49 protein-coding genes, 1 other RNA gene, 1 pseudogene and 1 other annotated feature are annotated in these 48,894 nt (G+C 45.4%); of the genes and pseudogenes, 28 read left to right on the top strand and 23 right to left on the bottom strand.

Going from position 1 to position 48,894, the window contains the following annotated elements; all coding sequences use genetic code 11:
• A partial coding sequence (locus ABLV75_RS18700; protein ID WP_348855076.1) for an FKBP-type peptidyl-prolyl cis-trans isomerase N-terminal domain-containing protein occupies positions 1–833 on the top strand: 833 nt, incomplete at its 5' end.
• 91 nt (positions 834–924) lie between these two features.
• On the opposite strand, the pseudogene ABLV75_RS18695 reads toward ABLV75_RS18700, so the two are convergent.
• Together ABLV75_RS18695 and ABLV75_RS18690 are read right to left on the bottom strand one after the other, a co-directional pair.
• Positions 925–1,362: pseudogene (locus tag ABLV75_RS18695) on the bottom strand (PTS transporter subunit EIIC); the annotation flags it as partial.
• A 230-nt stretch (positions 1,363–1,592) separates the two neighbouring features.
• Positions 1,593–2,069 carry a GNAT family N-acetyltransferase gene (locus ABLV75_RS18690; RefSeq protein WP_029779368.1) on the bottom strand — a complete coding sequence of 159 codons (477 nt, stop codon included), beginning with the start codon at positions 2,067–2,069 and terminating at the stop codon, positions 1,593–1,595.
• Between the two features lie 1,003 nt (positions 2,070–3,072).
• Between ABLV75_RS18690 and ABLV75_RS18685 the strand changes: the two genes are divergently transcribed.
• The 8 genes from ABLV75_RS18685 to ABLV75_RS18650 all read left to right on the top strand — a co-directional run bounded on the left by ABLV75_RS18685 (position 3,073) and on the right by ABLV75_RS18650 (position 9,972).
• Positions 3,073–3,927: a DUF6387 family protein gene (locus ABLV75_RS18685; RefSeq protein ID WP_014171274.1), complete on the top strand. Its 855-nt coding sequence runs from the start codon at positions 3,073–3,075 to the stop codon at positions 3,925–3,927.
• Between the two features lie 123 nt (positions 3,928–4,050).
• Positions 4,051–4,257, top strand: a complete 207-nt coding sequence (locus ABLV75_RS18680) for an AlpA family transcriptional regulator (protein ID WP_041162826.1) — start codon at positions 4,051–4,053, stop codon at positions 4,255–4,257.
• Positions 4,258–4,278: 21 nt separating this feature from the next.
• Positions 4,279–4,593, top strand: coding sequence for a hypothetical protein (locus ABLV75_RS18675; RefSeq protein ID WP_014171273.1), 315 nt, complete (start codon positions 4,279–4,281; stop codon positions 4,591–4,593).
• A 286-nt stretch (positions 4,594–4,879) separates the two neighbouring features.
• A complete protein-coding gene (locus ABLV75_RS18670; RefSeq protein WP_348855074.1) occupies positions 4,880–5,812 on the top strand; it encodes a tyrosine-type recombinase/integrase in 933 nt (310 codons plus the stop codon).
• Between the two features lie 286 nt (positions 5,813–6,098).
• The gene (locus tag ABLV75_RS18665) at positions 6,099–7,424 is read left to right on the top strand and encodes a tyrosine-type recombinase/integrase (RefSeq protein ID WP_348855071.1); all 1,326 of its coding nucleotides are present in this window, start codon (positions 6,099–6,101) and stop codon (positions 7,422–7,424) included.
• A gap of 15 nt (positions 7,425–7,439) precedes the next feature.
• Positions 7,440–9,044 (top strand): hypothetical protein, encoded by a 1,605-nt coding sequence (locus tag ABLV75_RS18660; RefSeq protein ID WP_152305788.1) that lies wholly within the window; start codon positions 7,440–7,442, stop codon positions 9,042–9,044.
• 9 nt (positions 9,045–9,053) lie between these two features.
• Positions 9,054–9,452 (top strand): hypothetical protein, encoded by a 399-nt coding sequence (locus tag ABLV75_RS18655; RefSeq protein ID WP_152305789.1) that lies wholly within the window; start codon positions 9,054–9,056, stop codon positions 9,450–9,452.
• 94 nt (positions 9,453–9,546) lie between these two features.
• Positions 9,547–9,972, top strand: coding sequence for a hypothetical protein (locus ABLV75_RS18650; RefSeq protein ID WP_152305790.1), 426 nt, complete (start codon positions 9,547–9,549; stop codon positions 9,970–9,972).
• 52 nt (positions 9,973–10,024) lie between these two features.
• Here ABLV75_RS18650 and ABLV75_RS18645 read toward each other — a convergent pair whose 3' ends face one another.
• The 4 genes from ABLV75_RS18645 to ABLV75_RS18630 all read right to left on the bottom strand — a co-directional run bounded on the left by ABLV75_RS18645 (position 10,025) and on the right by ABLV75_RS18630 (position 12,445).
• Positions 10,025–10,339: a cell wall-binding protein gene (locus tag ABLV75_RS18645; protein ID WP_152305791.1), complete on the bottom strand. Its 315-nt coding sequence runs from the start codon at positions 10,337–10,339 to the stop codon at positions 10,025–10,027.
• A gap of 14 nt (positions 10,340–10,353) precedes the next feature.
• Positions 10,354–10,632 (bottom strand): hypothetical protein, encoded by a 279-nt coding sequence (locus ABLV75_RS18640; protein WP_077958394.1) that lies wholly within the window; start codon positions 10,630–10,632, stop codon positions 10,354–10,356.
• A gap of 252 nt (positions 10,633–10,884) precedes the next feature.
• Positions 10,885–12,099: a relaxase/mobilization nuclease domain-containing protein gene (locus ABLV75_RS18635; RefSeq protein WP_348855068.1), complete on the bottom strand. Its 1,215-nt coding sequence runs from the start codon at positions 12,097–12,099 to the stop codon at positions 10,885–10,887.
• Entirely contained in the window at positions 12,068–12,445 is a 378-nt protein-coding gene (locus tag ABLV75_RS18630) for a hypothetical protein (RefSeq protein ID WP_014639992.1), read from the bottom strand. The genes ABLV75_RS18635 and ABLV75_RS18630 overlap by 32 nt, the downstream gene beginning before the upstream one ends.
• 114 nt (positions 12,446–12,559) lie before the next feature.
• Here ABLV75_RS18630 and ABLV75_RS18625 point away from each other — a divergent pair, with 114 nt between their 5' ends.
• The 3 genes from ABLV75_RS18625 (at position 12,560) to ABLV75_RS18615 (ending at position 14,611) form a co-directional block, all read left to right on the top strand.
• Positions 12,560–13,255, top strand: coding sequence for a hypothetical protein (locus tag ABLV75_RS18625; protein ID WP_154827273.1), 696 nt, complete (start codon positions 12,560–12,562; stop codon positions 13,253–13,255).
• Positions 13,256–13,446: 191 nt separating this feature from the next.
• Positions 13,447–14,124, top strand: a complete 678-nt coding sequence (locus ABLV75_RS18620) for a hypothetical protein (protein ID WP_177317770.1) — start codon at positions 13,447–13,449, stop codon at positions 14,122–14,124.
• A gap of 76 nt (positions 14,125–14,200) precedes the next feature.
• Positions 14,201–14,611 carry a hypothetical protein gene (locus ABLV75_RS18615; protein WP_348855067.1) on the top strand — a complete coding sequence of 137 codons (411 nt, stop codon included), beginning with the start codon at positions 14,201–14,203 and terminating at the stop codon, positions 14,609–14,611.
• 144 nt (positions 14,612–14,755) lie between these two features.
• On the opposite strand, the gene ABLV75_RS18610 is transcribed toward ABLV75_RS18615, so the two are convergent.
• From ABLV75_RS18610 to smpB, 5 genes are all read right to left on the bottom strand, one after another.
• Positions 14,756–16,564: a phospholipase D-like domain-containing protein gene (locus tag ABLV75_RS18610; RefSeq protein ID WP_348855066.1), complete on the bottom strand. Its 1,809-nt coding sequence runs from the start codon at positions 16,562–16,564 to the stop codon at positions 14,756–14,758.
• The gene (locus ABLV75_RS18605; RefSeq protein ID WP_348855065.1) at positions 16,554–20,201 is read right to left on the bottom strand and encodes an AAA domain-containing protein; all 3,648 of its coding nucleotides are present in this window, start codon (positions 20,199–20,201) and stop codon (positions 16,554–16,556) included. Before ABLV75_RS18605 ends, ABLV75_RS18610 begins: the two co-directional genes overlap by 11 nt.
• Positions 20,202–20,526: 325 nt before the next feature.
• A complete protein-coding gene (locus ABLV75_RS18600; RefSeq protein ID WP_014639989.1) occupies positions 20,527–21,756 on the bottom strand; it encodes an integrase domain-containing protein in 1,230 nt (409 codons plus the stop codon).
• Positions 21,757–21,921: 165 nt separating this feature from the next.
• Positions 21,922–22,285, bottom strand: a transfer-messenger RNA (tmRNA) gene (ssrA, locus tag ABLV75_RS18595).
• Positions 22,286–22,428: 143 nt separating this feature from the next.
• The gene (gene smpB, locus ABLV75_RS18590; RefSeq protein WP_004104655.1) at positions 22,429–22,911 is read right to left on the bottom strand and encodes an SsrA-binding protein SmpB; all 483 of its coding nucleotides are present in this window, start codon (positions 22,909–22,911) and stop codon (positions 22,429–22,431) included.
• Positions 22,912–23,060: 149 nt separating this feature from the next.
• On the opposite strand from smpB, the gene ABLV75_RS18585 reads away from it, so the two are divergent.
• Positions 23,061–23,498, top strand: coding sequence for a type II toxin-antitoxin system RatA family toxin (locus ABLV75_RS18585; protein WP_004104653.1), 438 nt, complete (start codon positions 23,061–23,063; stop codon positions 23,496–23,498).
• Complete coding sequence (locus ABLV75_RS18580; RefSeq protein WP_004104651.1) at positions 23,488–23,778, top strand: RnfH family protein; 291 nt, start codon at positions 23,488–23,490, stop codon at positions 23,776–23,778. The genes ABLV75_RS18585 and ABLV75_RS18580 overlap by 11 nt, the downstream gene beginning before the upstream one ends.
• Positions 23,779–23,848: 70 nt before the next feature.
• Here the strand turns inward: ABLV75_RS18580 and bamE are convergent, their stop codons facing one another.
• From bamE to nadK, 3 genes are all read right to left on the bottom strand, one after another.
• The gene (bamE, locus tag ABLV75_RS18575) at positions 23,849–24,190 is read right to left on the bottom strand and encodes an outer membrane protein assembly factor BamE (protein WP_004104649.1); all 342 of its coding nucleotides are present in this window, start codon (positions 24,188–24,190) and stop codon (positions 23,849–23,851) included.
• 147 nt (positions 24,191–24,337) lie between these two features.
• On the bottom strand, positions 24,338–25,999 hold the full coding sequence (gene recN / locus ABLV75_RS18570; protein WP_004104647.1) for a DNA repair protein RecN: 1,662 nt from the start codon (positions 25,997–25,999) through the stop codon (positions 24,338–24,340).
• An 86-nt stretch (positions 26,000–26,085) separates the two neighbouring features.
• Entirely contained in the window at positions 26,086–26,964 is an 879-nt protein-coding gene (nadK, locus tag ABLV75_RS18565) for an NAD(+) kinase (RefSeq protein ID WP_004104646.1), read from the bottom strand.
• A gap of 124 nt (positions 26,965–27,088) precedes the next feature.
• Between nadK and grpE the strand changes: the two genes are divergently transcribed.
• Positions 27,089–27,679, top strand: a complete 591-nt coding sequence (grpE, locus tag ABLV75_RS18560; RefSeq protein WP_004104644.1) for a nucleotide exchange factor GrpE — start codon at positions 27,089–27,091, stop codon at positions 27,677–27,679.
• Positions 27,680–27,743: 64 nt separating this feature from the next.
• Here the strand turns inward: grpE and ABLV75_RS18555 are convergent, their stop codons facing one another.
• Both ABLV75_RS18555 and ABLV75_RS18550 read right to left on the bottom strand, forming a co-directional pair.
• A complete protein-coding gene (locus tag ABLV75_RS18555) occupies positions 27,744–29,033 on the bottom strand; it encodes an HlyC/CorC family transporter (protein WP_004104643.1) in 1,290 nt (429 codons plus the stop codon).
• An 18-nt stretch (positions 29,034–29,051) separates the two neighbouring features.
• Positions 29,052–29,843: an inner membrane protein YpjD gene (locus tag ABLV75_RS18550; RefSeq protein WP_004104642.1), complete on the bottom strand. Its 792-nt coding sequence runs from the start codon at positions 29,841–29,843 to the stop codon at positions 29,052–29,054.
• Between the two features lie 164 nt (positions 29,844–30,007).
• Here ABLV75_RS18550 and ffh point away from each other — a divergent pair, with 164 nt between their 5' ends.
• From ffh to ABLV75_RS18515, 7 genes are all read left to right on the top strand, one after another.
• Positions 30,008–31,375 carry a signal recognition particle protein gene (gene ffh / locus ABLV75_RS18545; protein WP_004104641.1) on the top strand — a complete coding sequence of 456 codons (1,368 nt, stop codon included), beginning with the start codon at positions 30,008–30,010 and terminating at the stop codon, positions 31,373–31,375.
• A gap of 235 nt (positions 31,376–31,610) precedes the next feature.
• Positions 31,611–31,859: a 30S ribosomal protein S16 gene (gene rpsP / locus ABLV75_RS18540; RefSeq protein ID WP_004104640.1), complete on the top strand. Its 249-nt coding sequence runs from the start codon at positions 31,611–31,613 to the stop codon at positions 31,857–31,859.
• Between the two features lie 18 nt (positions 31,860–31,877).
• Entirely contained in the window at positions 31,878–32,426 is a 549-nt protein-coding gene (gene rimM / locus ABLV75_RS18535; protein ID WP_004104638.1) for a ribosome maturation factor RimM, read from the top strand.
• A 45-nt stretch (positions 32,427–32,471) separates the two neighbouring features.
• Positions 32,472–33,239, top strand: coding sequence for a tRNA (guanosine(37)-N1)-methyltransferase TrmD (trmD, locus tag ABLV75_RS18530; RefSeq protein WP_004104636.1), 768 nt, complete (start codon positions 32,472–32,474; stop codon positions 33,237–33,239).
• A gap of 39 nt (positions 33,240–33,278) precedes the next feature.
• Complete coding sequence (gene rplS, locus ABLV75_RS18525) at positions 33,279–33,626, top strand: 50S ribosomal protein L19 (RefSeq protein WP_004104634.1); 348 nt, start codon at positions 33,279–33,281, stop codon at positions 33,624–33,626.
• A 120-nt stretch (positions 33,627–33,746) separates the two neighbouring features.
• Entirely contained in the window at positions 33,747–34,184 is a 438-nt protein-coding gene (locus ABLV75_RS18520) for a DUF2946 domain-containing protein (protein ID WP_004104630.1), read from the top strand.
• Positions 34,185–34,237: 53 nt separating this feature from the next.
• Positions 34,238–35,608, top strand: a complete 1,371-nt coding sequence (locus ABLV75_RS18515; protein WP_016808272.1) for a PepSY-associated TM helix domain-containing protein — start codon at positions 34,238–34,240, stop codon at positions 35,606–35,608.
• 4 nt (positions 35,609–35,612) lie between these two features.
• Here ABLV75_RS18515 and ABLV75_RS18510 read toward each other — a convergent pair whose 3' ends face one another.
• The 3 genes from ABLV75_RS18510 to ABLV75_RS18500 are packed head-to-tail and all read right to left on the bottom strand — an operon-like array spanning position 35,613 to position 37,832.
• Positions 35,613–36,095, bottom strand: a complete 483-nt coding sequence (locus tag ABLV75_RS18510) for an OmpA family protein (RefSeq protein ID WP_004104626.1) — start codon at positions 36,093–36,095, stop codon at positions 35,613–35,615.
• Between the two features lie 11 nt (positions 36,096–36,106).
• Positions 36,107–37,330 carry a diguanylate cyclase DgcN gene (gene dgcN / locus ABLV75_RS18505; RefSeq protein WP_023321443.1) on the bottom strand — a complete coding sequence of 408 codons (1,224 nt, stop codon included), beginning with the start codon at positions 37,328–37,330 and terminating at the stop codon, positions 36,107–36,109.
• Entirely contained in the window at positions 37,323–37,832 is a 510-nt protein-coding gene (locus tag ABLV75_RS18500; protein WP_004104622.1) for a YfiR family protein, read from the bottom strand. The genes dgcN and ABLV75_RS18500 overlap by 8 nt, the downstream gene beginning before the upstream one ends.
• Before the next feature lie 344 nt (positions 37,833–38,176).
• Here ABLV75_RS18500 and aroF point away from each other — a divergent pair, with 344 nt between their 5' ends.
• The 3 genes from aroF (at position 38,177) to ABLV75_RS18485 (ending at position 41,319) form a co-directional block, all read left to right on the top strand.
• Complete coding sequence (aroF, locus tag ABLV75_RS18495) at positions 38,177–39,247, top strand: 3-deoxy-7-phosphoheptulonate synthase AroF (RefSeq protein ID WP_004104620.1); 1,071 nt, start codon at positions 38,177–38,179, stop codon at positions 39,245–39,247.
• Between the two features lie 9 nt (positions 39,248–39,256).
• The gene (tyrA, locus tag ABLV75_RS18490; protein ID WP_004104619.1) at positions 39,257–40,378 is read left to right on the top strand and encodes a bifunctional chorismate mutase/prephenate dehydrogenase; all 1,122 of its coding nucleotides are present in this window, start codon (positions 39,257–39,259) and stop codon (positions 40,376–40,378) included.
• A gap of 68 nt (positions 40,379–40,446) precedes the next feature.
• Positions 40,447–41,319, top strand: a complete 873-nt coding sequence (locus ABLV75_RS18485) for an SMP-30/gluconolactonase/LRE family protein (protein ID WP_348855064.1) — start codon at positions 40,447–40,449, stop codon at positions 41,317–41,319.
• Here the strand turns inward: ABLV75_RS18485 and pheA are convergent.
• From pheA to bamD, 4 genes are all read right to left on the bottom strand, one after another.
• On the bottom strand, positions 41,316–42,476 hold the full coding sequence (gene pheA, locus ABLV75_RS18480; RefSeq protein WP_004104617.1) for a bifunctional chorismate mutase/prephenate dehydratase: 1,161 nt from the start codon (positions 42,474–42,476) through the stop codon (positions 41,316–41,318). The two genes, ABLV75_RS18485 and pheA, sit on opposite strands and share 4 nt — an antisense overlap.
• 30 nt (positions 42,477–42,506) lie before the next feature.
• Positions 42,507–42,631: a sequence feature (Phe leader region), on the bottom strand.
• Positions 42,583–42,630, bottom strand: coding sequence for a pheA operon leader peptide PheL (gene pheL, locus ABLV75_RS18475; protein ID WP_101706155.1), 48 nt, complete (start codon positions 42,628–42,630; stop codon positions 42,583–42,585). It overlaps the preceding feature by 48 nt.
• A gap of 106 nt (positions 42,632–42,737) precedes the next feature.
• The gene (raiA, locus tag ABLV75_RS18470; RefSeq protein WP_004104616.1) at positions 42,738–43,073 is read right to left on the bottom strand and encodes a ribosome-associated translation inhibitor RaiA; all 336 of its coding nucleotides are present in this window, start codon (positions 43,071–43,073) and stop codon (positions 42,738–42,740) included.
• 271 nt (positions 43,074–43,344) lie between these two features.
• Positions 43,345–44,082, bottom strand: a complete 738-nt coding sequence (gene bamD, locus ABLV75_RS18465; protein ID WP_004104615.1) for an outer membrane protein assembly factor BamD — start codon at positions 44,080–44,082, stop codon at positions 43,345–43,347.
• 132 nt (positions 44,083–44,214) lie between these two features.
• Here bamD and rluD point away from each other — a divergent pair, with 132 nt between their 5' ends.
• The 3 genes from rluD to clpB all read left to right on the top strand — a co-directional run bounded on the left by rluD (position 44,215) and on the right by clpB (position 48,624).
• Positions 44,215–45,195, top strand: coding sequence for a 23S rRNA pseudouridine(1911/1915/1917) synthase RluD (gene rluD / locus ABLV75_RS18460; RefSeq protein ID WP_348855063.1), 981 nt, complete (start codon positions 44,215–44,217; stop codon positions 45,193–45,195).
• On the top strand, positions 45,192–45,923 hold the full coding sequence (yfiH, locus tag ABLV75_RS18455; protein ID WP_004104612.1) for a purine nucleoside phosphorylase YfiH: 732 nt from the start codon (positions 45,192–45,194) through the stop codon (positions 45,921–45,923). Before rluD ends, yfiH begins: the two co-directional genes overlap by 4 nt.
• Before the next feature lie 127 nt (positions 45,924–46,050).
• Positions 46,051–48,624 carry an ATP-dependent chaperone ClpB gene (clpB, locus tag ABLV75_RS18450; protein ID WP_004104610.1) on the top strand — a complete coding sequence of 858 codons (2,574 nt, stop codon included), beginning with the start codon at positions 46,051–46,053 and terminating at the stop codon, positions 48,622–48,624.
• Positions 48,625–48,894: the final 270 nt, after the last annotated feature.

The following is a 48,894-nucleotide window of genomic DNA, read 5'->3' as shown; positions in this document are numbered from 1 at the left end:
CCGAAGCGGCGCAGAAAAAGCTGGATGAGACCACCCGCACGCTGTCGGCGCAGATCGCCGCGCTGCAAAAGCAGAACACCCAGGGCGAAAGTCAGCACAAATCCGCGCTCGACGCGCTGAGCAAAAAAAATGCTGAGCTGAGCGCCGCAGCCGAAGCGGCGCAGAAAAAATATGCTGAGTCAGTTGCTGCTTTGAACAATCAAAATCAGAAATTACAGTCTGCCCTTGATAGCCAGGCCATAAAGGAAAGTGAGTTAAAGCTTACTGATAAAAGCATTAAAAATGCCTACGCACTCGGCGTTTTCTATCTGACTCAGGCGCTATCGGATGTGAATAAAATGGCTGACAATGATGTGAAGCTGTCGCCTTCGGCGCTGGTTTCAGGCTTTAACGATGCTTACCATAAAAAGCTGAAAATCAAAGAAGGTGAAATAGAAACCATCGTTAACACCCTTAATGAACAAATGTCATCTAAGTACGTTGATATTGAAAAAAGAATCATGGCCAAAATTAAAAATAAAAAATATGAGGTTTTGCCTAATGGTGTCTATTTCGTGATTGATAAACAAGGGAAGCAAGCTTACAAGCAGAATGAGTCCTTATCCCTGAATATACTGGAGAAAAAGCTTGATGGTACCCCGATACTCAATACGATGAATTCCAGGATGATATACGACAAACAAATCGATCCCCTGATGGCCAAAGTTTTAACTGCGGGCTTAAAAGGCGGCGCGGTCACGCTATATGGTCAGGCTGGTTCGCTGTACAGCACGACGCCCGCTGACATAAATCCTGATACGTTAATCTCAATTACCTTTGAACTCATTCCCTGATCGTCGATAGCGGGCACCGGCAGATTGGCGCATTCGCAGGGTGGCAGGCCGAATACGTAAGATTCATACCCGTAACCGATATAAGACTGTAGCCCGAAAGCGCGCCGGTGAGGATCCCGGCGAAGACCCCCATCTTAAGCACCTGGCCGCCCAGCACCATGCTCTGGCCGGCTGCTTTCATCTGTTCCGGCGCCGCGAGCTGGCCCTGCAGCTGCAGTGTGATATTCATGGCGTTGATAAAGACGATAAACGTCACCAGGCCAATGAGCGCCGCGTAGCCTTTATCGCGGGCGGCCAGGCCTACGGGGATCCCAACGGCGAAGATCAGCGCCAGGTTCACCAGTACCGATACCGCTGATTTAGCAATGAGCTGGCCGATATTCTGAATAAAAGGATGGCCGAGCAAGGGCAGATATTTCGCAAGGTTGCCGTCGCCCAACACGTTGCCAAAAGCGATAAACAGACCCACTATCGGCAAGATAAGTACCGGCCCATAGAGGGATTTTCCAAAGTTTTGTAGGGCGTTCACAGCTTATTTCATGGTTATCTCTCTTATAGAACTGCGCACAGGGTGCGTCACAGGCATAAAACTAGCGGGATGAAGGGGCGGTAAGCTATTTATCTTATTGTTTTAAAAGCAAATGATGCGGAAAGTAGCATGTGACCTTCCGCGGTGTGAACAAGGTAACAGCAGATTAATCAGAGAAATTTTTGTCGGGATAGAGGTATGTGAGTATGACAAGCTGAAAGTAGGGGGAATTAATGAGCGGATTGTATGTTTAAAACAAAAATCTGCTCATCATCCTCCGTGCAGGAACAGGAAAATCCGAGTTTGTTCAGTAAATTTATTGAGGGAAGATTATCTGCCACAACGCCGGCTTTTACGGCTAAAAAACCTTGCTGCTTACACCAGTCAATGACCGCCATCGCAGTTTCAAGGGCGTAACCCTGACCTGCATACCGTGGGCTAACGGTGTAGCCAAGCCAGATGGTCTCGTTTTCTTGTTTTAAGTAGAGATCGCCAATCAAAGTCCCGGTCGCGGTATCGATCGCCGCGAGCTGCATGCCCTGCGTAAGAGAAGCGTTTCCCAGCAACGCCTCGGCATAAGCTTCCTTTGTCAGGCCCTTAAACCCCTGGTACTGCATCCATTCGGCATCGTTGCGATATGCCATAAAAGGCTCGATATCATCGGCGTTAAACGGTCGTATCACGCAGCGTTTTGAGTAAATATTCAAAATTGATCCTGTGAAAATGGGGCGTGTAACGTCTTTTTCGCCATCCTGCGACGTAAAGCCCGTGCAATGCCGATGAGTGCCAGAGAGCATAATCGAATCTCAACTCAGGATTGTCTTTTATTTGCGTCAATAAATGCAATGTGAAGCCGTCCCTTTTCATCTGGAAACGGAAGGTAGACGAATACAGGATTGAGAAGCAGGCCGCCACCAGGCTTCTCATCCGGGGCGGATCAATGTGGTCTCCGGTTCCGGAGCATGCTGAACCGCTGCAGTAACGAGTGTCGCGGCCACTTGTGGTGCGGAAACAGGCAGGATGAACAGCGGGGAAGTATGCAACCAGCGTTACTGGTAAGGATTTCGAAATAAAAGAGCGAATGTGGCGAACGGCCAGAGCGTAAACCCGCTGGATTTGATGATTAGCTCAAGGCCATCCCCATCAGGAAAACTTAGTGCGCTTTAATGAGAATGTCTGATTTTATCTCATTGAATAAAAAGTGTTTTTTTTCTGACGCACAGGCTTAGTTTTAGGTTCCACAAAAACACTAAAGCTTTATGAGGTGCCTGACAAGGTGCCTAAAAGGTTCAGATTTGATTAGTTGGCATCTGACTTCGCGGGACAAATTGAGGGCACAAAAAAGCCCGCAGGGCTTGCGCCGTGCGGGCTCTTAGGACTTCATCGGATGACTCTGGTAATCACCGATGGAGAATTTTGGGCTGGCGTCCCTGTAATTAGTTATTCAATTCATTGATTTATAGATTTATTTTTACTTTTAAATTTATGGGTGGTTCTAAAAAGGAACCATAAATATTAATGGTATGAGTTCTCACGATTAGCTGATTGCCAAATTGTATCAAAAGATAACTAATTCGCAGTTCAGCTAACAACTAGGAGTTGAACTGCGCAAGCAGGATCTGCTTTTCACCGATTAGTGTATACGGTAGTTTTTCAGCATGATTGAACTCTATCCGCAAGACTTATTTAAGAAGGTAGGAGATTCGAATTTTGAAAAACTGGTCACCAGAAAATACTAAAGAAATCAAAGCTTGGCTTGACATAGATAACTATCGCAAGCTCGAAGATATAAGTCTTAATGCCTTGTATCACGAACTGTGGGCAAGAGCACTTCTGTACAAGCCATGGCCTACTGACGAAGAAAAGAAAGGATTATGGGTCTACATGACTGAAATTTTCAGTGGCAACCCCCATCTTTTCAAAGGAAAGCAACTCGATTATCCAACAGTTAGCGATACTCTTTACAGCCCACCACACCTTTTTATTACTGATATCACCAGACTTGCTGAACTTAGTGTGATGGCCCTTAGTGTGAATCTTTTCACTTGGGAGGAAGGAAACGAGGAATATTGTGTTAATGCCCCACACCACGAAGCTTATGTGTCCCAACTCTTGTCTCCCCTATGTGAGAAAACGGTGTTGCTTGAAATCGATCTTGGTAGTGGGACAGACGATGAAATTGCCGAGTCGATAAAAGCGGCTCTGCCACAATGGAGAGCGATAAAAGGAGTGGATGTTAATGAAACAGGTATCGTTCGTTTCGGCTATGGAACCATTAAAAAAATCATAAATTACAGGTTGGTTGCGATGCTGGACATCTTACTTTGGGCGAAAAGGAAAGAACTAAGAATCTCAGATGATCGCCTCTCTCGGCTTCTTTATACTGATGAAGATGAAGAAGTTTCTACCCGTTTAGGGTATCACATTAAAGACTCGGATCGACCTCTTGCGATGAAAGCTGCAACGATAGACTTCATTAAGCAGTTCAATTTTTTCATGAACCGAAATCCCCACCTGAAAAACATGAGAGTTTCAGATGTTATGAAACTCTCTGATTCTAACTGAACCCAAATCCCCGAAGTCTACTACTGCTGGGCAGACCATAGCCCTGCAGTTAGGAAGCTCGCTCTTTTTTTTTCGAATAATTCGTATAGTTCCCACATCGAATCAAAACAAGGGGAACAAACAATGAACAATCACAACTCCCGCCTCATCCGCTTGCCAGAGGTTATGAACAGAACTGGCTACTGTAAAGCTTGGATCTATCGTCTGATCAGTGAAGGTCGGTTTCCGGCTCCCGTCAAGATCGGAGTTCGTGCCGTTGCTTTTGTCGAGAGTGAAGTTGACGAGTGGATTCAATCAGTTATCGAAACAAGCAGAATTAAAGTTGCTTAATTAAACCTGGGAGAGATTTTTATGAATATCGAAGAATTTATGAATGAAGAAAACCATATGTGCAATTTAGGCGAGGATCTTTTTTGCAAGATCTTCGAACCCGGAGCGATTTATGATTTGCCGAATAGCGATTTTAATAAAGAAATCATTTACTGGCTCAGTCAGTATCTTGTCGGAAATTTTAGACAGCCTTTAGAGGCGATCTCTGAGCTTGATATTTTCGAGCAGTTTTATGTTTACGAGACATGGTTCTCGCTAATTAAATGCCCAGATGAAATTAGAAATTTATCGAAACGGATAATTCGATATCAGATTGGGTTGAAAACCATTCTTTGAATGAACCTATATTTAGTACTATTTTGTAAATTGTATTATTGCAATGATAGTGCTATTTACTTTTTGATTTACAAAACACCTTTAATTCCTTTTAAAATAATGGGTTAACTATTTCAAGTGAAAAGAAAGGACTATAATATCCCTCTAGAGGGATATTATAAATTTTCGACCGGGATGCGTCATTGTAAAAGGGGATAATGTTAAATTCAGGAAAATATATTTGTAAATTGCTTATGTTATATGCTTTATTTATTTTCACTGACGATTAAATGTAAATAGAGGTGGTATGACTTTGAAATATAGAATAAAAAGATTGAAGAATAAGGATGGTATCAGAAGTTGCATTATTATTAATGAGAGCAATGGATTACCCTTGGTTTACCCTAACTTATATATGAGTGTTATTTCACGAACAAATAGCTATTCATTTTCAACAATGGAAGCAATAGCAAATGCTTTGCTTTTATTTGAAAGATATAATGCTGACATGAATGTGGGTGTTTTTGATATGGTAAATTCTGATATCGAAAAACTTGTCTCGAACAAAGGATATTTATTCGGGTTAATGAATGCCCTCTCTTACAGAAACGACTTAGAGAATGTGACAAGCATTCTTAAAAAACGACATGTCTCTAAAAGAACCCTTTATTTCAAGATAATGACAATTGAAAATTACGTCAAATGGTTTTTTGATAACATTGCTATCAATAATATTGATTCTTCTCGTTATGAAACAATCAGTCGAGCATTTGATTTTATAAAGCCAAGAATAGAGAACGGAAAGAATTACAATATTGAAAGCGAAAGCAAATCATTGACAAATGAACAAGTCACAACTTTGACTGATATGGTAAGTGTTAAATCTAAGATTAATCCATTTTCGGCGCATGTAAGGTTTCGAAATAAACTAATAATTGAAATTTTGTTAGAGACAGGTATTAGGGGAGGGGAACTACTTAATATTAAGTTGGTTGATTTTGACTATGTCCACAAAAGTCTATGCATAGTAAGAAGGCCAGATGATCAAAACGAACCACGATTAAGGCAACCATTGGTTAAAACTTTAGAAAGAAAAATACCATTGAGTATAGAATTGACTGAGTTAATACAGAATTATATTAGTGATTTCAGAAGTAAGCAGTGTCATGCAGGGGAGCATGACTATCTGCTTGTTACTCATAGCAGTAAAGGTCAATTAGGTCATGCATTGACTATTTGAGGTTATCAGAAAATTTTCGAACAAATTAGGAAAAATAGTAATGTATTGAGCGATATTGTGGGGCATTCGCTAAGACATACCTGGAATGTGAAATTCTCAGAAATGATGCTCATGAATTCGAACTCTCAGGATTATATTACCTATGAGAAAGTAAGAAATTATCTTATGGGGTGGAAAAAGAATAGTACAACCTCAGATATCTATAACCAAGCATTTATAGCACAAGAAAGCCGAAAAATAATGGCTGTTATTAACCCACTCAAAAACATAGTAGAGGACAAATCCAATGTTTCAAACTCTAAGAAAGCTACAAGAAAGTCAATATTCGGTTTTTGAAACCAAGGATGGTAACTTCAAAGTGAACTTTTCTTATTCCAAGTGGAAGATAAGTGAAAGTATAACATTGAACATTGATTCTTTAAGAGTGGTCATCAGTGAATTTATACCTATCAAAACCACTTTGGCATATTTCGTTATAAATTATAGTGCCAGTTATACTAAGAAAATGTTTTATGCAATAAAGCATTACATTAAGGCCTGTAATAAGAATGATGGCTTGTTTTCTAAAGAATGCATGAAGTATTACTATAAAGTTGTGAGCTCATTAGATTACACACATGCAGAGTCAGTGAAATATTTTTTTATTAAGATAAGTGATCTTTACCCTTCTTTATTTTCGACAGAAGCAATCATATTTTTAGAAAATATTAAAGTTAAAAAAACAAATGCAAACAAGTCTATAAAGACACATGATTATAAAAAAGGTCCCTTCAGTGACTCGCAATTAAAGGTAATTATAGATTCTGTAGCGATAGCTTATAAGGAAGAAAAGGTAAGTCTGTCAAACTATCTGCTAACCTTCCTTGTTGCATATTCCGGGCGGCGACCTATGCAAATATCTCAACTTGAAGCTGGTGATCTCTTATCTTTTAATGGAGAGTACTTTCTCAATATCCCAAGAATTAAACAACGGAATGGATATAGAAAAGAGTTTAGAAAATTACAAATTCCAGAAGAGCTTTTCAGCCAATTGAAATATCTCGTTGAAGCTGTGAATTCGCTGGTCAGTGATACATTAAAAATCGATTTAAGTGAAAAACAAAAGAGAAAACTACCAATTTTTATAAACACATATCCATTCAAAAAAAGATGTGTTGAGCTAAACATGATTGAAAGTGGTGGATTAAAACTTAACCCCTATGCCATAACACTAAAAATAAGGAACACAATAAATCGTTCAATAAATGAATATCAAGCCTATCTGGGGGGTATAAATTCGCGCAGATTTAGATATTCATTAGGCACTAAGGTTGCACAATTGGGTTATAGTCCTTCACTGATAGCAAATGTTTTGGACCATTCTTCAATCAATTCTGTTATGAGTTATATAGAAAATACAGCGGAAAATGGCAAGAGGATTAATGAAGCTGTAAACGAACTAATGAAGCCACTGGCTAACAAATTTATTGAGGAAAAAGAGCTTCAGAAAGAGTTAGCTTCTTTGAAGCATATGATAGAAGAATACTGCGGTGGATATAAAACTAACTCTTTTGATAATACAGCAATATCGTTAGTAACTAATTCTATCGACGATATGATCAATAGCATTTAAAAGAAGGATAAAGTGATGAAAGAAATCCATGATAAAATGATCAATAACTTCATTATCGCTAATAAGGCTCATGCGAAAAATTTTGGAAATTTTGAGTGGGATAATTCAAGTTGGGGAGGCGGAATTACATTTTTTAGCGGAATCAAGGTTAGAATGGGGAACAAGAATAAAAAATTAATGAATTATAACATTGTAGAGTTCGCAAAAGCATATGTATGGCATGAGTGCTTTCATGATTTATCTGTAGCTTTCAGAGTGCTGAGATTATTTAGGATATTAGAAATTGCCATAGTTAAAGCAAATAAAGAAGTTAAGGTTTCAAGTATAGATCATAAAGTATTAGATGAAGTTATGACTATTGTTCAAGAAAATTTTGCAATATCCACTTCTTATAAAATATATTTAGATATTAGGGTATTATGTTCTTTTATGTCTAAGAACGAAATGTTGCCAGCATCCATTACACGATGGTCATATCCATTTAAGGCATATGATGCTTACACAAATAGCACAATGGATTCGATGGGAAATTTATCCAATCAGAAAAAACTTCCTGATGAAAAAGCTATAGATTTTATTGGTAAAATATTTAGCTCTAATCCAGTTAATGAAAGGGACATATTTACATCTTCTATTTTTGCATTGCTCTTATGTGCTCCATCTCGAATTAGTGAAATTATGCTCTTGGAAGAGGACTGTGAAGTTATAGTTGAAGATAGTAATGGCATATCAAGATATGGTTTGCGATTTCATTCTCTGAAGGGCTTTGGATACAATACCAAATGGATTCCAGACTGTATGGTTCCTGTAGCTTCAAAGGCTATCATGCGATTGAAAAAACTTACAAGGAATGCAAGGGTTGTTTCACGGTTGATAAGAGCAGGGGAAATTAATTTATACGAGTCATTAAACAGAAGTGCATTTGATTGTTTAACAATTGAAGATCTCCACAAACTTGGCTTTGTTATAAATCAATTAAATATCTCCCAAGAAAATCTAAAATTCTTGTCTAAGATAAAACATGGCACAGTCAGTGTAAAAGCATTTTGGATTTATATAGAGCGAAAGAATGTTAATTCTGAAAATATTAATGCTAATTTATGCTCCATAAATCATAATTTATTAGACTCTATCAAGGGTGCTGATATTTTCACAACCATTAAGGCATCTTCAAAGTATTTTAGAGCGGATTTTCGCACTGATAATATGAATAACATATTTCATAGGAATATACATTTTAACTTTGATGATTCTGTTTTAATTTTCCGAAGCCATCAAATTAGACATTTACTTAATACTATAGCTCAACGAAGCGTATTGTCAGAGATACAAATTGCCCAATGGTCTGGGAGAAGGAGTGTTAAGCAGAATTCAGTATATGATCATATGTCTCACGACGAGTTATCAGAACTATCAAGGAAACTATTGAACAGAAACACCTACGAAGAAACAAAAATTTCAGAATCTTCATTTAATGAACAATCGATTATTATGAATTTGATTAAAGATAAATTTGAAAAACTAGAATTAAAAATCCAAAATTCAGATCCAAGAAAAAGAAAATATATTCTGGAAAAAATTAAAGATTTAAGAATGGAAATTGAATGCATATTAATGTGAGGAGATTATATGGCAAGAAAATTTTATGATAAAGAAATAAAAGCTATTGTTAAACTTATTGAAACCTGGAGTAAGCCTGATTTCACTTGGGATTCTTTATGCGTGGCTTGCAAAAAAATTTTAGGTAAAGTACCTACACGGCAAGCATTAAGCCAGCATAGTGAGATTGTCATTGCGTATAGGACCAGAAAAAGATCTGGTATGGTTAAACGTCAATATACGAAGTTACCCGGTAGCCTGAGCCTTGCGGCGAAAAGAATAGAACGACTTGAAAATGATAATTCGGCACTAAAATATGAAAATAATAATTTACTGCTTATGATTCAAAGAATGCACGAAAATGCTTACAGGCATAATATATTGGCTTCTATTCTTGAAGAAGAACTGCCACAGAGAGCAAGAAAATAATATCTTGATAGGTTTTATCTATTGACAGTGAATATTAATATGGTATTTGTATATGTAGTCAGGAAGACAAAACTAACTTGCAAGGATGCAATTTATGGACAAAAAAAACAACTTTCCAGTGGAAACACTGGAAGAGCAGCTTATCGTCATCGTAGATAAATATATCTCTAAGCGATATCAGCCGCATGATAAAAGTTTCTCATACCAGCTTTATTTAATTTTTGTGGGATACCATCTAAAATATTTTTATCCTAAAAATATTTATTCTAGATCTAATCGTAATATTGATAACATAATGGCTATGTTTATCTCGGTATACAAAAGTCTGACAAGCAATCTACTACAACGATTAAATAACAAAGAAGGGGTTCTAAGAGAGCTAAACTCGCTTGTTAATTTCATAGATAACAATCAGGAAAAAGCAGAACAAATCTATGCTACGGTCAGAGCACAATATGAAATGAAAGTAATTGAAAAAGAGTTAATCCATGAAGTTCGCGTAAGAACCGTCAGATTATAGACAATAAAAAGCCCCTATGCAGGGGCTAAAAGAGACTTCTCGATATAAACTACTACTGAACTTCTTTCCAGACACCATCAGCTTTCACAAGCTTAACAGGCTTTGTCTGTTTATTGTTGCTAATAGAAGCATCTACTATACAGTTGTAAACATTATTAGCTTCTTTTGAACAGCTAACTTTTTTCACATAATCGATTCTTAAAAGATCATTTTCAGAAACTCTTGAATCAAAAGCTTTCATACTTGCGTTGGTTCTATCTACAACACTTTTGAATGCATTATAGATGTCTTTGTCTGATGGTTCAGAATTACAGGCGGTTAATAAAAAAAGTGAAAGAATGATTGTTATGATAGCATAGGTTTTCATTTTAAATCCCTTTATTAATGTTGGTGCGTGAAAATTGCTCTATGTGCAAATTTTTTACGAATATACAATCTTGTCGAAACCATTAATACCAATAAAATAATGATAGCTACTAAAAAACTTTGACTTATATAAAGTATGATGTAGGCAATTGCTAATAAAATAAATCCTATGAACAACGATAACCAGGCTGAAACTTCGCCATATTTGATGGTTGAATGACAGCCAGTGCAGACACGGACACCAAACTGGCTCTCTTTGAAGCAGAACGGACACTTAATGGTTTCGTTATTCATATTAACTCCATTTTTACAATCGGTTCCTGATACTGCTATTGCTTAAAAATCATCAGGCTCTTTTCAGGGATTCTCGATGAATAATTATCTTTAGTAAAATCACTTGTACCGATCGATGTTTGAATCATGATAGGCAAAAGCTATCATAACTGGATTATCGATCTGTAATAACGATCAATATATTATTGACTTATCCTAAATTAATCACTACCCAAACGATACTGCTGTCAGGGATAAGCGGTAAGATTATGTTTATAAATGAATTTTCCTATCTTTATGTAAAGGTCGGGTTACATAGAGATTTGAGAATCCAGGGAGGGGCTTGTGAAGAATGCTCTTACCATAGCTTCGGAGAAGCTCTGCAAGCCTTCTAAGAAATGGAAGCCAGCCGATAAGCCTGAGATGCTTTTGCTGGTTAACCGCATTCTTTTGGAGAATCTTCTCAACGATCTCGTTTCGTCTGTCTTTTCTGAGTCGCAGTTCGAGTTCAGTAATTTTTTCACTGATACTTTCCTTTTGCTCCCTGGTTTCCAAAATTGTTGCAGGAGCAGGAGCAGGAGCAGGAGCAGGAGCAGGAGCAGGAGCAGGAGCAGGAGCAGGAACAGGAACAGGAACAGGTATTGGCATGGGAGCTTGAGAAACTTCCTTTGAAGGTATGTCGATTCGAAGAGCTTCTAGATGATCTGGGTTGTAGTTGAGCCTGTTAATAAGATTTGCCCAACTGTAACTTTTACCCAATTGCGAAGCTTTGAAAGCTATATCGCGGTAGGAGAATGAGAAGCCGTTCATTTTGCCTGTGCTTGCGACATTCGCTGTCCAGGATACTTCAGCTTCTTCCAGCCGTTTTGTGAAAGTCAAAAGGTCCGGCTTATCAGATAAACTTTTATCAAGTATCTGCTGCAGAGCTTCTCTTGGTGAAAGCACCCCGGTTCGTTCCGATAGCATTTTCTCATTACGGGACACTCTCTTCCGCTTCGGTTGTGCTTGCGAGGGGGGAGATGCCGTTTTGGTCACTGTCAGGCCATAAGCGACTTCGAGTTTACTGATAATCTGTGTGCTGATGAGGTTTTCGTTCCTACCCAAGTAAAGCTTCCCACCATTGAGATCTATGCGACTTGCGATAATGTGTATGTGCTGGCCATCGTCGTCATGTAAGACATAGCAACGGAGATGGGTATCACTGAATCCCATTCTCCTCATATAGTCATCTGCGATACTAGACCACTGTTCATTCGTTAGTGATTCACCGTTGGGTAAGCGAAGCGAGTTGTGCCAAACTGATTTTGCGACATCCTGGCGAAGATGCTTGGTGCTATCGAATTCAGCGATCAGTTCAAGGGCTGAATCACCTAACATGTTCCCGCCAATGATGATGGGATCACTTTTATGATGTGCTCCCGGTTTCAATGCATATTGAACGACACCAGCGAAGCTCTTACCCCTTTTGATCTTCTGCATACCCTTCATCGGGTTTGCTCCATATGTCAGCATTTAGCAGGTGCTGGCGAAGCTCTTCCAGTTGTCGCTTCACAGCGAAAAGCTCTGTATGAGTAAGCTGGCTATCTTTACTCTTACTATCGATATGAAGAGCGATACGGTTTAGCTTCTGATTGATCTCACCCAGAGTCTTCCATGTTTCGATGTTTACAGGAGGTACATTCATGGGGAGCTTCTGCAAGGAAGCCATACGTAACCATTCACCTTTAGATGTAGAACCTCGTTTTGTGTTGAGTAATTGAAGTTCCGAGTTATTAAGACGGACACTGACACAGTGTGTTCGCAATGATCGTGGGTTGATATTAGATTGATTCATAAAAATTCCTTTTATTAGATTGATTACTCATTCCATGTGTAATAACTTATTTATAATAAGTTATAAATAAAAGTCAATGAATTGTGATGCTGAAATCAATTATAAGGAGAGTGAATGTATTTAATGATGCCTTTGCATATGCACATAGACTATGGTTTTGGTGCAACAGCAGAACAGTTTAAAGAATCAGCAGATTTATTATCGGCTTCTGAATCCATTAAGGATTTAGGTATGCCAGTCAATTATCTTAGACGACATGCAATCGAACTTTACCTAAAATCTTTAATTTATGTTTTGCACCGAAATTTTAAAATTCCATTCAGTAGTGGTGGTACTCTTGGAAAACCAAAAATTAAAGTGTTGGGAAAGGATTTTGAATTAGAAAACATGCATGACATCAGATTATTAACCATATATTTAATCGGTCAGCACAATAAGTTAATACCTTGTTTTTTCCACTTAGGAATAGGTGTAATTGAAAAGGATGTTTTAGATAAGATCAATAAGATAAATTCCATTGATTCTAAGAGTACTTTTTTTCGCTATCCTAAAACGGGAGATCACATCCAGGATATGAGAAAGTCATCTGTAAGACAAAAAAGTACGGAAGATATTATAAACTCGATGAACAAAAAAGAAGGGAAGTATGTGAAGGCTTTGCTATTAGTTGATGACGAGGATAACATAGTTGACTCATTTGACATGGATGTAGATGTATTCCCAGATTTAAATAAAAATCTTAAATATCTATGTGATTATTTTCATGATCTTCATGCGGCATACCGATGGGGTATATGTGATGGCAGGTGACTATATTTTTATTTACTTAGATAAATTTGCATGAAAAATATTTCCTTTTCAATCGTAGAGCAGAAAAGCAAGGCAACTCAGAGAAGCGGAGCTTCGGAGAGTTAGCCCTTGCTTAATGCTTCTGAATTGATAAAATGATATGATGAAGAGTTTGAACAGATAATGTATTAATTTATACACTGGGGTATAAAATGAATTTTGGTAAACTCTCACTTTTAGTAGTTGTCATTTTAAGTAATTCCTCTTTTGCATCGGATACTCCTTTGGTTCAACAATCATTGTTAAGGCAGAATGCAATAGAGTTATGTCGTGCCTTTGAAGCATCAGGATCTGAATTTACAATTTATGGAGAAGCTAATGGTGATATGGCAGTCAACTTAAAAAAGCTTAAAAGCCTGAATCTAGGGGAGTTAAATGCGAAGTTAGGCACTAATTATTCTAATTGGGAAGGAGTTCCGAAAGTAGAAAGGAAGGATCAACTCTCTGAAAATATCAGAATGTCTAATTGTACTTTGACAGCATTTAATATGCTATCTCAGGATTATAAAGAAAAAGTTGAATTACAGGATAGGAAACAAGAATTATTACGCCAGCAGGAAGTAGTTGAACAGGAAAATAAACTCCCCCGTAATTATATTGTCAGTGGTGACCGACTACGTTTATTGCCTGATCTATATATTGAAAAGAGGACTGATTATAGCATTGGTAATAAGTATTATCTAGAAATTACAACTCCTGAAAACGGATTAATTAGAATGATTAATGGAACAAAAGAAGTGATTGATTTCAAAAACAAGTCGTATTATATTTCATTCCATAGAAATAACCATAAGCAGATTGTCATTACATTGGAAAATAAAAAAGAATAAATAAATTTGAAATTCTATTTTTGATAAAGCATCCTTGTTAGATATTAAACAAGGGGGTGTCAAAATGAGAATATTTATGGTTTTATTACTGCTTATGTTGCCTACATGTTATGTAAATGCTCAAAATATTTGTGTGGATTACAAAACAGATCCACAGGTTGATGCAAAATATGTTTTAACTATAAAAAGAAAAATGGATTTTGTTGAGTATAATGATGTGATAAAGGTTACTAAGTACGATCATAAGCTAATTCAGGTATTTGAAATTAAAAAGACAATTCCTGAGCTAAAAAAGGATAAACCTTCTACAAAATATGACATTCTTGACAATACAAAACTCTATATTAATATGTATTCCAAGGATAAGATTGATTTAAATAAAAAAACAGACTTTAATTGTATCTATATTGAGCTTAACAACAAGAGAAATAAAAAAATTACCACATTAATTGACAATGACATTATTGCTGAGTTCAGATCGCGTTAAGAACAACAAATATTATTATATTAGATGATCATAAATAATATTGGCTTCCTTTTGTCACTTTCATTTAGTCATTTTCACATTGTTTATCTCATTAGGTATACTGGTTGAAACAGGATACCCTTTCTAAGATATCCTGCTGTCTGCTCAATAGTTAGGGGAAATTATAGAGAATATGTCTTTTTTCTCAATATAAACCCCCAGTTCATCATATGGGTTGCCATAAGCTGAGGCTGATAACCAATTAAGGCTTGTGATTAAAATATTATCATTGTCCCATGATAATATTTTTGCATGAGAGATTGGATCTTTCTTTTTCTCTAGAATAATTCCATTTGCACTTAAAGACTTACTTGTCTCTTCAAGTTGTTGGGTATTGATTCCCCCACTTAGAGATGAGTAATACATTTTTATGTTCAGCTTATTATTGTCTGTTATTGAACTTATTAAAGGTGTCAAAATAGGTCTTTCGGCATTATTACTAATCCTATGGCTTGCAATAAAGATGGTGCTTGTTGCTTTGTCCCTGGCATCTAAAACGTAATCGTGATGCTCATTTTTTGTGATGATTTTAATTTTTACATTTTTTTCAGTAGGATTTGCAGTAGCCAAATGTTGAGTAACTTTTTTTAACTCATAAGCTATGGCAGAAATAGATTTGCTTAAATTATTAGATACCCGCGACTTCCCTTTTGATAATATACTCAAAATATCTAATACTTCAGTTGTTAAGACATTATTTGTCGTAAATACAGAGCATTCATATCGATTGAATCCGCTCGCTAACCAGTTGCATGAACCTATTGTTGCACAATAACCATAATTTAAGGTATCACAAACTATAATTTTCGCATGTGAGCCTGTTGGATCTGAATGTATTGTAAAAAGTGAAGCTAACCCAAGTTGTACTATTTCCTCCTTATAAACATTAAGTCCACTAAGAAATTGATTATAACTGCCCATGCTTTTTTCATCATCAGGTTCCTCTTGACCCCATATTATATCGACTTGGACTCCTCGTTTAGCTGATTCAATTAGTTTATTAAAGATGTCTTGAAAATTTTTCAATTGGATAAAAGTTGAATGGATAATAATCCTGCTGAGAGATTTATCAATCAAGTCCAGAAGATGAGCTTTATGATTTTCAGCGCCGGATATTATTTGAAATTCGTTTTCGCCAATCAAGTGTTCTTCAAAATGATTTTCATAAGACTCTGTGCTAAAAATACTTAGTTTAGAACTCTTATTTTGAGAAGTGCTACTTTCTTTACGTTTTAAATTAGCAGCAGAAATTATATCTTCAGCCAATTCTTTTGAGATATCAGATGGAACACCTGTTATATTATCGGCCTCATCAACCTGAGCTATTGCAAAAAGTTTGTTTTGATAATATGGTCGATCATTTGCCCTTTCCTCATAGCCTATAACCTCTTCATCACTATCTTCAACACAATTTAGTATATCTGATGGATATGGTGCATATTTCGGGTTTTTTATATTTAACTCTGTAGCTATTGAGTTTTTATTCCTGAGCAATTCATTTGCTCTTTGTTTGTTATATATTTGATAGTTTTGGTTTCTGGCATTTACTCGATAACACTTTGCTGTTTTAGGGTCAATTAAAAACTTCCTAGTAGATTCCATAGGCTCTCTTTCATAAGGAAGTTCGTCATGGTTAGCAACAATAAATCCAACATCAGTAATTCTGAAATTATATTTTGAGTCTAATTCTACTAATTCGACCCAACCCAATTTCATAAACGGTATTATTATTTCAATGATTAGTCTCTGCGGAAGATTTGACTTCAATGATAATTCTTCTATTGGATAAGAACGGCGGCTAATTTCTTGAAGTAAAAAATGATCTAAAGCTCCCCACCTATGACCCTTAAAAATTTTGAATTTATGTACGCCATAATGAAAAGGAATTTTTACATAAATATTTTTATTTTGCATTTTTCTTCCCTTGCTTTTTTGTTGAGTTACTCTCAATTAATAAAAGATTACCGATTTGAGCAGATGTTTCTAATTCATTAATTAATTTAGGAATGAATTCATATTCTTGTGAGCTCTCTTTTACTATACGATTAGACCAAGATTTAAGAAGTTCATATGATCCTGTGATAATTAATTTATGCTTGGCTCGGCTGAGTAAAACATTTATACGACGTTGATCTGATAAAAAACCTAAGGCACTTTTTATTGTGCTTTTACCATTATTTCGGACTAATGATATTATTACAATATCTGCCTCACCACCTTGAAAAGAATCCACTGTAAGGCAGTAACCATCATTATCGTCAGGAGGAATGTAATTATTTAGAAGAGTTTTAAGCTCATTGTTTTTCTTTGCAATTTCTATGTGTTTGGAAATTAATTTTACTTGATTGGAATAAGGCGAAAGAATGGCTAATTTGATTTTTTTTGTAGGGTTGGTGTTTTTATCAAGATCTTTTAAAATGTCGATTATTTCTTTACATTCACTATCGTTAGACCAAATTGGTTTATGTTCTCCGGCTCGACTTCCCTTTGTTTTTTGTACATCTTGTTGATTAATCCATACAAGTGCTGGCGTATCTTTTAATATTGACTCTTGCTTTATATTTATAACAGAATCAAAGTCTTTTGAAAGATATTTCAATTTTTTTTCAGCATCAGTAAATAACTCATTTTTATAAAAAACATTGGATATTACTTCCGCGATGTGAGGATGCATACGATGCTGGACTGATAACATAGAAGATAGTTTATTTTTTCGTTTTTGGCCTTTACCTGCTAACTGTTCAAACTTTTCATCTTGTTCTTCATCTTCTAAAATCAAAGACTCAAATAAATTTACATATTTTGTTGCTCGTAATCCTATTTCTCTTGCCTGTTCGTCATTGATTGATGAAAAGTAGCCATTGCGGATTAATTCATTTTTTAATTTGAAGTTGTTTATGCTATCAACTTCTTCGAACGTGTTGGTTAGTTTTTTATTATTAGTTAATATTTTTTTTAGTTCAATGGAACGGTATGGTGGTAATTGACGGTGATCACCGATCATTAACCTTCTATAAGACAACAAAAGAGGACTGATTAGTTCTATCCCTGTAACTTTCCCTGTCTCTTCCATGATAGACCAATCAAATTGTGCTCTTTCCTTTATCATTCTTTCGACATAATCGGAATTTGTTGTAGCGAATATTAAGCTTGCTGATTTGATAAGTTGATTAATTAATGGGTATCTTTTTGCAGGTGAGGATTTAAGTAAACCAGCAATGTCATTCTTTAATTTATCATTAGATGAATTTTTAAAAAGATCGCTTTCTACAAACATCTTTAAGTATTCTAAGCCAGTCTCATCAGCACTGTTTACTACAATATTGTCCTCACCAGAAACTTTGTTGCATCTAATGATTATAGGGCCATTAATGCTTTTATCTTGCGTAACTAAATCTTTAACAACTTCATGGTAAAGATGCTGTACAGTAGCATGACTCTGTGCGGTGAATAATATTCTGCTGTTAGGTTCTTCTTTAAATATATATTGAGATAGGGCTTTTACTAAGTGAGTTTTACCAACTCCCGGAGGTCCCTGTACAAGGTTCATTGGTAAAGTTGATAAAACTTTTGAAAAAACTTTCTGTTTAGATTCATCTAATGAATCCATTATATCTTCTGCAACGATTTCTTCATTGCTTACTGTAAGGTGTGTGTTAGGTGAAGTAATTACATTCATCAATTCTACATGATTTTCAAGCATGTCTAATGTATTTGCATGTCGTGTTATTTGACGCAATGTACCTTCTAGAGAATCTGGAACAATATAAAGATCTCGCCAATCGGGAAGTGGTTTTTTAGAGGTGAAACTGTAAATATCTTGACTTTTATTATCGGTTTCAAAGCCATAAAACTCTAAAAGGATTTCATCATCAACTCTACTAAAATCTTTATTATTAACAAGACTCCAAGATAACTTGTCATTATTTTCGCTACTGTTTATTATTTTTTCAAGCCTAACTGATGGGGATTCTATGCTAAGAGATTTTGACAACTCTTCAGTTGCCTCATCAAGCCTTGATATGAATTTAAAAATCCATGAGCCAATATTTTCTGAGTCACTTTCTTCACTGAGTATTTCTACAGGGAAAATTTCTGCCTTAGCATAGGCGATATTAGTAATATGTACAGCAGTTAATCCCTCTAATAATTTAAGATGTTCTTCATTTTTCTTGTTGTAAGTTTTTCCTATTTCTTTGAATATAATATCCCAAGACATTAGATTTAAAGAGTCATTACTGTTTAGAAGGAAATTTTTTGCTTCATGATGAGTATAACAAAAAATATTGTTGCTATTTAATTCTATGTAGTTTTCTTTGCTGAAAAATTTATTCGGAAGCTCTAAATAAGCATGTTTTGAGTAACCTATTTTCCACGTTTTATCATTCGTTCCATGGTCTGGTTGAAATGGTGTCAGCACATAGAAAAGCTCTTTACCTTTTAAAATTACATCGTAATAATCGTTTTCATAATTATTTACAAACAATACAGGAGTCTCAGATAAATCATCTTTTACAAAATTCTTAATTATTTCTGTGTCATCTCTTGAAATAGTGAATTGAGTTTTTCTATGGATGACTTTTTGTATGCAGTGAAATAATTCTTTTTTCTCTTTATTATTATCTATTTGTGAGAATTTAGTGTTTATAGCAATGCCGTGTATAGTTTTGGTTCTTTTATAATAATCAGTAAGCTCATTGGTTATCCTCTCTATGAATTGGAGGATTTCCTTTTCTCCTAAAAGTTCTTTGATAGCATTTTGCTGAATTGGTTGAATACCTAAGAGACTGCGAATTATTGCTACTTCACTGATTGCTAATTGATTGTTAGTTATAAAGTATTCGGCGGGAAAGTGAAGATCCTTAATCTTGTTTATTTCTATTTTAAGGAACTTAGATATTAATACTCCTAAGTCAACCCAATCTGTAGCGAATGTTGATATTTTCCCTTGTTCACCAGAATGTTCGATCTTCGCCGTTGTAAGTGTTGGCATCCGAATCGACCATTCAAATCCCGTTAGTTGAAAGTCATTATAATCATCAGATTCATAGTTGTATGTAAGAATTGCATTTTCATCCAAATGTCGATGTAGTAATCCCTGAGCATGAAGTAAACCAATAGCACTCGTAACTCTACTGATGTTTTTCCAAAACCTTATTCTTATTGTTGGGTCTTTTAATCGTGTAAGCCAATGGCTCTTTCCGGGGAGGGATAGAGTCTTTTTATTTAGTAAATATGATGTAGGAACTCTGCCATCGGAGTTTAAAACTAGATAATATCCGTCATTTGTTTTTTTTGATTCGACGGGATTTACAATATAATCTCCTACGCCAGGATATCCTTTTAATCTTTGAAGTTGTCGTAGTTCATGTTGCCAAATACTTTCAAGGACTTGTTCATCACTTAAGGTATTTCTAGGCCAATATTTAATGATGTAACTCTCTCCATCCTTAAGGGCAAGATTTATTTCAGGGATGTTTTTATCTGACTCTGTTTTTAGTAGATTTCTTTCTATAATCTCATAATTATCAAACAGTTTATTTTCACTCATAGACCAACCTTATTCATAAATGCTGTGTTAACTTTACGGATGAGAATTGTACATTTAAATGCTACCGCCCCAACATATGCATGTATGCTGTACATTGTATTTATTGCTAACATAAAAAAGCAATATATACAATGAGTTAAGTAGTGTTGTTTGGTTTGGATCAAAAAAAAAGCTTCTTAAATTATTTGACCAGCTATTGCTTAATCTCAGAAGCTAAAACAGGGCTTTAATTGGTTAATGCTGGGTGTATGGTACTAAGTTGTTCGTTGAAAAATAGAGATGCAATTCCAATAATTACCCTTGTTTATTATATGGTTTTGAATTATTAGGCTGCAACGGCTTTCAGCCTTTGAGCTTGAACATAGTTACTCCACCACTGCATGAGAACCACTCTTTCGGCCAGATACTCAGCACGATTGTAAGCCGCAATTATTTCATCTTTCTTCGAGTGTGCAAGAGCCGCTTCAAGCACTTCTGTCCTGAATTTACCGCTCTCTTCAGCAGCCGTTCTAGCAATAGATCGCATACCGTGAGCGACAAGTTCACCCCCAAAGCCCATACGGATTATGGCTGCATTTGCTGTTTGTTCATGCATGTGATTGAGTGGAGCTTTGATGCTGGGGAAAACCCACTCTCTGTGCCCACTGATGGCTTTCATTGAATCCAATACTCGCAAAGCTTCTTTGCTCAGTGGGACTTTATGGGGCTTCTTCATTTTCATAAATTCAGCAGGAATGTTCCACATTGAGTTATCGGTATCTATATCAGTCCATCTTGTGCGGACAGCTTCACCAGGGCGAACCCATGTAAGAAGTTGCCACTCAATCAGTAGCCTTGTTTCTAAACGAACAGAGGCATTGTTTAACACCAATAGGAAGCGGGGTAACTCGGAAGGGGGTAATGCAGGCATATTCTGCTTTTTAGGCTTACTGAACCGTTGCCCAAGGTTGTCAGCCGGATTGAATTCGATAAGTTCCTCAGTTGCTGCATAACGGAAAATTTCATTTAATCGGGAAATGATTCGCCGTAAAGTTTCGAGGACTCCTCGTTGCTCAATAGGGTCAAGATGTTGCTTTAAGAGTTTAGGTCGGATCTCATTGATAGGAACATTACCCAAGCCGGGAAAGATATTTCTCTCCAGGCTTCGCCAGATATCTTCTGCATGATCTTGTGAGATACCTGATGTCTTTACCTTCTCATCTAACCATTTCCTTGCCACGGCTTGGAGAGTGTGTTCAGTAGCATTCTTTAAGGCATTAGCTTTATCGTTGTTATGGATTTGAGGATCAATGCCATTGGCAAGCAAGGAAAGGTATTCATCTCGTAAGGCTCTGGCTCTTGCCAGTGTAAGGTGAGGATATGTTCCTAAGCTCACCTTAGTTCGCTTTTTGGTCACCGGCACTGCATACCTGAAATACCAATTCTTCTTCCCTCCTTTCGAGAGGGGGGCGATTCGTAGGATCAAACCATCACCGTCAAACAAGTTGATTTCTTTGTCGGCTGGCTTGGTGCTTTTGATTTCAGTGTCAGTGAGCTTCTTAGCGATTTTTGCCATTTTGGGACCCTCGGTTTTTGGACCCTTCGTTGTGGGTCCCATTCAGGGTGCCATAAGTGATAGTTCTCAGCAATTCTCACTGGACGACAATAGACATGAAAAAGCCCGCAGAGCTTGTGCTGTGCGGGCTTAGTAGACTTCATTGTACTTCAAACAACTAAAAAGTGGTGGAGCTGGCGGGAGTTGAACCCGCGTCCGAAATTCCTACATCCTCGGTACTACATGCTTAGTCTGTCTTTACATTCGCCTGGCACCTGCGGACGGACACGCCACTACCAGACTAGCCTGATTAGATTTAACGCTTCAACCCCAGGCAGGGCCTCCACGCGATCTCTTTTGGGTTTGACCTCTCTTTGATCCCCGTCTTAAGAGCGGAAGCTAGGGAGAGAGGGCTCAGAGCAGGTTATTAAGCTGCTAAAGCGTAGTTTTCGTCGTTTGCGACTATTTTTTTGCGGCTTTTTACGAGGCCAACCGCCCCTCGGCATGCACCTTGGGTTTCGCAAATCCCGTCGAATCCAGAATCAGCCCCAATGTGTACGTTGAGTATAACAGATTTATGAATGCGCTGACCAGCCCTCGTTTTGAGGATTATGGCGCCAGAGTGGATGAAAAATCAGCATCAACAACAATATAGCGTGAGGGCCAGCTGGCTGACCCTCAAGAGAAGGGCAATTAACGACCTGCGTGTTTCATAATGCGGGCTTTATCAACTGCCCACTCGCGATCTTTTATATCGGTGCGCTTGTCGTGCTGTTTCTTACCTTTCGCTACGCCGATTTTGACTTTGCACCAGGCATTCTTCCAGTACAGGGAAAGAGCGACCACGGTGTAACCTTCACGGTTGATACGCCCGTATAGGGTATCCAGTTCACGCTGATTGAGCAGAAGCTTACGGGTACGCGTTGGGTCGCATACGTAGTGGGTGGACGCTACCGCCATCGGCGTGAAGTTGGCGCCAAACAGATAGGCTTCGCCATCTTTCAAAATGACATAGCTGTCGCCAATATTGGCTTTACCTGCGCGGAGAGATTTTACTTCCCATCCCTGCAGGGCAAGACCCGCCTCGTATTCATCTTCGATAAAGTATTCATGACGAGCGCGTTTATTCAGCGCAATGGTGGCTGATCCAGGTTTGTGGGCTTTTTTCTTAGTCATAGTATCCTGAAGTCATCGTCTTAAAACAGTCGTACCTCAATCTTCCTGCGAGGCGTAATGGGCTATCTTAGCACGAGTTGCGGTACAGCGTTTTTTTTAGCAGCAGATAAATGATATTATTTGCCCTGTGTTTATATGTGGAACCTGCTATGCCTCAGATTAGCCGTACCGCGCTGGTGCCGTTCAGTGCTGAACAGATGTATCAACTGGTAAATGATGTAAAGTCCTACCCTGATTTTCTGCCGGGCTGTACCGGTAGCCGGGTTCTGGAGCTTGGGCCGACGCAAATGACTGCGGCGGTTGACGTATCCAAAGCGGGTATCAGTAAGACCTTCACAACGCGAAATACGCTCACCAGTAACCAGAGTATCCTGATGAGTCTGGTCGATGGTCCGTTTAAAAAGCTGATTGGCGGCTGGAAATTTATCCCTTTAAGCCCGGAAGCGTGCAAAATTGAGTTTCATCTCGATTTTGAATTCACCAATAAGCTGATTGAAATGGCGTTTGGTCGTATCTTCAAAGAACTGGCTATGAATATGGTGCAGGCATTTACGACGCGCGCTAAAGAGGTCTACAGTGCCGGCTAAAATCGTGGTTGAAGTGGCCTACGCGTTGCCGGAAAAACAGTATCTGCAAAGCGTCAAGCTTGAGGAGGGGGCGACGGTCGAGCAGGCGATTGTTGCCAGCGGTCTTCTGGCGCTACGTGACGATATCGATCTGACGAAAAACAAAGTGGGAATTTATAGCCGCCCGGCTAAGCTTCAGGATCGCGTCCATGATGGCGATCGGGTCGAAATCTATCGTCCGTTGATTGCTGACCCGAAAGAGCTACGTCGTCAGCGGGCGGAGAAAAACGCCGGAAAGTAACCGTTTCGCACCAAAGATGCAGATATAAAAAAAGCGCTCAATGAGCGCTTTTTGTGTATTGATAGCTTTATTACTCCGCCGTCAGGGCAGGTTTGTTATCAATGTTGGTCAGCACACCGCTGCTGTTAAAGGTCAGGGTAAGCGTCTGCTGGGTAACTTTTTCATGCCCAGGCTGCTGACGGAAAACGTAGAACCAGGTATTAGTGCCAAACGGATCCGACATCATCGGCGTACCCAAGGCATAGGCAACCTGTTGTTGCGTCATGCCGACACGAACTTTTGCTACATCGGTTGGTGCCAGATAGTTACCCTGGTTGATGTCAGGACGGTAAACCACTCGTTCCAGAGTGGAACAGCCTGCGGTCAACATAAGAAGAACCGCTGCGGCAGCAGTCAGCGTTTTACAGCGCATAGTGATTTGATTCCTTTTTGGGCCCGAGCAGTACGTGGCTCATCTGTAATATGCCGATGATAATAGACCTTTGCCCGGTTGGGAACCTTCGGCTGCAGGTCTATCGGCAATTTGCTGTTCACTATGACTCTGTGAAAATCAAAAAGTTTACGCGGCAAGCAACTCTTTCGCGTTTGCCAGAGTGTTACGAGTGACTTCACTGCCGCCCAGCAGACGGGCCAGTTCCTGCAAGCGAGCGCGTTTATCCAGAGGGTGCATATGCGTCTCGGTCATTTCACCGTCTGTTTCCTTGCAGACGAAGAAATGATGATGTCCGCAACCGGCCACCTGCGGTAAGTGGGTAACGCACATCACCTGGGTTGACTCACCTAGCTGGCGCAGCAGTTTGCCCACCACCGCTGCCGTAGGGCCACTGATACCGACATCTACTTCATCAAAAATCAATGCCGGAGTTTCCATTTTCCGCGCGGTGATCACCTGAATCGCCAGCGCAATACGCGAGAGTTCGCCTCCGGAAGCAACTTTAGCGATTGGCTGCAGCGGCTGACCCGGGTTGGTGGTTACCCGGAATTCAATATGGTCTGCGCCTTCAGCGGTGAGATGACGCTCATCAAACGCGACATCAATGGAGAATACACCGTGTGGCATTGAAAGTGAGTGCATACTCTCCGTAATTAACCGAGTCAGCTCATCAGCGCTATTCTGACGCAGGGCATGTAGCTGCTTCGCCGTCTCAAGGGCTAACTGATGATGCTCCACGACCATCTGACTGAGGGATTCCAGGGAACCGGCGCTATCATCCAGCAGACGCTGCTCTTCCAGCAGTGACTGGTAAAATTCTGGAAGCTCCTCGGGCGTAATTTGATGCTTGCGCGCCAGGACAATTTGTCGGGAGATACGTTGTTCCAGTTCGAACAGACGATTCGGATCGAGATCGAGGCGATCGTGATAATGACGCAGCTCGTCCGTGGCTTCGCTAAGCTGAATAGATGCTTCTTCAAGCATATCCAGCACTCCGGAGAGTTTACTGTCCATACCAACCAGCTCGCTCACCAGCTGCTTTGCGGCATAGAGTTGGCTTTGCAGATTGGATTCTTCGCCGTCTGCCATCACCGACAGCGCATGCTGACAGGTCGACAGCAATTGGCCGCTGTTGGCCAGACGTTTGTACTCTTCATCAATTTGCTCGAATTCGCCCGGCTGCGGATTAAACTCGTTGAGCTCTTTTAGTTGATACTGCACCAGATCCGCACGCGCGGCGCGCTCCTGGCTTTGCTGCTGATGCTGCGCCAGATCGCGGCAGCTTTTGTGCCACTGACGATAGCGCTCAGCCATTAGCTGAGTAAGCGCATACTCACCGGTATAGCCATCAAGTAAGGTCTTCTGATGTTCAGGCTTAGTCAACAGTTGGTGCGCATGCTGGCCATGGATCTGGATAAGAAGCTGTCCCAGTTCGCGGAGCTGGGATAAAGGCACCGCCGTACCGTTAATAAAGCCGCGAGAGCGGCCGTCTGCGCTGATAACGCGGCGAAGTAAACACTCACGCCCGCTTTCCAGCTGGTTTTGTTCCAGCCAGCGTTGTGCGGCCGGCGTGTCTTTCAGGGAGAAGCGCGCGCATAAATCAGCCCGGCTGGCGCCTCTGCGCACCATATCGGCTTCCGCCCGACCGCCCAGGCACAGCCCCAGCGCGTCGATAGCGATCGATTTACCGGCGCCGGTCTCGCCGGTAATAGCGGTCATACCGCTGTGAAAATCGATTTCCAGCTCACGAACGATAGCAAAATTACTGATAGTGAGTTGTGCCAACATAGCTGCCTTCCTGTATGAAAAACCATTACTGTGTTTTCGTACAGTATAATCGGGTTTTTTATCCAGTAAAGGGGCTGGCTATAAAATCAGAACAATTTTTTCGACCAGCCAAGCTTAGTGCTTAATGTATTGAAATAGCTGTAATCTTTAGGATGGATGAGATTAAGGTGATAATCACACCGGCGGATCAGCACATCTTCTCCATCCTGAATGGGCAGCGCTATCTGGCTATCGCAGCTAATTTCGAGGTCGCTGCAGCGCTGCGAAAAACGCAGGCGAATAGTACTGTCACCGTTGATCACCAGCGGCCGGGCCGAAAGCGTATGCGGGAACATAGGCACCAGGGTGATAGCATCCAGCGAAGGGGTGAGGATCGGCCCGCCGGCGGAGAGGGAATAGGCCGTGGAGCCGGTGGGCGTGGAGATGATGAGCCCATCTGAGCGCTGAGAGAAAGCAAACACTTCGTCAATATAGACTTCAAACTCAATCATATGCGCTACTTTACCGGGGTGCAGGACGACTTCGTTAATCGCCGTGCTGATACGCTTCTGGCAATCCTGCTGACAGACCTGAGCTTCCAGAAGGAAGCGTTTTTCGGCGATATAGTGGCCTTCGAGCACATCAGCGAGCTGCTGTAGCGCGTTGTCCGGATCGAGGTCGGTCAGAAAGCCGAGATTTCCGCGGTTAATGCCAATAACGTTAATATCGTAGCGCGCCAGCGTCCGCGCCGCGCCGAGCATATTACCATCGCCGCCAACCACGACGGCCAGGTCTGCCTGCTGGCCAATTTCCGCCAGCGTCCCGGTCTTCACATTGCTGAGCTGTAATTCATGAGCGATTTGCTGCTCAACCAGAACTTCATAACCTTTGCTGGACAGCCAGCGCCAGAGCATTTCATGTGTGGTCAGCGCGGTTGGGTGACGAGGGTGTCCCACAATGCCTATACACTTGAAGTGATTCTTCATGATCTGGATGTCCTTGAGTTAAATGAATAGTGACAATCTGGCTGCGTTCCCTTGAAACCCGGAAACTGATCCCCATAATAAGCGAAGTTAGCGAGATGAATGCGAAAAAAACGCGGAGAAATTCATGAGTAGTAAAGAACAGAAAACGCCTGAGGGGCAAGCCCCGGAAGAAATTATCACGGAGCAGCACGATGACGTTGAGGCGGTAGAGCCTGAGGTTTCGGCTGAGCAGGTGGATCCGCGCGATGAAAAAATTGCGAATCTGGAAGCTCAGCTCGTTGAAGCCCAGAAGCGCGAACGTGAAGTATTGCTGCGTGCGAAAGCCGATGAAGATAACCTGCGCCGTCGTACCGAGCAGGATATCGAAAAAGCGCATAAGTTTGCGCTTGAGAAGTTCGTCAACGAACTGTTGCCGGTCATCGACAGCCTGGACCGCGCCCTGGAAGTGGCTGATAAAGCCAACCCGGATATGGCGCCGATGGTTGAAGGTATCGAACTGACGCTGAAGTCGATGCTGGACGTGGTTCGTAAGTTTGGCGTGGAAGTCATTGGCGATACTAACGTGCCGCTGGATCCGAACGTGCATCAGGCCATTGCGATGGTTGAGTCCGAGGACGTACCGGCAGGTAACGTTCTGGGCATTATGCAAAAGGGCTACACCTTGAATGGCCGTACTATTCGCGCGGCGATGGTAACCGTAGCGAAAGCGAAGTAAATAAGCGAAACGGCTACCATGAGGTAGCCGTTTTTCTATTCAGACCTGCACCGTGCCAGGTATGCTATGACTCCGCCACGCTTTCACGAATGGGTTTTACCGGCATAACCTTCACCTGTTTAATCATATTCTCCTGAACATCAAGAATATCGATATCATACTGTTCAATGCGCACGCGGGTGCCGGGGGCAGGGATCTCTTCGAGAGCTTCCAGAATGATACCGTTAATGGTTCGCGCTTCATCTTCCGGCAGATGCCAGTTAAATGCTTTATTGATTTCACGTACGTTGGCGGTACCGTCGATAATCACTGAACCATCGTTAAGCGGCGTTACCTCTTCTGCAAGCGTAGGCGACATGGAGGTCGTAAAATCGCCGACGATCTCTTCGAGGATATCCTCAACCGTGACCAGGCCCTGAATATCCCCATATTCATCCACCACCAGGCCCACTTTCTTTTTGTTGCGCTGGAATTTTACCAGTTGGGTGCTGAGCGGCGTCCCTTCCGGCACGAAGTAAATTTCGTCGGCGGCGCGCAGCATTACCTCTTTTGTGAACTCTTTTTTCTCCGTCATCAGGCGATAAGCTTCGCGTACCCGCAGCATGCTGATGGCATCGTCAAGGGTGTCGCGGTACAGCACGATGCGGCCGTGGGGAGAGTGGGTCAGTTGGCGGACAATGGACTTCCAGTCGTCGTTAATATTAATACCGACGATATCATTGCGCGGGACCATGATGTCGTCCACGCTAACTTTCTCGAGATCCAGAACCGACAGCAGCATGTCCTGATTGCGGCGGGAGATTTGCGAGCGTGATTCATTAACGATAGTACGCAGTTCATCTTTGCTGAGCGCCCCGCTAATGACGATATCGGTTTTAATGCCCATGATGCGCATCAGAATGCGGGTGATGGTGTTGAGCAACCACACCAGCGGCATCATCAGTATTTGCAGCGGCGCGAGCAGAAGGCTGCTGGGATAGGCGACCTTTTCCGGGTAGAGCGCCGCAATGGTTTTGGGCAGCACTTCCGCAAATACCAGCACCACGAACGTCAGAACCCCGGTGGCAATGGCAACGCCTGCATCGCCGTACAGGCGCATACCCACGATGGTGCCGAGCGCCGAAGCGAGAATATTAACCAGATTATTGCCAATGAGGACCAGGCTAATCAGACGGTCAGGTTTGCGCAGCAGCTTTTCAACGCGTTTTGCCTGACGATTGCCCTGCTTGGCCATATGACGCAGGCGATAGCGATTTAGCGTCATCATGCCGGTTTCAGAACCGGAGAAATAGGCGGAGATAACCACCATGATGATCAGCGTTACGATCAGCGTGGTGGTGGAGATATGTTCCACTAGGGATTCCTTAAAGACTTAGCTCATGAACTGTTGCAATACGCGGCTACCAAAGTAGGCCAGCGTCAGCAGGCCTGCGCCAGTCACGTTAAACCAGACGACCCGGCGTCCGCGCCACCCTTCATGATAGTGGCCCCAAAGCAGGACGATATAAACGAACCACGCCACGATAGAGAGTACGGCTTTATCAATGTTTTCCGCACTAAACAGGTTATGCATGTAAAACAGCCCGGTACACAGCGTCAGGGTTAACAGCACCACGCCTATCTGGGTGATATGAAACATTTTACGTTCGATGCTCATCAGCGGCGGCATTTCGCTACTGAAGGTCAATCGTTTGTTCTTTAACTGATAGTCAATCCACGCCAGCTGCAGAGCGTAGAGCGCGGCGATAATCAGCGTAGCATAAGAAAAGAGCGACAGGCCGATGTGGACCAACATCCCCGGCGTGGTTTCCAGATGCGTGATGTACTCGTTCGGCATAAAGGTGGCGAACGCGAGGTTGATCAGGGCGAAGGTGTAGACAATGGGCAGCAGCAGCCAGCCGCGATTGCGCGATGCGACGATGGTCATCACCGTACAGATCATCAGGCTAACCAGCGATCCCACGTTTAATAAGCTGAGGTTTTGCCCGCTTTCGCCGCCGGGAAAAATGCGTGACTCCAGCGCAAAGGCGTGACAAATCAACGCAATAGTTGCGGAAAGAATCGCCATCCGCCGCCAGCTGCTGTTTTTTTGTAACAGACCAGGGACGATCAGCGCGAGGCTGATGGAGTAGGCGACAAGGGCGAGTAGAGCAAAAACAGGCATATGCGCGTCGACTGTTGACTAAATAGTAGAGAGAAGCAGTATAACGTCACGCGAGTCTGGCTCCAACCGTTGCAGCACATTCGCGTTTATGTCGTGTTATACTGCGCCCATTCCGTTTTTGTGTCGCTGCGGCGACCGACCGTTTCCACCTCAGGCGAGAGACAATGTTTGATAATTTAACCGATCGTTTGTCGCGTACGCTGCGCAACATTAGCGGCCGCGGACGCCTTACTGAAGACAATATTAAAGATACTCTGCGCGAAGTGCGCATGGCGCTGCTGGAGGCGGACGTTGCTCTGCCTGTGGTTCGTGACTTCATCAACCGTGTTAAAGAGAGCGCGGTTGGTCATGAAGTTAATAAAAGCCTGACCCCGGGGCAGGAGTTCGTCAAAATCGTGCGCAACGAACTGGTTGCCGCGATGGGCGAAGAGAACCAGGCGCTCGATTTAGCCGCGCAGCCGCCTGCCGTAGTTCTGATGGCCGGTTTGCAGGGGGCGGGTAAAACGACCAGCGTCGCTAAGCTGGGTAAATTCTTGCGTGAAAAGCACAAGAAGAAAGTCCTGGTGGTTTCCGCTGACGTTTATCGTCCCGCGGCGATCAAACAGCTGGAAACGCTGGCCGAGCAGGTTAGCGTCGATTTCTTTGCGTCTGACGTTGGCCAGAAACCGGTTGATATCGTTAATGCCGCGCTGAAAGAAGCGAAGCTCAAATTCTACGACGTGCTGCTGGTGGATACCGCTGGTCGTCTGCACGTTGATGAAGCGATGATGGACGAGATTAAGCAGGTCCATGCAACGCTTAATCCGGTAGAAACCCTGTTCGTTGTCGATGCGATGACCGGCCAGGATGCGGCGAATACCGCGAAAGCGTTTAACGAAGCGCTACCGTTAACCGGTGTTGTATTGACCAAAGTGGACGGCGACGCCCGCGGCGGCGCGGCGCTGTCGATTCGTCATATCACCGGCAAGCCGATTAAATTCCTCGGGGTTGGCGAGAAAACCGAAGCGCTGGAGCCGTTCCATCCGGATCGTATCGCTTCCCGTATTCTCGGCATGGGCGATGTCCTGTCTCTGATCGAGGATATCGAAAGTAAGGTCGACCGCGCGCAGGCTGAAAAGCTGGCCTCTAAGCTGAAAAAAGGCGATGGTTTTGACTTGACCGATTTCCTTGAACAGCTGCGTCAGATGAAAAACATGGGCGGTATGGCCAGCCTGATGGGCAAGCTGCCGGGCATGGGGCAGATACCGGACAACGTTAAATCGCAAATGGACGACAAAGTGCTGGTGCGTATGGAAGCCATCATCAACTCGATGACGCTGAAAGAGCGCGCTAAACCGGAAATTATTAAAGGTTCGCGTAAGCGCCGTATCGCCGCAGGCTGCGGAATGCAGGTGCAGGATGTGAACCGTCTGCTCAAGCAGTTTGACGATATGCAGCGCATGATGAAGAAGATGAAGTCGAAAGGCGGCATGATGAAGATGATGCGTGGAATGAAAGGTATGATGCCGCCAGGTTTCCCCGGAGGCCGATAGTATTGTGGCTATTGCTGCCGGCGCGCCCTTCTTTCCTGTCCCATTGTTGGCGCGCTCTGGCTATGAATTACTCGCAGGTACCCAATTTAGGGTATCTGCGGTGCCCTTCCACAGCAGAGTTTATAACTGCTGATTGCAATTTCCCCAGAAATCAGTAAAATTTTCGGGCTTTTAATATGACACCGGGCTCCGTTCCTCGATGGGGCCCGGTGTTTTATTCACACAAGAGGATGTTATGGTTACTATTCGTTTAGCACGTCACGGCGCGAAAAAGCGTCCGTTCTACCAGGTTGTTGTTACCGACAGCCGTAATGCACGCAACGGTCGCTTCATCGAGCGCGTTGGTTTCTTCAACCCGATCGCTTCTGCGACCGAAGAAGGAACTCGTCTGGATCTGGATCGTATCGCTCACTGGGTTGGCCAGGGCGCGACTGTTTCCGATCGCGTAGCTGCGCTGATCAAAGCCGCTAACAAAGCAGCTTAATCTGTCACGGTGGTCATGATGAGCAAGCAACACACCGCACAAGCACCTGTTGATCCGATTGTATTGGGCAAAATGGGTTCTTCCTACGGTATCCGTGGTTGGCTCAGAGTGTTTTCCTCCACCGAAGACGCCGAAAGCATTTTTGACTATCAGCCCTGGTTTATCCAGAAGGCGGGTCAGTGGCAGGTTGTTGAGCTGGAAAGCTGGCGCCACCACAATCAGGATATCGTCATTAAGCTGAAAGGCATTGACGATCGCGATGCAGCGAATCTATTGACTAATTGCGAAATTGTTGTGGATTCATCGCAGCTGCCTGCGCTTGAAGAGGGTGACTATTACTGGAAAGACCTGATGGGCTGCCAGGTAGTGACCACTGAAGGCTATAGCCTCGGTAAAGTCATCGACATGATGGAAACCGGGTCTAATGACGTTCTCGTCATCAAGGCAAACCTGAAAGATGCATTTGGTATCAAGGAGCGGCTGGTTCCGTTCCTCGATGGGCAGGTTATCAAGAAAGTCGATCTCGCTACTCGTACTATCGAAGTAGATTGGGATCCTGGTTTTTAAATTCTCCGAATAAACGGTAAAAAACGGCACTATGGGGATTGGCTTGTGTTTATAGGTATCGTTAGCCTGTTTCCAGAAATGTTCCGCGCAATTACCGATTACGGGGTAACTGGCCGGGCAGTAAAAAATGGCCTGCTGAGCATCCAGAGCTGGAGTCCTCGAGATTTCGCTCATGACCGGCACCGTACCGTGGACGATCGTCCTTACGGCGGCGGACCGGGGATGCTAATGATGGTGCAACCTTTGCGGGATGCGATTCATGCAGCAAAAGCCGCGGCAGGTGAAGGCGCAAAGGTGATTTATCTTTCACCTCAGGGGCGCAAGCTTGATCAAGCTGGCGTCAGCGAACTGGCAACAAATCAGAAGCTGATTTTGGTGTGCGGTCGCTACGAAGGCGTAGATGAGCGCGTAATTCAGACCGAAATTGATGAAGAATGGTCAATCGGCGATTACGTTCTCAGCGGTGGTGAGCTACCGGCAATGACGCTGATTGATTCCGTTTCCCGGTTTATTCCGGGGGTTCTGGGTCATGAAGCTTCGGCAATCGAAGATTCGTTTGCTGAAGGATTGCTGGATTGCCCGCACTATACGCGCCCTGAAGTGTTAGAAGGTATGGAAGTACCGCCGGTATTGCTGTCGGGAAACCATGCGGAGATACGTCGCTGGCGTCTGAAGCAGTCGCTGGGCCGAACCTGGCTTAGAAGACCTGAACTTTTGGAAAACCTGGCTCTGACTGAAGAGCAAGCAAGGTTGCTGGCGGAGTTCAAAAAGGAACTCGCGCAACAGCAACATAAACATGATGGGATGGCGTAAGCCCCCAATATCAGTTTACCCAGGATAAGAGATTAAATTATGAGCAACATTATTAAGCAACTTGAACAAGAACAGATGAAGCAGGACGTACCTTCCTTCCGTCCGGGTGATACCGTGGAAGTGAAAGTATGGGTTGTTGAAGGTTCCAAAAAACGTCTGCAGGCATTCGAGGGCGTGGTTATCGCTATTCGTAACCGCGGTCTGCACTCTGCATTCACTGTTCGCAAAATTTCCAACGGCGAAGGCGTTGAGCGTGTCTTCCAGACTCACTCTCCGGTAGTTGACAGCATTTCTGTCAAACGTCGTGGTGCTGTACGTAAAGCTAAACTGTACTACCTGCGTGAGCGTACCGGTAAGTCTGCTCGTATCAAAGAGCGTCTTAACTAAGATTCGCTTTCGCGACATCCTGAATGAGAGGGCTGGCCTGATGGGCCAGCCCTTTTTTTATCTTCATTTTAACTATTTCATTGAGAATCATTTACAATATGGCCCTCATTCGGAGGGACCGTGGTCAGCACTATTTTTCATCACCCGGCATCACAACGGCACGCCGCGTGGCTGGCGCTGTTTGCGATCCTGCTGATCGTGGTGGCGCCGCTGATCTCTGTCGCGCTGCAAAAAGATCCGATGAGCGGTATGCACCATTTAACGATGGAAATGACGCAAGAGATGCCATCACATCAGATGCCCATGATGCATACTGACGCCTCGATTGCGGAACACGCGCACAGCATGCCGGTCGATCATGCTGAAGCCTGCGGCTACTGCGTACTATTAGCCCACGTGCCAGGGATGATTTTTGCGCTGGTACTGCTGATCAGCCTGGTGCTTCGACGCTATAGCGCACCGGTTTTCCGTCCGGAACGGAAACACTGGCACTACTTTCCCTGGCTTTACCCTCATACCCGCGCTCCGCCGCAACAGTCTGCTTGCTTCCTTAACTAAAAAATCATGTGCGCACTGCGCAACGTTCTCTTTTGCTCTCAAAAAGGAAAAGTATGACTACCTGCACCTCGCGCGCGGCATGGCTGAACCTGCTGCGTCGTCTTCATTTCTATATCGGACTGTTTATCGGACCGTTTATCTTCGTGGCGGCTCTAACCGGTACGCTCTATGTCGCCACCCCGCAGCTGGAAAGCTGGCTCTATAAAGAGACTCTGGAGGGGACGCTCAGCGGCGAAAAGCAGCCGCTGAGCGCGCAAATTACCGTAGCAATGGAGGCGGTCCAGGGAAACCTCCGTTTGCACGCGGTTCGACCGGGGATTATGGCTGGCGATACTACCCGAGTGATGTTTATTGATCCAAATCTTGGCGAGTCTGAAACTCGGGCAATTTTTGTCGATCCGGTGACGTTACGCGTGACAGGTGATATGCCGGTTTACGGCACCAGCGGTATTTTGCCGCTGCGGCAGTGGATTGATTATGCCCATCGCTCTTTGCTGCTGGGTAACTTAGGCCGACTGTACAGCGAGCTGGCAGCCTCCTGGATGTGGGTTGCCGCTCTTGGCGGGATCGCGCTGTGGTCGATGACCCGACCGCGTCGTCGTATAAATAATAGAGTGCAGAATAACCGTCGCCTGCATGTTTCTCTCGGCTGGGCGCTGTTAATCGGTATGCTGTTATTCTCTGCGACCGGTTTGACCTGGTCACAATGGGCGGGCAGTAACGTCGACAAGATGCGCGCCGCCTTTGGCTGGTTGACGCCGCAGGTGAACGCGCAGCTGGAAAGAACCACTCCGGCAATACAGGATCCACATGCGGAACATCATATGAGACACGGGGCGATGGAGAAGACGAACGTCCCACTTCGCGTAGAGGATTTTGACGAGGTCCTGCAGGCTGCTCGCAAGTCCGGGCTGGAAGCAGGCAAGCTGGAGATTCGTCCTCCGTCGGCCTCCGGACGGGCGTGGACGGTAAATGAAATTGACAGAAGCTGGCCGACACAGGTTGATGCGGTAGCGATCGATGGTTCAAATATGCAGGTCGTGGACCGCACTCATTTTTCCGACTTTCCGCTGATGGCTAAACTAACCCGCTGGGGCGTGGATTTCCATATGGGAATTTTGTTCGGGCTTGCCAATCAGCTACTGCTTATCGTATTCGGGATTGCACTCTGCGTGATGATCGTGGTGGGGTACCGTTTGTGGTGGATACGCCGTCCCGCGAGTTCGGCCTTTAACCCGGCTAATACGCTGCTCCACGCGTGGCTGGGCTTAGCATGGCCTGCTCGTCTGTCGATCGGCGTTATCACAGTGATGTTGGGGCTGGCGCTGCCGCTAATGGGGATTAGCCTCGCGCTGTGTCTCGCCGTTGATTATCTGCGCTGGCGCGCAGCAACGGCGATGACAGAGGCTAAGTCAGTCGAATAGGTGCTTAAGGCGTGCTGATAACCACCGTGACGCGGCGGTTTTCAGCGCGTCCTTGTGCGGTAGCGTTGCTGGCTATCGGATACTTTTTCCCGAGCCCGCGAGTGGTCAAATTGGTGCGCGGAATATTTGCCCCTTCGGCCCAGGCATCCGCAACGCTGTTCGCGCGTTTAAGCGATAACATTTCGTTGTAAGCGTCTTCGCCGTAATTATCAGTATGTCCTTCGAGACGACTATGGGTAATTCCGGTGGTGGCCAGACGCGAAGCCATAGTGCGAATTTGCTGTTTGCTATCGGCACGCAGGTGATAGTCGTTTTTGTCGAATAATATGGAGTCAGATATTCCTAATGACCAGTCGCCATTGGCTTCAGTAAAGCCGTATGACTTCATTGCTGCAATTTGTTCTGCAGAGAATTTTCCTTGCGGAGCCTGACAGCCGCTTAGAAAAAGTGCGGCCAGTAAAGCAGGAGCAAAATATTTCCCGATCATGGTGATTCCTTTTATTTTTGCGTTCGCTGTAAGCGCTGGTGTTTCATCCGATACATATTTTGGTCGGCAAGTTCTTGCAGATTTTCCGCGGAGGCATGTTCCCAGGTTAATGCGTAACCAATACTCAGCGACAGCCTGACGGTGTGGCCGTTGTGGAGATTAAACGGCGGGATAAACTGTTCCGACAATGCGCTGCAGAGTGCCTGAACTTCAGCCTCTGTATGAACATTGCGCAGCAGAACGGCAAATTCATCGCCGCCGAGACGCCACGCCTGGTGCTGTTTGCCGACAAAGGCCATCAGGCGGCTGGCGACCTCAATTAACACCTTGTCGCCGGCAGCATGGCCCCAGTTATCGTTAATGAGCTTGAAATTATCGCCGTCAAGAAACAGCAGCGCAGAACTACCATGGACGGTTTCGTCTTTCATCAACGCATTAATAACGTTGCGGAAAGCGGCTCTGTTAGCCAGGCCGGTCAACGGATCGTGCAAGGAGCTACGCAGAAGCTGGGCATTTTTAGCCTGAAGCTGCCGCTGCCAGTCCTCCATCTCGCCCAGCAGACTATTAAAGTCCTGGGCAAAGAGGTGAAACTCTTCAATACGCTCTTCGGGGACCCGACGAGAGAAATGGCGATTTTCGCGGATATCATGGACTACCTCGGTAATACTCTGCAGCGCAGCCACGATGCCGCGATGCAGCGAGTGGGTAAGCAGCAATGCAATGCATGAGGCGAGAAAAATGCTGCCGGTTAGCACAATAATTGAGATACCGAGGAAATAGCTTATCAGCCTGTCCAGCGCGGTCAGACGAAGTTCACCGATAACTTTTCCCTGGTGCAGGATAGGTTGTACCGTGGGTTCCGGGAATAGCCATTTGCTGATAACGTCGCTGACTTTATCCTGCCTGGCCAGGCCATCGTTATGCCATGAGGCAAAGGGCTTCTGCCGACCGTCGACCAGGATTGCCTGCGAAAACTGTCCCTGCTTGCCCAGCGTGGCCAGGGTATCTTCAGCCGCCGCGCTATCGCCAAAGACCAGCGCGGCTTCCAGACTACGGCCCATCGTGGCGGCGGTGAGCTCCAGATTTTTTTGTGCGTATTGCTTGAGTGTGAATATGGAAGCGGCGCAGAGCAATAGCCAGACCAGTGTCATAGAGATAACAACGCTTATCATGCTGATACGGCGTAGCGCTCTTTTAAATGTGGGGCGCGGGGCCTGAGAAAAATCCTTATTCATGTGATGTTTTCCGGGCAAGCATCAGCACATCGGGATTAACCCGAACGCCGCTGTGCGTCAGTACATCCAGATTTACGGAAAATCTGACTCTCTCATTGTTTATAAGCAGGCAAAATGCGCTGCCAATAGAGCAATCGGTGTTTTGTTCCGCAATAAGCAATAGGGGCCGGTTTCCATATTTAGCTGTAAATTCAGACTGCTGAGTCGGAGATTCACTGCCAAAATAAAAACCATCGCAGGTCGTCTGTAAGGCTTCTTCCGTATTACGAACAATCACGGGTTTATAAGGCAATAATTCCGGTGCTTCTTCGGCCAGGCTATGGATATAACGTGATGTCGAAAAAATACAAAGCTTTGGCGGGCCGGATAACTGCGGCCAGCGTGTATAGGTCACGATTCCCGAAACGATCGTCCGAACATTTTCAGACGGTTCGGAGGCAACAGCAGAGATACCCACGAGCGATAGTACTAAAGTCAAAAAGAGACGGTGAAGAACTGTCATTACGGATCCGTCAGGTTGTCATAGCGCGGGGGATGCAGATTGCTGAAACCCGGGCGAAGAATAGCATTATTGCTGAAAACCGTCATTAGCCAGCCCCGCCGCTTTAAGATAATTCTCACCAGGATTTTTCGTAAAAGAATGGAGTGAAAAGAGGGGAAGTGCTGAACCTGCATGCTTGTTGTAAATATAACTGTACAGTATGAAGTGAATCTGGCGCGATTTAATTTATAACTGTAAAGTAAAATTTACGGAATATGGATTGAAATCTTTACTTCATATGGTATCGTTACGTCATCCTCGCTGAGGCAATAACTATCGCAAACGAGCTATACAGGATCGCAATCATGCAAAAAGACGCGCTGAATAACGTACATATTACTGACGAACAGGTTTTGATCACGCCGGATCAGTTGAAAGCTGAATTCCCTCTGAGCGTTGAGCAGGAAGCGCAGATCGCGCAGTCTCGTCAGACCATCTCTGACATCATCGCCGGTCGCGATCCGCGCCTGTTGGTGGTATGTGGTCCTTGTTCGATTCACGATCCTGAAACCGCCATTGAGTACGCTCGTCGTTTTAAAGCCCTTGCCGAAGAGGTCAGCGATAGCCTCTATCTGGTCATGCGCGTCTATTTTGAGAAACCCCGCACCACCGTTGGCTGGAAAGGGCTGATTAACGATCCGCATATGGATGGTTCGTTTGATGTAGAAGGCGGCTTGAAGATTGCGCGTCGTCTGCTGGTTGAGCTGGTCAATATGGGGCTGCCGTTAGCGACGGAAGCGTTGGATCCTAACAGTCCTCAATACCTCGGCGATCTGTTTAGCTGGTCCGCCATCGGCGCGCGTACGACAGAATCTCAGACTCACCGCGAGATGGCCTCCGGGTTGTCGATGCCGGTCGGCTTTAAAAACGGCACCGATGGCAGCCTTGCAACGGCAATTAACGCCATGCGCGCTGCCGCAATGCCGCACCGCTTCGTCGGTATTAACCAGGCCGGTCAGGTGTGTCTGCTGCAAACGCAGGGCAATCCAAACGGACACGTCATTCTGCGTGGCGGTAAAGCGCCCAACTACGGCCCGGAAGATGTCGCGAAGTGCGAAAAAGAGATGACTCAGGCGGGACTGAAACCCTCTCTGATGGTAGATTGCAGCCATGGGAATTCTAATAAAGACTACCGCCGCCAGCCTGCGGTTGCTGAATCCGTCGTCGCGCAGATTAAAGATGGTAATCGTTCCATTATTGGTCTGATGATTGAGAGCAATATCCACGAAGGAAACCAGTCCTCTGAGCAGCCGCGTTGCGATATGAAATACGGTGTCTCCGTGACCGATGCCTGCATTAGTTGGGAAACCACCGATGCGTTGCTCCGCGAACTTGATAAGGATCTGCGAGGCCATCTGGCGGCTCGTCTGGCGTAAGAGGATTATATGGTTGCTGAACTGACCGCGTTACGCGATCAAATTGATGAAGTCGATAAAGCGCTGCTGGAACTGCTGGCTAAGCGCCTGGAGCTGGTTGCGGAAGTCGGAGAAGTTAAAAGCCAATACGGTCTGCCGATTTACGTCCCTGAACGTGAATCGGCGATGCTGGCCTCCCGCCGTGAGGAGGCTGAGGCGCTAGGGGTTCCGCCGGATCTTATCGAAGATGTTTTGCGTCGCGTCATGCGTGAGTCTTACTCCAGCGAGAACGATAAAGGTTTTAAAACGCTTTATCCGAATCTGCGTCCGGTGGTGATCGTCGGCGGCGGCGGGCAAATGGGGCGACTGTTTGAAAAAATGCTGACGCTTTCCGGATATCAGGTGCGTATCCTCGAGAAAGACGACTGGTCTCGGGCCGAGGAGATCGTCGCCGATGCCGGAATGGTCATCGTCAGCGTACCGATTCACACAACAGCGGCAACGATTGCTCAACTGCCGCCGCTGCCGGCGGACTGCATTCTGGTCGACCTGGCCTCGGTGAAAGCGGAACCGCTACAGGCGATGCTGGCCGCGCATAACGGACCGGTATTGGGATTACACCCCATGTTTGGGCCTGACAGCGGCAGCCTGGCGAAGCAGGTCGTGGTGTATTGCGATGGCCGCCAGCCTGAGGCGTACCAGTGGTTCCTGGAACAAATCCAGGTCTGGGGCGCGCGGCTCCATCGTATTAGCGCCGTCGAACACGATCAGAACATGGCCTTTATTCAGGCGTTGCGCCACTTTGCCACCTTCGCTTATGGCCTGCACCTGGCCGAAGAGAACGTGCGACTTGAGCAACTTCTGGCGCTGTCGTCACCGATTTATCGCCTTGAACTGGCGATGGTTGGCCGGCTGTTCGCCCAGGATCCGCAGCTCTACGCAGATATTATTATGTCCTCAGAAAACAACCTGGCGCTGATTAAGCGCTACTACCAGCGCTTCGGTGAAGCTATCGGCCTGCTGGAACAAGGGGATAAACAGGCATTCATTGACAGCTTCCGTAAGGTCGAGCACTGGTTCGGTGATTATGCCCAGCGCTTCCAGAGCGAAAGCCGGACGTTGCTGCGTCAGGCAAATGATAATCGGCAGTAAGTGTTAAAAGACGTATACAATAAAGCCAGAGGGGTGACCCGCTGGCTTTTTTTATAGGGATGAAAACGATGGCTGAACCACAACCGCTGTTTGATTACACCGGGCATTTACCGGAATGTCCGACCTGGAGCGAAGCCGAACAGGCATTGTACTGGGCCGATATTATGGAGTGCGAAATTCATCGCTACGACGTGCAGACGGGCGATCATCAGGTACTGCAGTTTCCCGAAGAGCCCGGCTGTTTTGCACTACGCGAAAAGGGCGGTTTTATCGTCGCTTTACGTAGCGGTATCTGGCTCACCGATGTTCATGGATTACTGCAGCGAAAAGTCTGCGATAACCCCAGTAATCCGCAATTAGCCCGTTTTAACGATGGCGGAACCGATCGCGATGGCCGCTTTTATGCCGGGACTTTCTGGGGACCGGGAGATTTTAACGGCGCGCTCTTGATGCGCGTTGATAACGATCTCTCTCCGCAGGTTATCCAGTGCGACATTCATGGCGCCAACGGTCTGGCATTTAGTGAAGACAAGCGGTGGATGTATACCTCGGATACGCCCAATGCCGTTATCTATCGTACACCGCTGGATGAGCAGGGCGAGGTGGGTAAACGCGAGGTCTTTCGTCGCTTTCAGCCCGGTGAGGGCATTCCTGATGGCGCGGCCATCGATACTGAAGGTTGCTACTGGAGCGCGATGTTTGACGGTTGGCGTATTGCGCGCTTTTCTCCGACGGGCGAGCAACTGGAGGAGTACCGTCTACCGGTGCGTTGCCCGACGATGGTGTGCTTTGGCGGAGCGGATATGAAAACGCTCTATATCACGACCACGCGGGAGAATATGGATGCTGAAGAGCGGGCGAAATATCCGCTTTCCGGCGCGATCTTCACCCTGCCGGTGAACGTGGCAGGGATGAAGAAGTTGCCGTTTACAGAACGTTAAACCGGATCGACCGGCACCACGTTTTCGCTGGCATAACATCCCAGTACTTTCATTGAACGGGTTATCTCGGCCAGCTCTTTTAATGCCTTACGCATTGGCATTGACTCCAGGTTGGCCTGGATATCCAGATAAAACATCTCTTCCCACGGATTGCCATGAATAGGACGCGATTCCAGCTTGGTCATAATCAGGTTATGGTTTCTCAGCACCAGTAGCGCTTCTACCAGGGCCCCGGCTTGCTGGCCGGTAGCCATCAACAGAGTGGTTTTCGCCGGCACCTGATCGGAGACCTCCACCGCTTTACGCGCCAGAACGAGGAAGCGGGTGATGTTTTGCGTCTGGTTAGCCTGGCAATGTTCCAGTACCTGCAAACCGTGCAGCGCTCCGCCTGCTTCGCTGCCCAGAGCGGCAACGGTTGGCGATTTTGCCTGAGCGACCTTTTCCATCGCCGAAGACGTGCTATCGGTATATTCAATGTTCCAGTGCGGATAGCGGCTTAGATACTGGCTGCACTGCTGGAACGGCTGCGGATGGCTGTAGACCGTCGTAATCTGTTGCGCATCGGTGGATGTTGAAACCAGCACGCAGTGATCGATAGGCAGCGTCAGCTCGCCAACGATAGATAGGCTGGTGTGCTGCAGAAGGTCATAAACATCATTGATGCCGCCAGAACTGGTATTTTCAATAGGGACGACGGCGTAATCAGCCTGACCGGTTTCCACTTGCTCAAAGATATCCGCGAATTTAGCGCAGCCGCTTTCGATAAACTGTTCAAAGTGGCGGGCGGCATACTGACGAGCCGCAAGATGCGAGTATGAACCTTTGGGCCCGAGAAACGCGACTCGTGCAGAGTGCGGATTAATTTTATTCAGATGCTGCTGGAGCAGCGTTTGCTGGGTAAGGACCGAGTCTTCAATAATGAGTTGAAACAGGCGTGTGATGTAGTGGGCATCAAGATGGTGTTTTTTTCCCAGCGTCATCAGGCGTTCAAGCAGATCGCGCTCGCGGTCGATATCCCGCACCGGCCGGTGCGATGCCAGCTTGGCTTTTCCAACCTCTACGGCCAGGCCGCGGCGTTCCGCCAGCAGCGCCAGCAGTTTTTCATCCAGAGCGCTGATCTTATCGCGTAGGGCCAGTAATGGGTTTTCCTCGGTCATATGTGTTGCCTTTCTTGTTATTGATTATCAATAAAAAAGGCCTCCCTTTTGGGAGGCCTTATTGTTCGTCTTCGCATTCTTTATCACACGACGAATTGCCTCCCATTCAGGGGAAGGTAAAAAAGAATGCGAAGAAGAACGGGATGAGTTTCACGATGAATTCCTTGAGTTAGTGGGGATTACAGTACCTGTACTGTTTTCACTCTGTCAATAAAAAACGCGCCCGAAGGCGCGTGGCATGACACAAGCTTAAGTTAAGGATTACTCTTCTTCTTCCACAAAGCCTGCCTCTTTCACCGATGTGGCGGCGCGGCGGGCTTCCCCTTTGTGTTGCACTTTATTTAGCTGCCGTTCCAGCTTGTTGATCAATTCGTTGATTGCGGCATACATGTCTTCGTGCCGTGCGCTGGCAACCAGGTGACCGTTCGGCGTATTGATGGTTGCGTCAGCGACAAAACCCTGCGGCTCCTTAGAGAGGATGATATGCGGGTTGATTAAGTGAGTTTGCCATTTATCCAGTTTGGCGAGACGGTCTGCGACGTGCTGGCGAATTGCCGGAGTAATTTCCATTTGTTTACTGGTAATGTTCATTGTCATAAATTTTACCTCTTGTCTTTCCCGTCTTGGTGAATTCAGCATACCTCGCCTAATGTCAAAAAGCGTGATTTAAATCACATTTTATTGTCACTTTTTGTCAACGAATCTGTTTTGTGAGAAAGGACAGGAACAGGCGAGATTTTACTTGTCGAATGGCAGAAAGAGAGCCATATTTGATGAGTTAACTCGGGGCTAAACCGCTTCAGCTAAACTATTTAACGAATAAAAAAACGGCAGCCCTTGGGCTGCCGTTTTGTTTAGCGACCGACTATCAGGTGTTCTTGCTGTTAGCCGCAATGATCTTCGCAACCTTGTCAGCCTGAGCGTTCATTTGCATCTGACGGTAGGCATTTTCCATCTTCGGTAGCGCATCACGGGTGGCCTGCGTATCCGGGTAATTACGCAGCATGCCATCGACGCGGTTAACCACTGCAACCCATGCGCCACGATCGGTATAGTAATCGACCACTGACAGCTCGTACTTCGCCAGGCGATCCTTCAGGAACACCATACGCTTGTAAGCATCGGTAGAGTACTGACTGTTAGGATAGCCACGGACCAGCCTGGAGAAGTCGTTAAAGGCATCACGCGCGTGTTGTGGGTCGCGATCGGAGCGATCGACGCCAAAGAAGCCCTGCAGCGCACTGTCATCCAACGCCATATTTGTCAGACCACGCATATAAATGACGTAATCAATGTTAGGATGCGTAGGGTTCAGGCGTACAAAGCGATCGATGGCTGCCTGAGCCAGCGGCAGGTCTGCGTTTTTGTAGTACGCATAAATCAGGTCCAACTGCACCTGTTGGGAATAAGGTCCAAAGGGATAACGGTTATCCAACGCTTCCAGTTGCGTTATTGCCTGTTTCCAGTTACCGTCCTGCAGCTTTTGCTGAGCGGTCGCGTAGATCTCATTCGGCGGATTATCGGGCACCTCCTCCTTTGAGCCAGAGCAACCCACCAAAGCCAGGCTCAGTGTGGCTGCTGCCACCAGGTATTTCATGCGCGTCATGACGTTTTGACTTCCTCAAAATGTTTATGCGGGAGAATCTCTGTTCCTGCTCCCGATTAAGACCAGCTACAATAGCACACTATATTAAACGGCAAAGCCGTAAAACCCAACGTTAAAACGAAGAAGCTGTATATGGCACAACGAGTACAACTCAACGCAACGGTGTCCGAAAATCAACTCGGACAACGCTTAGATCAGGCTTTGGCCGAATTGTTCCCGGATTATTCGCGTTCGCGCATAAAAGAATGGATCCTTGACCAGAGAGTGCTGGTAAACGGCAGCGTCAGCGACAAGCCGAAAGAGAAAGTTCTGGGAGGGGAGACGATTGCTATCGATGTTGAAATCGAAGAAGAAGTTCGTTTCCAGGCACAGGATATTCCGCTCAATATCGTTTATGAAGATGATGACATCCTCGTAATTAATAAACCGCTCGATTTAGTTGTGCATCCTGGCGCGGGCAACCCTGACGGTACTGTGCTGAATGCGCTGTTGCACTACTATCCGGCCATTGCTGACGTGCCGCGTGCGGGGATTGTGCACCGTCTTGATAAAGACACCACCGGTTTGATGGTGGTCGCGAAGACTATTCCGGCGCAAACCCGACTGGTGGAGTCCCTGCAGCTGCGCGAAATCACCCGCGAGTATGAGGCGGTGGCGATTGGTCATATGACGGCTGGCGGAACGGTTGAAGAACCGATTAGCCGCCACCCGACCAAGCGTACGCATATGGCGGTACATCCCATGGGAAAACCGGCGGTAACACACTACCGGATTATGGAGCATTTTCGCATCCATACTCGGCTGCGCCTGCGCCTGGAAACCGGCCGTACGCACCAGATTCGCGTACATATGGCGCACATTACTCACCCGCTGGTGGGCGATCAGGTCTACGGCGGTCGCCCGCGTCCGCCCAAAGGGGCATCCGAAGAGTTCATCGCTGCCCTGCGGAAGTTCGATCGTCAGGCGCTGCATGCCACCATGCTACGCTTATACCATCCGATCAGCGGAATTGAGATGGAATGGCATGCGCCAATTCCACAGGACATGGTGGATTTGATTGATGCCATGCGCGCGGATTTTGAAGCCCATAAAGACGATATCGACTGGCTATGACTAAACTGATTGTACCGCAATGGCCGATGCCGGAAGGCGTGGCTGCCTGTAGTTCTACGCGCGCTGGCGGGGTAAGTTTATCGCCATACGATTCACTTAATCTCGGCGCCCATTGTGGAGACAATCTACAGTACGTAGAAGAGAACCGTCGGCGTATGTTCGCCGCTGGCGGCCTGCCGTCATATCCGGTATGGCTGGAGCAGGTTCACGGTACGGCAGTTTTGCGACTCGATGGCGGGCCGTACGAGTCAAAGCGAGCGGATGCTTCGTACTGCAATGTGCCGGGGACGGTCTGCGCGGTGATGACCGCTGACTGCCTGCCGGTGCTTTTTTGTAACCGCGCGGGTACTGAAGTTGCGGCTGCGCATGCCGGTTGGCGAGGGCTGTGCGAAGGCGTACTGGAAGAAACCATCGCCTGTTTCGCCGATAAACCGGAAAATATCATGGCCTGGCTTGGGCCCGCCATTGGGCCGGATGCGTTTGAGGTCGGCCCGGAAGTGCGGGAAGCTTTTATGGCAAAAGATGCCCTGGCGGAACGTGCATTTCGTCCCGCGGGCGAAAAATATTTTGCTGATATTTATCAACTGGCTCGTCAGCGTCTGGCGGGCGTTGGCGTTGAGCAGATTTACGGCGGTGACCGCTGTACCCTCAGCGAAAAGGATGATTTTTTCTCTTATCGCCGCGACAAGATGACGGGTCGTATGGCAAGTTTCATCTGGCTGATATAACCTGCCGAACTAAGACGATCCAGAAGGCAAACTTATTTTTGCATAGTTCAGGTCTTTAACCTTGAATAATTGAGGGATGACCTCATTTAATCTCCAGTAGCAAATTTGACCTGTTATGGGAGGAGTTATGCGTCTGGATCGTCTTACCAATAAATTCCAGCTTGCTCTTGCCGATGCCCAGTCCCTTGCGCTTGGGCACGACAACCAATTCATCGAACCTCTTCATCTTATGAGCGCCTTGCTGAATCAGGAAGGGGGATCGGTACGTCCTTTATTAACTTCGGCTGGCATCAACGCCGGAGAGCTACGCACGAATATTGAACAGGCGCTAAGCCGTTTGCCGCAGGTGGAAGGTACCGGTGGTGATGTTCAACCGTCCCAGGACTTAGTGCGTATTCTGAACCTTTGCGACAAGCTGGCGCAAAAGAGAAAGGACAACTTTATTTCGTCAGAACTGTTCGTTCTGGCTGCGCTTGAATCACGCGGTACGCTGACCGACCTTTTAAAATCTGCCGGAGCAACAACCGCCAACGTGAGTCAGGCGATTGAACAAATGCGCGGAGGTGAAAGCGTGAACGATCAGGGTGCCGAAGATCAACGTCAGGCATTGAAAAAATTTACCGTCGATCTGACCGAGCGTGCCGAGCAGGGCAAGCTTGACCCGGTCATCGGTCGTGATGAAGAAATTCGTCGTACGATTCAGGTTCTGCAGCGTCGTACCAAAAATAACCCGGTGCTCATCGGTGAGCCTGGCGTAGGTAAAACGGCCATTGTTGAGGGGCTGGCGCAGCGGATCGTTAACGGCGAGGTGCCGGAAGGGCTGAAGGGCCGTCGAGTTCTGGCGCTGGATATGGGCGCGCTGGTGGCGGGTGCCAAATACCGCGGTGAGTTTGAAGAACGCTTAAAAGGCGTACTGAACGATCTCGCTAAGCAGGAAGGTAACGTTATCCTGTTTATCGATGAGCTGCACACGATGGTGGGGGCAGGTAAAGCAGACGGTGCAATGGATGCCGGCAACATGCTGAAACCGGCGCTGGCGCGCGGTGAACTGCACTGTGTGGGTGCCACAACGCTGGATGAATACCGGCAGTATATTGAGAAAGATGCCGCTCTGGAACGTCGTTTCCAGAAAGTATTCGTGGCGGAGCCGACTGTTGAGGATACCATTGCGATTTTGCGTGGTCTGAAAGAACGGTATGAACTGCACCATCACGTGCAGATCACCGACCCGGCGATTGTGGCGGCAGCCACGCTGTCCCATCGTTATATTGCCGATCGACAGCTGCCGGATAAAGCCATCGACCTGATCGATGAAGCCGCTTCCAGCATTCGGATGCAGATTGACTCAAAACCGGAAGAGCTGGACCGGCTCGACCGCCGTATCATCCAGCTCAAGCTGGAGCAGCAGGCGCTGAAGAAAGAGTCTGATGACGCCAGCATTAAGCGACTGGATATGCTAAATGAGGAACTGGCGGATAAAGAACGTCAGTACTCAGAATTAGAGGAAGAGTGGAAGGCTGAAAAAGCCTCGCTTTCCGGCACTCAGACCATTAAGGCTGAACTGGAACAGGCTAAAATCGCCATTGAGCAGGCGCGTCGCGTCGGCGATCTGGCGCGAATGTCCGAGCTCCAGTATGGCAAGATCCCTGAGCTGGAAAAACAGCTGGCGGCGGCAACGCAGTCTGAAGGCAAAACGATGCGTCTGCTGCGTAACAAAGTAACGGATGCCGAAATCGCGGAAGTGCTGGCTCGCTGGACGGGTATTCCGGTGGCCAGAATGCTTGAAGGTGAACGTGAGAAACTGCTGCGTATGGAGCAGGATTTGCATAGCCGCGTTATTGGTCAGAACGAAGCGGTGGAAGCAGTATCTAACGCGATTCGCCGTAGCCGTGCTGGTTTATCCGATCCTAACAGGCCGATTGGCTCGTTCCTGTTCCTTGGGCCTACCGGGGTGGGTAAAACAGAACTCTGTAAAGCTCTGGCCAACTTTATGTTCGATAGCGACGATGCAATGGTACGTATCGACATGTCAGAGTTTATGGAGAAACATTCCGTTTCACGTCTGGTTGGGGCGCCTCCGGGATACGTGGGCTATGAAGAAGGCGGCTATCTGACCGAGGCGGTCCGTCGTCGTCCTTATTCTGTCATCCTGCTGGATGAAGTGGAAAAAGCGCACCCGGATGTCTTTAACATTCTGCTGCAGGTGCTGGATGATGGACGTTTGACCGATGGGCAGGGGAGAACGGTCGACTTCCGTAATACGGTGGTCATCATGACTTCTAACCTTGGCTCCGACCTTATTCAGGAACGCTTTGGGGCACTGGATTATGGCCATATGAAGGAGATGGTGCTGGGCGTGGTTAGTCAAAGCTTCCGTCCAGAGTTTATCAACCGTATTGACGAAGTGGTTGTCTTCCATCCGCTGGGTGAAAAACATATTGCTTCTATCGCGCAGATTCAGCTGCAGCGGTTGTATAAACGACTTGAGGAACGCGGCTACGAAGTCCACATGTCTGATGAAGCGCTGAAATTGCTGAGCGAAAATGGATACGATCCTGTTTATGGCGCACGTCCTCTGAAACGTGCTATCCAGCAACAGATCGAAAACCCGCTGGCGCAGCAGATCCTCTCCGGTGAATTGATACCGGGTAAAGCAGTGCAACTGGTTGTGAAAGATGACCGGATAGTGGCAGTGCAGTAAATCACAAACAGCAAAAACGGGCCCCTGGGGCTCGTTTTTGTTTAAAAACCAGGCAATAATCTCTTTCCTGCTGGCGATTTGGCTGAAAATTAAGCGGGTGAGTTTTTTTTTGAAAATACCGCTTGTCACTTTGAAATTACGCCCTATAATGCGCCTCCACTGACACGGAATAACGGCTTACAGCCCGCCGGGTCAGCGGGATTCAGCGATGAATACCGGCAGAGAAAAGCGAAATTAAACGCTTGACTCTGAATGAGGAAAACGTATTAT

This window comes from Klebsiella sp. CN_Kp066 (assembly GCF_040065135.1).
Taxonomy (GTDB): domain Bacteria; phylum Pseudomonadota; class Gammaproteobacteria; order Enterobacterales; family Enterobacteriaceae; genus Klebsiella; species Klebsiella oxytoca.
Note: the sequence above shows the minus strand (reverse complement) of the source record. Positions and strands in the feature narration are given on the sequence as shown.

Coding starts and splice junctions, on each gene's coding strand:
- ABLV75_RS18680 (WP_041162826.1), top strand. CDS start 4,051: ATGAACAATCACAACTCCCGCCTCATCCGCTTGCCAGAGGTTATGAAC.
- ABLV75_RS18675 (WP_014171273.1), top strand. CDS start 4,279: ATGAATATCGAAGAATTTATGAATGAAGAAAACCATATGTGCAATTTA.
- ABLV75_RS18670 (WP_348855074.1), top strand. CDS start 4,880: ATGACTTTGAAATATAGAATAAAAAGATTGAAGAATAAGGATGGTATC.
- ABLV75_RS18665 (WP_348855071.1), top strand. CDS start 6,099: ATGTTTCAAACTCTAAGAAAGCTACAAGAAAGTCAATATTCGGTTTTT.
- ABLV75_RS18660 (WP_152305788.1), top strand. CDS start 7,440: ATGAAAGAAATCCATGATAAAATGATCAATAACTTCATTATCGCTAAT.
- ABLV75_RS18655 (WP_152305789.1), top strand. CDS start 9,054: ATGGCAAGAAAATTTTATGATAAAGAAATAAAAGCTATTGTTAAACTT.
- ABLV75_RS18650 (WP_152305790.1), top strand. CDS start 9,547: ATGGACAAAAAAAACAACTTTCCAGTGGAAACACTGGAAGAGCAGCTT.
- ABLV75_RS18645 (WP_152305791.1), bottom strand. CDS start 10,339: ATGAAAACCTATGCTATCATAACAATCATTCTTTCACTTTTTTTATTA.
- ABLV75_RS18640 (WP_077958394.1), bottom strand. CDS start 10,632: ATGAATAACGAAACCATTAAGTGTCCGTTCTGCTTCAAAGAGAGCCAG.
- ABLV75_RS18635 (WP_348855068.1), bottom strand. CDS start 12,099: ATGAAGGGTATGCAGAAGATCAAAAGGGGTAAGAGCTTCGCTGGTGTC.
- ABLV75_RS18630 (WP_014639992.1), bottom strand. CDS start 12,445: ATGAATCAATCTAATATCAACCCACGATCATTGCGAACACACTGTGTC.
- ABLV75_RS18625 (WP_154827273.1), top strand. CDS start 12,560: ATGTATTTAATGATGCCTTTGCATATGCACATAGACTATGGTTTTGGT.
- ABLV75_RS18620 (WP_177317770.1), top strand. CDS start 13,447: ATGAATTTTGGTAAACTCTCACTTTTAGTAGTTGTCATTTTAAGTAAT.
- ABLV75_RS18615 (WP_348855067.1), top strand. CDS start 14,201: ATGGTTTTATTACTGCTTATGTTGCCTACATGTTATGTAAATGCTCAA.
- ABLV75_RS18610 (WP_348855066.1), bottom strand. CDS start 16,564: ATGCAAAATAAAAATATTTATGTAAAAATTCCTTTTCATTATGGCGTA.
- ABLV75_RS18605 (WP_348855065.1), bottom strand. CDS start 20,201: ATGAGTGAAAATAAACTGTTTGATAATTATGAGATTATAGAAAGAAAT.
- ABLV75_RS18600 (WP_014639989.1), bottom strand. CDS start 21,756: ATGGCAAAAATCGCTAAGAAGCTCACTGACACTGAAATCAAAAGCACC.
- smpB (WP_004104655.1), bottom strand. CDS start 22,911: ATGACTAAGAAAAAAGCCCACAAACCTGGATCAGCCACCATTGCGCTG.
- ABLV75_RS18585 (WP_004104653.1), top strand. CDS start 23,061: ATGCCTCAGATTAGCCGTACCGCGCTGGTGCCGTTCAGTGCTGAACAG.
- bamE (WP_004104649.1), bottom strand. CDS start 24,190: ATGCGCTGTAAAACGCTGACTGCTGCCGCAGCGGTTCTTCTTATGTTG.
- recN (WP_004104647.1), bottom strand. CDS start 25,999: ATGTTGGCACAACTCACTATCAGTAATTTTGCTATCGTTCGTGAGCTG.
- nadK (WP_004104646.1), bottom strand. CDS start 26,964: ATGAAGAATCACTTCAAGTGTATAGGCATTGTGGGACACCCTCGTCAC.
- grpE (WP_004104644.1), top strand. CDS start 27,089: ATGAGTAGTAAAGAACAGAAAACGCCTGAGGGGCAAGCCCCGGAAGAA.
- ABLV75_RS18550 (WP_004104642.1), bottom strand. CDS start 29,843: ATGCCTGTTTTTGCTCTACTCGCCCTTGTCGCCTACTCCATCAGCCTC.
- ffh (WP_004104641.1), top strand. CDS start 30,008: ATGTTTGATAATTTAACCGATCGTTTGTCGCGTACGCTGCGCAACATT.
- rpsP (WP_004104640.1), top strand. CDS start 31,611: ATGGTTACTATTCGTTTAGCACGTCACGGCGCGAAAAAGCGTCCGTTC.
- rimM (WP_004104638.1), top strand. CDS start 31,878: ATGAGCAAGCAACACACCGCACAAGCACCTGTTGATCCGATTGTATTG.
- rplS (WP_004104634.1), top strand. CDS start 33,279: ATGAGCAACATTATTAAGCAACTTGAACAAGAACAGATGAAGCAGGAC.
- ABLV75_RS18515 (WP_016808272.1), top strand. CDS start 34,238: ATGACTACCTGCACCTCGCGCGCGGCATGGCTGAACCTGCTGCGTCGT.
- ABLV75_RS18510 (WP_004104626.1), bottom strand. CDS start 36,095: ATGATCGGGAAATATTTTGCTCCTGCTTTACTGGCCGCACTTTTTCTA.
- dgcN (WP_023321443.1), bottom strand. CDS start 37,330: ATGAATAAGGATTTTTCTCAGGCCCCGCGCCCCACATTTAAAAGAGCG.
- ABLV75_RS18500 (WP_004104622.1), bottom strand. CDS start 37,832: ATGACAGTTCTTCACCGTCTCTTTTTGACTTTAGTACTATCGCTCGTG.
- aroF (WP_004104620.1), top strand. CDS start 38,177: ATGCAAAAAGACGCGCTGAATAACGTACATATTACTGACGAACAGGTT.
- tyrA (WP_004104619.1), top strand. CDS start 39,257: ATGGTTGCTGAACTGACCGCGTTACGCGATCAAATTGATGAAGTCGAT.
- ABLV75_RS18485 (WP_348855064.1), top strand. CDS start 40,447: ATGGCTGAACCACAACCGCTGTTTGATTACACCGGGCATTTACCGGAA.
- pheA (WP_004104617.1), bottom strand. CDS start 42,476: ATGACCGAGGAAAACCCATTACTGGCCCTACGCGATAAGATCAGCGCT.
- raiA (WP_004104616.1), bottom strand. CDS start 43,073: ATGACAATGAACATTACCAGTAAACAAATGGAAATTACTCCGGCAATT.
- bamD (WP_004104615.1), bottom strand. CDS start 44,082: ATGACGCGCATGAAATACCTGGTGGCAGCAGCCACACTGAGCCTGGCT.
- rluD (WP_348855063.1), top strand. CDS start 44,215: ATGGCACAACGAGTACAACTCAACGCAACGGTGTCCGAAAATCAACTC.
- yfiH (WP_004104612.1), top strand. CDS start 45,192: ATGACTAAACTGATTGTACCGCAATGGCCGATGCCGGAAGGCGTGGCT.
- clpB (WP_004104610.1), top strand. CDS start 46,051: ATGCGTCTGGATCGTCTTACCAATAAATTCCAGCTTGCTCTTGCCGAT.